This window comes from Nonomuraea sp. NPDC052634, from assembly GCF_040678535.1.
Taxonomy (GTDB): Bacteria; Actinomycetota; Actinomycetes; order Streptosporangiales; family Streptosporangiaceae; genus Nonomuraea; species Nonomuraea fastidiosa.
In genome coordinates, this window is record NZ_JBFATY010000001.1 from 1985051 (window position 1) to 2040975 (window position 55925).

The 55925-nt window shown below is 71.4% G+C and carries 53 protein-coding genes; 26 read left to right on the top strand and 27 right to left on the bottom strand.

What is annotated here, in order from left to right:
• Window positions 1-583: 583 nt before the first annotated feature.
• Together AB0K67_RS08915 and AB0K67_RS08920 are read right to left on the bottom strand one after the other, a co-directional pair.
• Complete coding sequence (locus AB0K67_RS08915) at window positions 584-2047, bottom strand: serine/threonine-protein kinase (protein WP_364055225.1); 1464 nt, start codon at window positions 2045-2047, stop codon at window positions 584-586.
• The gene (locus AB0K67_RS08920) at window positions 2037-3548 is read right to left on the bottom strand and encodes a serine/threonine-protein kinase (RefSeq protein ID WP_364055228.1); all 1512 of its coding nucleotides are present in this window, start codon (window positions 3546-3548) and stop codon (window positions 2037-2039) included. The genes AB0K67_RS08915 and AB0K67_RS08920 overlap by 11 nt, the downstream gene beginning before the upstream one ends.
• Window positions 3549-3623: 75 nt before the next feature.
• Between AB0K67_RS08920 and AB0K67_RS08925 the strand changes: the two genes are divergently transcribed.
• A complete protein-coding gene (locus AB0K67_RS08925) occupies window positions 3624-5348 on the top strand; it encodes a DEDD exonuclease domain-containing protein (protein WP_364055231.1) in 1725 nt (574 codons plus the stop codon).
• A 17-nt stretch (window positions 5349-5365) separates the two neighbouring features.
• The gene (locus AB0K67_RS08930; RefSeq protein WP_364055234.1) at window positions 5366-5653 is read left to right on the top strand and encodes an Lrp/AsnC ligand binding domain-containing protein; all 288 of its coding nucleotides are present in this window, start codon (window positions 5366-5368) and stop codon (window positions 5651-5653) included.
• Between the two features lie 940 nt (window positions 5654-6593).
• On the opposite strand, the gene AB0K67_RS08935 is transcribed toward AB0K67_RS08930, so the two are convergent.
• From AB0K67_RS08935 to AB0K67_RS08950, 4 genes are read right to left on the bottom strand one after another with little or no spacing between them, the layout of a single operon-like run.
• Window positions 6594-8282 carry a ubiquinol-cytochrome c reductase cytochrome b subunit gene (locus AB0K67_RS08935; protein WP_364055237.1) on the bottom strand — a complete coding sequence of 563 codons (1689 nt, stop codon included), beginning with the start codon at window positions 8280-8282 and terminating at the stop codon, window positions 6594-6596.
• Window positions 8279-9391 (bottom strand): Rieske 2Fe-2S domain-containing protein, encoded by a 1113-nt coding sequence (locus AB0K67_RS08940; protein WP_364055240.1) that lies wholly within the window; start codon window positions 9389-9391, stop codon window positions 8279-8281. Before AB0K67_RS08940 ends, AB0K67_RS08935 begins: the two co-directional genes overlap by 4 nt.
• Complete coding sequence (locus AB0K67_RS08945) at window positions 9388-10197, bottom strand: c-type cytochrome (protein ID WP_364055243.1); 810 nt, start codon at window positions 10195-10197, stop codon at window positions 9388-9390. The genes AB0K67_RS08940 and AB0K67_RS08945 overlap by 4 nt, the downstream gene beginning before the upstream one ends.
• Window positions 10198-10211: 14 nt before the next feature.
• The gene (locus tag AB0K67_RS08950) at window positions 10212-10865 is read right to left on the bottom strand and encodes a heme-copper oxidase subunit III (protein WP_364055246.1); all 654 of its coding nucleotides are present in this window, start codon (window positions 10863-10865) and stop codon (window positions 10212-10214) included.
• A 179-nt stretch (window positions 10866-11044) separates the two neighbouring features.
• Here AB0K67_RS08950 and AB0K67_RS08955 point away from each other — a divergent pair, with 179 nt between their 5' ends.
• Both AB0K67_RS08955 and trpD read left to right on the top strand, forming a co-directional pair.
• Entirely contained in the window at window positions 11045-11470 is a 426-nt protein-coding gene (locus AB0K67_RS08955) for a hypothetical protein (protein ID WP_364055249.1), read from the top strand.
• A 6-nt stretch (window positions 11471-11476) separates the two neighbouring features.
• Window positions 11477-12523 carry an anthranilate phosphoribosyltransferase gene (gene trpD, locus AB0K67_RS08960; protein WP_364055252.1) on the top strand — a complete coding sequence of 349 codons (1047 nt, stop codon included), beginning with the start codon at window positions 11477-11479 and terminating at the stop codon, window positions 12521-12523.
• A 216-nt stretch (window positions 12524-12739) separates the two neighbouring features.
• Here the strand turns inward: trpD and AB0K67_RS08965 are convergent, their stop codons facing one another.
• From AB0K67_RS08965 to AB0K67_RS08980, 4 genes are all read right to left on the bottom strand, one after another.
• Window positions 12740-13948, bottom strand: a complete 1209-nt coding sequence (locus AB0K67_RS08965; RefSeq protein WP_364055255.1) for an Ig-like domain-containing protein — start codon at window positions 13946-13948, stop codon at window positions 12740-12742.
• A 150-nt stretch (window positions 13949-14098) separates the two neighbouring features.
• On the bottom strand, window positions 14099-14512 hold the full coding sequence (locus AB0K67_RS08970) for a cytochrome c oxidase subunit 4 (protein WP_364055258.1): 414 nt from the start codon (window positions 14510-14512) through the stop codon (window positions 14099-14101).
• Window positions 14512-16179, bottom strand: coding sequence for a cytochrome c oxidase subunit I (ctaD, locus tag AB0K67_RS08975; protein ID WP_364055261.1), 1668 nt, complete (start codon window positions 16177-16179; stop codon window positions 14512-14514). The genes AB0K67_RS08970 and ctaD overlap by 1 nt, the downstream gene beginning before the upstream one ends.
• The gene (locus tag AB0K67_RS08980; RefSeq protein WP_364055264.1) at window positions 16176-16766 is read right to left on the bottom strand and encodes a cytochrome c oxidase subunit II; all 591 of its coding nucleotides are present in this window, start codon (window positions 16764-16766) and stop codon (window positions 16176-16178) included. Before AB0K67_RS08980 ends, ctaD begins: the two co-directional genes overlap by 4 nt.
• 383 nt (window positions 16767-17149) lie before the next feature.
• Here AB0K67_RS08980 and AB0K67_RS08985 point away from each other — a divergent pair, with 383 nt between their 5' ends.
• The 3 genes from AB0K67_RS08985 (at window position 17150) to AB0K67_RS08995 (ending at window position 19038) form a co-directional block, all read left to right on the top strand.
• Window positions 17150-18292, top strand: a complete 1143-nt coding sequence (locus AB0K67_RS08985; protein WP_364055267.1) for an aminotransferase class V-fold PLP-dependent enzyme — start codon at window positions 17150-17152, stop codon at window positions 18290-18292.
• Window positions 18289-18534, top strand: a complete 246-nt coding sequence (locus AB0K67_RS08990; protein ID WP_364055270.1) for a sulfurtransferase TusA family protein — start codon at window positions 18289-18291, stop codon at window positions 18532-18534. Before AB0K67_RS08985 ends, AB0K67_RS08990 begins: the two co-directional genes overlap by 4 nt.
• 69 nt (window positions 18535-18603) lie before the next feature.
• Entirely contained in the window at window positions 18604-19038 is a 435-nt protein-coding gene (locus tag AB0K67_RS08995; protein ID WP_364055273.1) for a CBS domain-containing protein, read from the top strand.
• 200 nt (window positions 19039-19238) lie between these two features.
• Here AB0K67_RS08995 and AB0K67_RS09000 read toward each other — a convergent pair whose 3' ends face one another.
• Window positions 19239-20225, bottom strand: coding sequence for a carbohydrate kinase family protein (locus AB0K67_RS09000; protein ID WP_364055276.1), 987 nt, complete (start codon window positions 20223-20225; stop codon window positions 19239-19241).
• A 112-nt stretch (window positions 20226-20337) separates the two neighbouring features.
• Window positions 20338-20691 carry an iron-sulfur cluster insertion protein ErpA gene (gene erpA / locus AB0K67_RS09005; protein ID WP_364055279.1) on the bottom strand — a complete coding sequence of 118 codons (354 nt, stop codon included), beginning with the start codon at window positions 20689-20691 and terminating at the stop codon, window positions 20338-20340.
• Window positions 20692-20849: 158 nt separating this feature from the next.
• On the opposite strand from erpA, the gene nadA reads away from it, so the two are divergent.
• Window positions 20850-22007, top strand: coding sequence for a quinolinate synthase NadA (gene nadA / locus AB0K67_RS09010; protein ID WP_364055282.1), 1158 nt, complete (start codon window positions 20850-20852; stop codon window positions 22005-22007).
• Window positions 22008-22070: 63 nt separating this feature from the next.
• Here nadA and AB0K67_RS09015 read toward each other — a convergent pair whose 3' ends face one another.
• The 7 genes from AB0K67_RS09015 to AB0K67_RS09045 form a co-directional block, all read right to left on the bottom strand.
• A complete protein-coding gene (locus AB0K67_RS09015; RefSeq protein ID WP_364055285.1) occupies window positions 22071-22670 on the bottom strand; it encodes an SIMPL domain-containing protein in 600 nt (199 codons plus the stop codon).
• A 50-nt stretch (window positions 22671-22720) separates the two neighbouring features.
• On the bottom strand, window positions 22721-25393 hold the full coding sequence (locus AB0K67_RS09020; RefSeq protein ID WP_364055288.1) for a protein kinase: 2673 nt from the start codon (window positions 25391-25393) through the stop codon (window positions 22721-22723).
• Window positions 25394-25660: 267 nt separating this feature from the next.
• Window positions 25661-27391, bottom strand: coding sequence for an alpha/beta fold hydrolase (locus tag AB0K67_RS09025; protein ID WP_364055291.1), 1731 nt, complete (start codon window positions 27389-27391; stop codon window positions 25661-25663).
• A gap of 95 nt (window positions 27392-27486) precedes the next feature.
• Window positions 27487-28044, bottom strand: a complete 558-nt coding sequence (locus AB0K67_RS09030) for a hypothetical protein (RefSeq protein WP_364055294.1) — start codon at window positions 28042-28044, stop codon at window positions 27487-27489.
• A gap of 4 nt (window positions 28045-28048) precedes the next feature.
• The gene (gene htpX, locus AB0K67_RS09035) at window positions 28049-28948 is read right to left on the bottom strand and encodes a zinc metalloprotease HtpX (RefSeq protein WP_364055297.1); all 900 of its coding nucleotides are present in this window, start codon (window positions 28946-28948) and stop codon (window positions 28049-28051) included.
• A 4-nt stretch (window positions 28949-28952) separates the two neighbouring features.
• Window positions 28953-29231, bottom strand: coding sequence for a hypothetical protein (locus AB0K67_RS09040; protein WP_364055300.1), 279 nt, complete (start codon window positions 29229-29231; stop codon window positions 28953-28955).
• Window positions 29228-30061, bottom strand: a complete 834-nt coding sequence (locus AB0K67_RS09045; protein ID WP_364055303.1) for a PspA/IM30 family protein — start codon at window positions 30059-30061, stop codon at window positions 29228-29230. Before AB0K67_RS09045 ends, AB0K67_RS09040 begins: the two co-directional genes overlap by 4 nt.
• A 153-nt stretch (window positions 30062-30214) precedes the next feature.
• Between AB0K67_RS09045 and AB0K67_RS09050 the strand changes: the two genes are divergently transcribed.
• Complete coding sequence (locus AB0K67_RS09050; protein WP_364055305.1) at window positions 30215-30799, top strand: DUF3043 domain-containing protein; 585 nt, start codon at window positions 30215-30217, stop codon at window positions 30797-30799.
• A gap of 13 nt (window positions 30800-30812) precedes the next feature.
• On the opposite strand, the gene AB0K67_RS09055 is transcribed toward AB0K67_RS09050, so the two are convergent.
• Entirely contained in the window at window positions 30813-31814 is a 1002-nt protein-coding gene (locus tag AB0K67_RS09055; RefSeq protein ID WP_364055308.1) for an SMI1/KNR4 family protein, read from the bottom strand.
• A gap of 57 nt (window positions 31815-31871) precedes the next feature.
• Between AB0K67_RS09055 and AB0K67_RS09060 the strand changes: the two genes are divergently transcribed.
• A complete protein-coding gene (locus tag AB0K67_RS09060; protein WP_364055311.1) occupies window positions 31872-32870 on the top strand; it encodes an aldo/keto reductase family protein in 999 nt (332 codons plus the stop codon).
• 72 nt (window positions 32871-32942) lie between these two features.
• On the opposite strand, the gene AB0K67_RS09065 is transcribed toward AB0K67_RS09060, so the two are convergent.
• Window positions 32943-33149 carry a hypothetical protein gene (locus tag AB0K67_RS09065; RefSeq protein WP_364055314.1) on the bottom strand — a complete coding sequence of 69 codons (207 nt, stop codon included), beginning with the start codon at window positions 33147-33149 and terminating at the stop codon, window positions 32943-32945.
• Between the two features lie 268 nt (window positions 33150-33417).
• Here AB0K67_RS09065 and AB0K67_RS09070 point away from each other — a divergent pair, with 268 nt between their 5' ends.
• Window positions 33418-34413: a bifunctional adenosylcobinamide kinase/adenosylcobinamide-phosphate guanylyltransferase gene (locus AB0K67_RS09070; RefSeq protein ID WP_364055317.1), complete on the top strand. Its 996-nt coding sequence runs from the start codon at window positions 33418-33420 to the stop codon at window positions 34411-34413.
• Window positions 34414-34449: 36 nt separating this feature from the next.
• Here AB0K67_RS09070 and AB0K67_RS09075 read toward each other — a convergent pair whose 3' ends face one another.
• Complete coding sequence (locus AB0K67_RS09075) at window positions 34450-35250, bottom strand: ATP-binding cassette domain-containing protein (RefSeq protein WP_364055320.1); 801 nt, start codon at window positions 35248-35250, stop codon at window positions 34450-34452.
• 34 nt (window positions 35251-35284) lie between these two features.
• On the opposite strand from AB0K67_RS09075, the gene AB0K67_RS09080 reads away from it, so the two are divergent.
• Window positions 35285-36070, top strand: a complete 786-nt coding sequence (locus tag AB0K67_RS09080; protein ID WP_364055323.1) for an adenosylcobinamide-GDP ribazoletransferase — start codon at window positions 35285-35287, stop codon at window positions 36068-36070.
• A 78-nt stretch (window positions 36071-36148) separates the two neighbouring features.
• Here the strand turns inward: AB0K67_RS09080 and AB0K67_RS09085 are convergent, their stop codons facing one another.
• Genes AB0K67_RS09085 through AB0K67_RS09095 form a run of 3 tightly spaced genes read right to left on the bottom strand, consistent with a single transcriptional unit; the run spans window position 36149 to window position 38453 of the window.
• On the bottom strand, window positions 36149-37153 hold the full coding sequence (locus AB0K67_RS09085) for a CPBP family intramembrane glutamic endopeptidase (protein ID WP_364055326.1): 1005 nt from the start codon (window positions 37151-37153) through the stop codon (window positions 36149-36151).
• Entirely contained in the window at window positions 37150-38109 is a 960-nt protein-coding gene (locus tag AB0K67_RS09090; protein WP_364055329.1) for a hypothetical protein, read from the bottom strand. Before AB0K67_RS09090 ends, AB0K67_RS09085 begins: the two co-directional genes overlap by 4 nt.
• On the bottom strand, window positions 38106-38453 hold the full coding sequence (locus AB0K67_RS09095) for a GntR family transcriptional regulator (RefSeq protein ID WP_364055332.1): 348 nt from the start codon (window positions 38451-38453) through the stop codon (window positions 38106-38108). The genes AB0K67_RS09090 and AB0K67_RS09095 overlap by 4 nt, the downstream gene beginning before the upstream one ends.
• Window positions 38454-38558: 105 nt before the next feature.
• Between AB0K67_RS09095 and AB0K67_RS09100 the strand changes: the two genes are divergently transcribed.
• The 14 genes from AB0K67_RS09100 (at window position 38559) to AB0K67_RS09165 (ending at window position 54326) form a co-directional block, all read left to right on the top strand.
• Complete coding sequence (locus AB0K67_RS09100; protein ID WP_364055335.1) at window positions 38559-40028, top strand: leucyl aminopeptidase; 1470 nt, start codon at window positions 38559-38561, stop codon at window positions 40026-40028.
• A 51-nt stretch (window positions 40029-40079) separates the two neighbouring features.
• Entirely contained in the window at window positions 40080-41444 is a 1365-nt protein-coding gene (lpdA, locus tag AB0K67_RS09105) for a dihydrolipoyl dehydrogenase (protein WP_364055338.1), read from the top strand.
• Window positions 41445-41482: 38 nt separating this feature from the next.
• Window positions 41483-42931: a 2-oxoglutarate dehydrogenase, E2 component, dihydrolipoamide succinyltransferase gene (gene sucB / locus AB0K67_RS09110; protein ID WP_364055341.1), complete on the top strand. Its 1449-nt coding sequence runs from the start codon at window positions 41483-41485 to the stop codon at window positions 42929-42931.
• 574 nt (window positions 42932-43505) lie between these two features.
• The gene (locus AB0K67_RS09115; protein ID WP_364055344.1) at window positions 43506-44399 is read left to right on the top strand and encodes a TIGR01777 family oxidoreductase; all 894 of its coding nucleotides are present in this window, start codon (window positions 43506-43508) and stop codon (window positions 44397-44399) included.
• A gap of 39 nt (window positions 44400-44438) precedes the next feature.
• A complete protein-coding gene (locus AB0K67_RS09120) occupies window positions 44439-45176 on the top strand; it encodes a peptidase E (RefSeq protein ID WP_364055346.1) in 738 nt (245 codons plus the stop codon).
• Window positions 45177-45213: 37 nt separating this feature from the next.
• Entirely contained in the window at window positions 45214-45906 is a 693-nt protein-coding gene (gene lipB / locus AB0K67_RS09125; RefSeq protein WP_364055348.1) for a lipoyl(octanoyl) transferase LipB, read from the top strand.
• Window positions 45907-45990: 84 nt separating this feature from the next.
• A complete protein-coding gene (locus AB0K67_RS09130) occupies window positions 45991-46971 on the top strand; it encodes a hypothetical protein (protein ID WP_364055351.1) in 981 nt (326 codons plus the stop codon).
• Window positions 46972-47013: 42 nt separating this feature from the next.
• On the top strand, window positions 47014-47943 hold the full coding sequence (gene lipA, locus AB0K67_RS09135) for a lipoyl synthase (RefSeq protein WP_364055354.1): 930 nt from the start codon (window positions 47014-47016) through the stop codon (window positions 47941-47943).
• Window positions 47944-48056: 113 nt separating this feature from the next.
• Window positions 48057-49013 carry a helix-turn-helix domain-containing protein gene (locus AB0K67_RS09140; protein ID WP_364055357.1) on the top strand — a complete coding sequence of 319 codons (957 nt, stop codon included), beginning with the start codon at window positions 48057-48059 and terminating at the stop codon, window positions 49011-49013.
• A gap of 98 nt (window positions 49014-49111) precedes the next feature.
• Window positions 49112-49498, top strand: a complete 387-nt coding sequence (locus AB0K67_RS09145; RefSeq protein ID WP_364055360.1) for a VOC family protein — start codon at window positions 49112-49114, stop codon at window positions 49496-49498.
• Entirely contained in the window at window positions 49495-50289 is a 795-nt protein-coding gene (locus AB0K67_RS09150; RefSeq protein ID WP_364055363.1) for an alpha/beta fold hydrolase, read from the top strand. Before AB0K67_RS09145 ends, AB0K67_RS09150 begins: the two co-directional genes overlap by 4 nt.
• A gap of 148 nt (window positions 50290-50437) precedes the next feature.
• The gene (locus AB0K67_RS09155) at window positions 50438-52813 is read left to right on the top strand and encodes a glycoside hydrolase family 3 C-terminal domain-containing protein (protein ID WP_364055366.1); all 2376 of its coding nucleotides are present in this window, start codon (window positions 50438-50440) and stop codon (window positions 52811-52813) included.
• A 68-nt stretch (window positions 52814-52881) separates the two neighbouring features.
• The gene (locus AB0K67_RS09160) at window positions 52882-53562 is read left to right on the top strand and encodes a DUF4191 domain-containing protein (RefSeq protein ID WP_364055369.1); all 681 of its coding nucleotides are present in this window, start codon (window positions 52882-52884) and stop codon (window positions 53560-53562) included.
• On the top strand, window positions 53562-54326 hold the full coding sequence (locus tag AB0K67_RS09165) for a methyltransferase domain-containing protein (RefSeq protein ID WP_364055372.1): 765 nt from the start codon (window positions 53562-53564) through the stop codon (window positions 54324-54326). The genes AB0K67_RS09160 and AB0K67_RS09165 overlap by 1 nt, the downstream gene beginning before the upstream one ends.
• Here AB0K67_RS09165 and AB0K67_RS09170 read toward each other — a convergent pair.
• Together AB0K67_RS09170 and AB0K67_RS09175 are read right to left on the bottom strand one after the other, a co-directional pair.
• Window positions 54307-55245, bottom strand: coding sequence for a hypothetical protein (locus tag AB0K67_RS09170; protein ID WP_364055375.1), 939 nt, complete (start codon window positions 55243-55245; stop codon window positions 54307-54309). The two genes, AB0K67_RS09165 and AB0K67_RS09170, sit on opposite strands and share 20 nt — an antisense overlap.
• Entirely contained in the window at window positions 55242-55862 is a 621-nt protein-coding gene (locus AB0K67_RS09175) for a helix-turn-helix domain-containing protein (protein ID WP_364055378.1), read from the bottom strand. The genes AB0K67_RS09170 and AB0K67_RS09175 overlap by 4 nt, the downstream gene beginning before the upstream one ends.
• Between the last annotated feature and the right edge of the window lie 63 nt (window positions 55863-55925).

Consider the following 55925-nt stretch of genomic DNA (forward strand, 5'->3'; position numbering starts at 1 on the left):
CAGGGCACCCTCCGGCGGCCAGCCCGCAGGAGCGCTTCCCGGCCCGTCCTGCGCACCGCTCGGCGGCCCGCCCTGGGGGCCGCTCGGATACGCGCTCGGCGACCAACCCGCAGGAGCGCTCCCATCGTGAGGTCCGCTTGGCGGACCTCCCTGGCGGCCGTTCGGGTATCCGCCCTGCGGCCAGCCCGAAGGACCGCTCCCCGGGGGCGGGTAGGCGCCCGGCGGGGCGGGGTGGGGGCCGTTCGGCGGCATGTACGGGGGCCCGCCATAGGGCCCGGGGAACCCGCCCGGGGGCGGCGGAGGCTGCTGCTGCTCGTTCGGAGGCCAGACCTGATACCCGCCAGGAGGACCGCCCGGATGCCCCGGAGGGCCGTCCTGCGGAGGGGTCGGTCCGTCGGGAGGACCGCCTGCCGCTCCGTCCTGCGGCGGGTGTGGTGGCTGGGGTTGCCCGCCCGGGACCTGATAGGGGTTCGGCGGCCCGTAATCACTACCGGGATTCACTGCGACTCCTGAGGTTGCCCTGGCTTGCGGGGAAACATGCTAGCCACACCCCTTGCGAGGCGCTTGCGACACGATCGTCGGATTATTCCGGTAGTGCCGCGACGACCAGGCGGGCGGCGTCTATCGCGGTCTTCTCGTCGTTGGCCTCCGTCTTGCCGTTGACATCCTCCCGATGCCAGATGACCTCGCCCAGCAGGTTACTTGTACGGAAGAGCAACCGGCTGTCCGATGAACCTTCTGTGCCGGAGTTGAGATACCTCTTCCAGCCGTTCTGCAGGATCGCCTGCTCCCCGATGCCCTCGACGTCGCGGACGCTCCCCCACAGCTGCCGCTGGGAGGTGCCCTCGGCCGCGGCCCGCGTCCGCCGCTCGCTGGCCAACCGGCGCTCTGCCACCTGCGGCCCGCTGACGTCCTTCGTGGGCTGCTCGGCCCGGACCCGCACGGTGAGGATGTACTGAGTGGTGTCGTCCTTCCACTGGCACTCCCCCGTCATGGAGGGCAACACGCGGACCTGGTCGGCCTTCATGAGCTTGGTGACCTGCTCGGTGGTCAGCAGCTTGCAGGGGTCGGGCGCGGTGGCGTACCGGCCGGCGGGGGCCGTGGACGTGCCGAGCGCGCTGACCGCGTACCAGCCGCCCGCGCCCAGCACCGCGACGGCGGCGAGCGCCACGGGCAGCACCCACCGGCGGCGCCGGGCGGGCCGGGGCGCGGTGGAGGTGCCCGATGGGGTCGTCATGGTGGTCACCGCGGACAGCACCTGGCGTACGTGCGCCGCCGGCGGCCGCGCCGCCGGGTCCTTGGCGAGCATGGCCATCAGCAGGTCGCCCAGGGGGCGGCCGGCCCTGGCCGGATACGGCGGCTCGTGCAGCAGCACCGCGGCGGCGATCGCGGCGGGCATCCCGCGGTCGAACGGCGCGCGCCCCTCGACCGCGGTGTAGAGGCTCGCGCCGAGCGACCACAGGTCGGACGCGGGGCCCGAGGGCTGCTCGTTGAGCCGTTCTGGAGCCATGTAGCCGGGCGAGCCCGCGTGGCCGAAGGGACCGCCCTGACCGCTCATCGGCGTGGCGATGCCGAAGTCGGTGAGCATCGCCGTGCCGTCGGCGTCGAGCAGGATGTTGGCCGGCTTGACGTCGTGGTGCAGCATGCCGTGGGCGTGCGCGACCTCCAGCGCCGACAGCACGCGCAGCCCGATCGCGGCGACGTACCCCGGGGGCAGCGGACCGCTCTCCTTGATCACCTTGTCGAGCGAGCGGCCGCTGACCAGGTCCATGATGATCCACGGCTGCGCGCCCTCGATGACGACGTCGTGGACGAGCACGATGGCCGGGTCGCGCAGCCGTCCCGCGGACCTGGCCTCGTGGATGGCGCGGTCGATGAACTCGGCGTGCTCGCGCTGGGACATGCCCTCGGGCACGCGTACCTGCTTGACGGCGACCTGCCGGTCGAGCACCTCGTCGATGGCCCGCCACACCGTGCCGGCGCCGCCCTGGCCGAGCCGCTCGATGAGCCGGTAGCGGCCCGCCAGGAGATAGAGCTCAGCCACCATCGCGCAACGTCCGTATGCTCGCCTGCGCGGCTCTCAGAGCCCGCTGCTTGATGTCTTCGTCGGTCGGCCCGTCGGCGAGCGTGGTGTACATGACGGCCACCACGAGGTTGGCAACCCGGTAGATGATGTACGAGGTGTGCATCTGGCCGGTGGGGCCCGCCAGCTCGAAGCCGAACGCCTCGTCGCCGAGCTCAGGGATGTCGCGCAACGGGGTGCGGGCGGCCTTGGTGCTCTCTTTCTGGCCGATCTCGGGCCAGGTCCAGTCGAGCGAGTCGTACCTGCTCCACCAGCGCTTCTGGCTCTGGTACAGCTTGCGCGCCGACGCCTCGGTCATCGACCAGGGATCGACCGTGTCGGAGTCCTTCTGCACCTGGATGCTCACGCCGGTCCCGGCCTGAGGAAGCGTCCAGGCGCACTCCGGGCCCGCCTCGTCGGCGTCCGGCTGGTCCTCGGGCAGGTTCCTGGTACGCAGGATGCCGCTCAGCTCCTGCTTGCTGATCATCGTGCAGACGTCCATGGGCGTGGTGAACCCGGCCGCCGCGGCGCCGTCGCGGTCGCGCAGCCACAGGAACACGGTGGTGGCCGCCGCGGCCAGCGCCACCACCACGACTGCCGCGACCAGCACGGCCATCCGGCCGTGACCTCCCGTCCCGCTCGGCTGGGTGGGCACTTCGGGGACCGGCAGCGCGGGCGCCGGGCCGCCCGCGGCGACCTGTCTGAGCGCCTGCACGACCAGCCGGGACTCGGGGCGTGCGGCGGGGTTCTGCGCCATCATCGCGGCCACGATGGGCCCGAGCGGACCCGGCGCGACCGGCACCGGCTGGGTGAGCGTGGCGCGTACGCGCTCGGCCACCGACCCGACGTAGGCGGGCGTGCCGGTCAGCGCGGCGTAGAGCGTGGCGCCGAGCGACCACATGTCGCTGGCGGGACCCCCGGGGTGGCCCTCCAGCCGCTCGGGCGCGATGAATCCGGGCGAGCCGACCATCAGGCCCTGCTGGGTGAGCGTGGCCTGGCCCTCCTGCCTGGCGATGCCGAAGTCGGTCAGCACCACCCGGCCGCTCTCGGTCAGGAACACGTTGCCCGGCTTGACGTCGCGGTGCTGCAGCCCCTGGGCGTGGGCGGCCATCAGCGCCTCGAGGACGTCGGCGCCCACCCTGGCCGCGTAGTCGGCGGGCATCGGGCCGAAGTCGCGTATGGTGTCGCCCAGCGTACGGCCGCGCAGCAGCTCCATGACCAGCCATGGACGGTCCTGCTCGACCACCACGTCGTGCAGGGCCACGATGCCGGGATGGCGCAGCCGCGCCATGGCCTGCGCCTCGCGCACCGCCCGCGTCACCGCCTCGGCGCGCTCCTTCTCCGACATGCCCTCGGGCAGCGTGAGCTCCTTGACCGCGACATCGCGCTCGAGCATCTCGTCCCTGGCCTGCCACACCTTCCCCATGCCGCCCGCGCCCAGAGGGCGCAGAAGGAGGTAGCGACCGGCAAGTCTTCCCGCGGACATAAAGGGAAGGGTAACTAAGGATCAAGGGGGGTGCTTACTCGTTCCTGTCGGTCCGTCCTTCTATGGTCTTGGAACGTGGACCCGGTTCAAGGCACCCTCGACGAGCTCGGCACGCCGCTGAGCGACGTCACGTTCGTCGTGTTCGACCTCGAGACGACCGGCGGCGCGCCCGCCGAGGACGCGATCACCGAGATCGGCGCGGTCAAAGTGCGGGCCGGCGAGGTGCTCGGCGAGTTCTCCACGCTGGTCGATCCCGGGGGGCCGATCCCGCCGTTCATCTCGGTGCTGACGGGCATCACCGACGCCATGGTCATGGCCGCACCGAAGATCGAGTCGGTGCTGCCGAGCTTCCTCGAGTTCATCAGGGGCGCCACGCTGGTGGCGCACAACGCCGGGTTCGACACCCGCTTCATCAAGGCGGCCTGCGCCGCGCTCGGCTATCCCCCGCCGGCCAATCCCGTGCTCGACACCGTCGATCTCGCCCGGCGCGTGCTGACCCGCGACGAGATCCCCAACGCCAAGCTGTCCACGCTGGCCAGGTTCTTCCGCAGCCCCGTCGAGCCGTGCCACCGCGCGCTGCAGGACGCCCGCGCCACCGTCGACGTGCTCCACGGGCTGATCGAGCGGGCCGGGTCCTTCCAGGTCCACACGCTCGAAGAGCTCAAGTCGTTCGTCCGCGCGCCCACGCCCGAGCAGCAGCGCAAGCGCCACCTCGCCGAGTCCGTGCCCCACGCGCCCGGCGTCTACATGTTCGAGGACGCGCGCGGCGAGATCCTCTACATCGGCAAGAGCACCAACCTGCGCAACCGCGTACGCTCCTACTTCACCGCGGGCGAGACCCGGCCGCGCATCCGCGAGATGATCGGCATCGCCGAGCGGGTGCGCCACATCGTCTGCGCCACCGCGCTGGAGGCCGAGGTCAGGGAGCTGCGCCTGATCGGCGGGGCCAAGCCGCGCTACAACCGCCGTTCCCGCTTCCCCGAGAAGATGCTGTGGCTGAAGCTGACCAGCGAGGTCTTCCCGCGCCTGTCGATCGTGCGCGATCTCAAAGACGACGGCGCCACCTATCTCGGGCCGTTCAGCAGCGCCCGGCTGGCCGACGACGCCCGCATCGCCCTCCACGAGGCCGTCCCGCTGCGGCAGTGCACGCAGCCGGTGACCCTGCGCACCCGGCGCTCGGCGTGCGTGCTGCACGAGATGGGCCGCTGCGGCGCGCCCTGCGAAGGACGCGAGAGCCCCGAGGAGTACGCCGTCCACGTCGAGAACGCGCGCCGCGCCATGACCCAGGACGCCACCCCCGTCTTCACCGCCGTGACCGCCCGCATGGAGCGGCTCTCGGTCGAGCAGCGCTACGAGGAGGCGTCCGTCGATCGCGACCGGCTCGCCTCCTTCGTCCGTACGGCGGCCCGCATGCAGCGGCTGAGCGCCATCACCCGCATCCCCGAGTTAGTGGCCGCGAGCCCGGCCTTCGGCGGCGGCTGGGACATCCACGTCATCCGGTACGGCCGTCTGGCCGCCGCCGGGGTCATGCCCAAGGGCACCCACCCGACTCCCTTCGTGACCGCGCTCAAGGCCGGCGCCGAGTCGGTGCAACCCGGTCCCGGGCCGGTCCACGCGGCCAGCGCCGAGGAGACCGAGTGCATCCTGCGCTGGCTGGAGTCGCCGGGGGTGCGGCTGGTGGAGGTCGACGGCGAGTGGAGCCTGCCCGCGTGGGGTGCGGCGCGACATAAGGCGCGCATTGACCTCGCGTACCGGCATCTTGATCAACGCCGTCCTCGGGAGGGGCGACCTTTGAGGTGAAACGATAGAGTTGTGGCATGGTCACGGCTATCGTCCACATCAATGCAGAGGTAGACCGGATCCCGGAGGTCGCCCAGACGATCGCCGAGATCGAAGGGGTCAGCGAGGTCTACTCCATCACCGGCGAGTACGACCTGCTGGCCATGGTGAGGGTCGCCGCCTACGAGGAGATCGCCGAGGTCGTCCCGGGGCGGATCAACAAGGTGCCCGGAGTGCTCAACACGGAGACGCACATCGCCTTCCGCGCCTACTCCCGCCACGACCTCGACGCCGCCTTCTCCATCGGCTTCCCCGAAGCCGACTGACTCGGCCACCGACCACACCTCGCAAACCGGCGCGGCCCGCACCTGTCGGGCCGCGCCCCCTTCAATCCGACCGCGCCCTGGCGTCCCCCGCCGACCCGGTCGGCCACTCAGTGCTGCCCATCGGCCGGTCCCTCTGGGCCTGTGCGAGCAGATAGTGCGCTCCACGCGTCCCACCCCGAACGCCCACCGAGCCGACCGGCCGCCACCCCCACCCGCGCACGCCCTGAGCAGGTCAGCCGCCCTTCCCTGCCCGCTTGCGCGCCCCCGTGCAGGAATGCGCGCGCCCGCGTGCACGAAGGCGCCTCTGCGTGAACCGTTCTCGCGGGTGCGCCTTCCCGGCGCCCTGGCCGGACTCGGTCGCGGCCCGCAGGCGCACGCACGCCGCCGGCCCGCTCCCGCATCGACCGGACAGCACTCGCGGAGCCGCGCTGACGTAAGCGGCGCACCCCCGGCGCCCTCACGGCCCGCTGAAAGGCCCTGGGGCGAGCAAGCGAACACACGGCGCGCCCGGTCGCCGCTGACGGGCAGGCGGGCACGGACCGCCGCGCCCCGGCCGACGTAGCGCGTGCCACCCGCGCAGACGCCCTCACGACGCAGCCGGCCCGGCACAGCTCCGTGCCGCGAACGATCGGAGGTCAGCGCCTCGCCCGTGGCGTGAGCGACACCCTGGTGGCGCGGCGACGCTCCCACGCGCCGTCCGCCCGCCGGGCGTCGAGACGTGCGTGAACGGCGTGTCGCCTTCCGCACGAACGTAAGCGGGCGTGTCACCTTCAGCAGGAACGCAGTGCGGCGCGCGAGACGTGTCCGGCGCGTTCCCCAGCCCCTCGCGAAACGGCGCGTTTTCCGGCCCCGCAGGCCCCCGCGAAATGCCTCAGGAAACGCCGACGGGCCCGGTCGAGCGAGGTGCTCGGCCGGGCCCGTGCGGTTGTGGCGTCAGGGATCAGCGGGTGATGCTGTGCTGCTCGTCGCTCGCGCCGGCACCGGCGCCGACGGCGGCGTGCTCCTCCCCGTGCTCGTCGTGCTCGTCGTGGCCGTGCCCGTGCGGGTCCTCCAGCGGGATCTTCTCCCCGCCGTAGGCACGGGACATGCGTCCACGCAGCTTGCCGAGCGGCCCGCGCATGCCCTTCGGCGGGATGCCCGAGTTGTCCTCGTCCACCGGAAGCATCGGCACGGGCTCCTTGCCGCGCATGTGCGCCTCCATGTCCTCCGACGGAGGCGTGTGGACCTCGATGAACTCACCGTGCGGCAGCCGCTTGATCACGCCGGACTCCACGCCGTGCGAGATGATCGCCTGGTCGGCGCGCTGGAGGCCGAGGCACATCCGGTACGTGATCAGGTAGGCCAGGGCCGGGGCGACGAAGATCAGCACTCGACCGGCGTAGGTGGTCCAGTTGAGGCTGATGTGGAAGTTGGCCGCGATCTCGTCGTTGGCGCCGAGCAGCCACAGCACCCCGTAGAACGTGATGGCGGAGACGCCGATCGAGGTGCGGTGGGGGTTGTTGCGCGGACGGTCGGCGATGTGGTGCTCGCGGTTGTCGCCCGTGATCCACCGTTCGAGGAACGGATAGAGCGCGAGGCCCGTCATGATGATGCCCATCGGCACCAGGGCCGGGATGATGACGCTCAGCGGCAGCGTGCCGGCGTGGGCGGTGCCGAAGAGGTTGATCTCCCACGGCGGCATGATGCGCAGCGCGCCTTCGAGGAAGCCCATGTAGAAGTCGGGCTGCGAACCGGCGGAGACGTCGGCCGGGGTGTAGGGGCCGAACAGCCAGATCGGGTTGATCTGGGTGAACGTCGCCAGACCGGTGATCACGCCGAGCGTGAACAGGAAGAACGCGCCCGCCTTCGCCATGAAGGCCGGGTAGAACGGCGCGCCGACCACGTTCTTGTTCGTCCGGCCCTTGCCCGGCATCTGGGTGTGCTTCTGCACCCACATGAGCACCATGTGGGCGGAGACCAGAGCCAGGATGATGCCCGGGATGAGCAGGATGTGCAGCGAGTAGAACCGGGAGATGACATCCTCACCCGGGTATTCGCCGCCGAACAGGAAGAACGTGATGTACGTGCCGACCAGCGGCAGCGAGATCGCCACACCCTCGGTGATCCGCAGACCGGCGCCGGAGAGCAGGTCGTCGGGGAGGGAGTAGCCGGTCAGGCCCTCGGCGAGCGCCAGCGTCAGCAGCAGCACGCCGATGAGCCAGTTGATCTCGCGCGGCTTGCGGTACGCGCCGGTGAAGAAGACACGCAGCGCGTGGACCATCATGCCGGCCACGAAGAGCAAGGCCGCCCAGTGGTGCATCTGCCGGATGAGCAGACCACCGCGGACGTCGAAGCTGATCTCCAGCGCCGACGCGTAGGCCTCGGACATCATGACGCCCTTGAGCGGCGCGTACGAGCCGTCGTAGGCGACCTCCATCATGCTGGGCTTGAACCAGAGCGTCAGGAACGTACCGGTCAGCAGCAGGACGATGAAGGAGTAGAGCGCGATCTCACCCAGGAGGAACGACCAGTGGTCCGGGAAGATCTTGCGCATGTTGCGCTTGAGGAAACTGGCACCGCCGAGACGCTCGTCGAGCCAGTTCGACGGGCCTGCGATGGCCTTGGGCGCGGACTTGAGCTCGGTGCTCATGCCTGGCCTCCCTTCGACCTGGCCTCGGCCTCCGCGTCACCGCGTTCCCAGTAGCTGGGTCCGACAGGCACCGCGAAGTCGCCCTTGGCGATGAGGTAGCCCTCGGAGTCGACGGTGATGGGCAGCTGCGGCAGCGGCCGGGCGGCCGGGCCGAAGATGACCTTCGCGCCGTCGGCGGCGTCGAACGTCGACTGGTGGCACGGGCAGAGGATGTGGTGGGTGTTCTGCTCGTACAGGGCCGCGGGGCAGCCCACGTGGGTGCAGATCTTGGAGTACGCGACGATGCCGTCGTGCGTCCAGTTCTTGTTGGTGCCGTCCTTGAGCTCTTCGGGACGGAACTTGATCAGGATCAGCGTGGCCTTGGCGAGGGCGTTGAGGTCGTGCTCGTAGCCCTCGGGCACGACCGACAGGATGCCGCCGGGCGAGTTGAAGTCGGCCGCCCTGATGGGCTGGCCGGTGCCCTCGACGACGAGCCTGAGCGGCTTGCCCTCCTTGTTGGTGGTGCCCCAGACGGTGTGCCGCAGCGTCTTGTTGAACTTGGCGCCTGGCATCTTGCTGTTGTCCAGGTCGCGCAGCATGACCAGGGGGACCAGGCCGAGCGGCGCGGCGGCCAGCAGCAGGGTGCGGCGGAGCAGCTTGCGCTTGACGAAGCCGCTCTCGTTGGCGCCCTGCACGAACGTCTCGCTCACGACCTCGCGGTCGTCCTCGTCGGAGGCCATCGTGTGGCGCTCCTGCACCAGCGAGTACTTCGGCATGATCTGGCGGACCCAGATCACGATGCCGATCGCCAGGGCGAGGATCGCGACCGTGAGCGAGGAGCCCAGCGCGAGGTTGGAGGTGCCCGTGGCCTCGGGACTGCCGACCTGGAACACCACGTAGGAGATGATGAACGCGATGGCGGCCAGGAAGGTGATCGTGAAGCAGAGCGCCACGATCTTCTCGGCCTTGCGCGCCTTGGCCTCGTCCTGCAGCGTCACGCCGGGGACGTCGCGTTCGGCCTTGTCGGCCTCCTCGGTGCCGAGCATCGAGGTGCCCGGTGCGGGGGTGCCGATGACGCGCTTGGGGACGCGTTCGTCCGGCTGCTCGATCTCGTGCTCGTTGTCTGTCATGACTTCTGTCGCTTCTTCGCGGTGATCCAGATGGCGGCGAGTGCGAGGGCGCTCAGGCCCACCACCCACGCTACGAGACCTTCGGTGACCGGGCCGATGCGGCCGAGACCGAAGCCGCCCGGGTCCCTCTGCTCGCGAACCTGGGTGATGTAGGCGATCATGCTCCGCTTCTCCTCGGGCGTGATCGTCGTGTCGTTGAAGACCGGCATCGCCTGCGGGCCGGTGATCATCGCCTCGTAGATCTGCGTGGGCGTCGCCTCGTTGAGGTTGGGCGCGTACTTGCCCTGCGTCAGCGCGCCGCCCGCGCCCACCCAGTTGTGACACTGGATGCAGTTCGCGCGGAACAGCTCACCACCCTTGCCGGCGTCACCGAGCTTCGGGTCGACCTGCTCGTGGCCGGGCACCTGCGGCCCGCCGCCGAGCGACTGGACGTAGGCGGCGATCTGGCGGGTCGTGGTCTCGTTGACCCAGTTCGCCGGCGGCTTGCGCGGCGCCTGCGGGCCGGGCGCGCCCGCCGGCATGCGGCCGGTGCTCATCTGGAAGTCGACGGCCGCGGCGCCGACACCGATGAGCGTGGGCGCCGAGCTGGTGCCCTCCGCGTTCATGCCGTGGCAGCTGGAGCAGTGCTGTACGAACAGGCTCCTGCCCTCGGCCACGTCGTCGACCTTGCCGGCCGCCAGCGCCGCGTCGGCAGGCTTACCCGCCTGGACAAAGGCGGCGTATACCATCCCGACCAGCGCCAACGCCAAAATCAGGACGGCGTATCTCGCGAGGGGATGCCGCCGCCAAGCGGTGATCCTAGTCACAGAGATCCCGTTCCTTAACGAATGATGTAGATGGTCGCGAAAAGACCGATCCAGACGACGTCTACGAAGTGCCAGTAATAGGACACGACGATCGCGCTGGTGGCCTGCTCATGCGTGAAGCGCTTCGCGGCGTACGTGCGTCCCAGCATGAAGAGGAACGCGATCAGGCCACCGGTCACGTGCAGGCCGTGGAAGCCCGTCGTCAGGTAGAACACCGAGGTGTAAGCGTTAGCGGACAAGGTCGCGCCCTCTGACGCCAGCTCGCCGTACTCGTACAGCTGCCCGGCGATGAAGATCGCGCCCATGAGGAAGCTGACGACGTACCAGAAGCGGAGCTTTCCGACCTGCCCCTTCTCTGCGGCCCACACGCCCAGCTGGCACGTCACACTCGACAGGACCAGGATGATCGTGTTGACCGTCGCGAACGGGATGTTCAGATGAGCGACGTCGCCTGCCTCTGCGCCCGCAGGGAGCAGCGCCGGACCCCACTCGAGGCCCTTCCCGACGCTCACCGACCGGATGGTGAAGTACATCGCGAACAGCGCCGCGAAGAACATGAGCTCAGAGGACAGCCACACGATCGTGCCCACGCTGACCAGGTTGGGTCTGCGGTACGACTGTGCTGTCGTCGTCGAAGTTATTGCGGATGCTGTCGCCACGGGCAGCATTATTGCGGCTCCGGTGGTCGGTCCGGCGCACGACCCCCCGTTAGCAGGTACGAACCACCGACCAACCTGGGATAATCGCCATAAAACACCCGCCAGGCATGGTGGCCTGGGTACGCATGCCCACGCACCGGTACGATCCCAGGTGACCATACCTCTTCGACTGATAGTGAGCGCGACCGATGTCCAGTGGGAGCACCGACGAGAAGATGAAAGTCCTCGTCTACAGCGACGACGCCGCCACCAGGGCCGAGGTGATCCAGGCCATCGGCAGGCGTCCCGCGGCCGACGTACCCCTCGTGGAGATCGTGGAGTGCGCCACCGAGCCCAAGGTGCACCAGTGGCTGGGCTCCGGTGAGATCGACGTCGCCGTGCTCGACGGCGAGACCCAGCCCGCCGGCGGCATGGGCGTCTCGCGGCAGGCCAAGGACGAGGTCTACGACTGCCCGCCCATCTGCCTGATCATCGCCAGGCGCGACGACCGCTGGCTGGCCGAGTGGTCCAAGGCCGACGCCGTCGTCTCGCAGCCGCTCGAGCCGCTGGTGCTCGCCGACACCGTGGCCGACCTCATGCGCCGCCGCTCCGCCACCCGTCTCAACGCTAAGTAGGTGACCATGGACTCCCGGACGACCTGGCCAACCCTGCTCAACGCTCTCCTGTCGGGAGAGAACCTCACCTCCGACGAGTCGGCCTGGGCGATGCGGGAGATCATGTCCGGCGCCGCGACGCCGTCCCAGATCGCCGCCTTCGTGGTCGCGTTGCGGGCCAAGGGCGAGACCGTGGCCGAGGTGGTGGGCCTGGCCCGCACCATGCTGGAGCTGGCCACGCCGCTGAAGGTCGAGGGCCCGGTGGTCGACATCGTCGGCACCGGCGGCGACCGCGCCCACACGGTCAACGTCTCGACGATGGCCGCCATCGTGGCCGCCGCCGCGGGCGCCAGGGTGGTCAAGCACGGCAACCGCGCGGCGTCGTCCTCGTGCGGCGCTGCCGACGTCCTGGAGCACCTCGGCATCCGGCTCGATCTCACGCCCGAGCAGACGGCGCAGGTGGCGCGCGAGGCGGGCATCGCCTTCTGCTTCGCGCCGGTCTACCACCCGGCGCTGCGCTTCGCCGGTCCGACGCGCAAGGAGATCGGCGTTCCGACGATCTTCAACTTCCTCGGCCCGCTGACCAACCCGGCCCGCCCGTCGGCGCAGGCCATCGGCGTCTACGACGCCCGCATGCTGCCGGTGCTGGCCGGCGTCTTCGCCGAGCGCGGCGTCTCCGCCCTGGTCTTCCGCGGCGACGACGGCCTCGACGAGCTGACCATCGCCGCCACCTCCACCGTCTGGGTGGTCAAGGACGGCACGGCGACGCAGACCACGTTCGACCCGGCGGTGCTCGGCATCCCGCGGGCCGACGTGGGCGCGCTGCGCGGCGGCGACGTCGCGTTCAACGCCCAGGCCGTGCACGACCTGCTGGAGGGCAAGACGGGGCCGGTGCGCGACGCGGTGCTGCTCAACGCGGCCGCGGCGCTCGTGGCGCTCGACGGGCCCGGCGACGACCTCGACTCCGCGATGATCGACGGTTACGCCCGCGCGGCGCAGGCCGTCGACTCCGGCGCCGCCAAGGCCACGCTGGAGCGCTGGATCGAGGTCAGCAGCGCCTTCCCGCGCTCCTGACCCCTGGCCTTCTCGCGTCCCGGCTCCCCCCACGGGAGCGCCACCGCCGAGACGGCTCTGAGAGGACTCTGACCTGGCGCGACGGCGCCGCCCCTCACCAGGAGTGGCGGCGCCGTTTTCATGCCGTGAGCGTCCTTCTCAGCGCCTCGGAACGGGATCCCGCCCGTCAGCGCCTCAGGAGCGCGCGTCGCGCCGGAGGCGACGAGGTACGCGCGGTCAGGACAGTGCGATGGTGGGACCGGCCTTGAGCGAGCTCCACTTGAGCCACTGCTTCCAGTCCTCCTGCCAGTGCCCCCAGCCGTTGGTGGGCTCCAGCTTGCGCGGCGAGCCGGTGATGATGATGGGGTCGCCGATCAGCGTGTTCTTGAGGAACCAGATCGCGTTGGCCGGGCTGATGTTCACGCAGCCGTGGCTGACGTTGGCGCGGCCCTGCGAGCCGACCGACCAGGGCGCGCTGTGCACGTACTCACCGCTGTTGGAGATGCGGACGGTGTTGTAGACGGTCATCTGGTAGTAGCCGGGCTGGCCGGGCCCGATGCCGGGCGAGGTCATGATCGTGACGGGCTCGCGGGACATCGCCAGGTGGATGCCCGAGGTCGTGTGGTACTTCCACTGGCCGCCCTGGCCTGCGCTCATCGGCATCGTACGGATCTTCTTGCCGTCCCGCCTGACCACGAGCACGTGCTCGTTGACGCTGCCCTTGGTGATCTGCTGGCGGCCGATCTTGAAGTCGAGTCGTACGTCGCGCTTGCCGTACATGCCGGGCCCGCCGCGCACGCCCGCCAGCTTGGCCTCCACCCGCACCTTGGTCCTGGCCGGCCAGTACTTCTTCGGCCGGAAGTCCACGTGCTGGTCGTCGAACCAGTGCCAGGCCCCCTCCACCGGCTTGGAGCTGCGGATGATGAGGTTGCGCTCGACGGCCACCCGGTCCTGGATGGGCTGGTCGAAGGCGATCATCACCGGCATGCCGACCCCGACGGTCAGGCCGGTGACCTCCTTGTTCGGGGTGATGCTCTCGATGTCGAACGTCTTGGTGGCCTTGACCGTGCTGAACTTGCTGGTGGTCTCGTGCTCCTTGCCCGTGGCGTCCACGGAGACCGCGGTCACCGTGTACGAGGCGCCGGGCCTGGCGGTGCCGAGGCTGCGCCAGCGCGTACGGTCGGCGCTCAGCACGCCCTTCAGCGGCCCCGACTTGCCGCCGTCCACCCGGACGCTCTTGAGCGTGCCGCCCTGGGCGGAGACGACCACGGGCCGGTCGGTGGGGACGTTCGACGACTTGTCCGCCGGAGTGACGCCCACGGGGGCGCTGTAGGCCTTGCCCGCCATGGCGACGCCCTTCTTGGGGTCGTCGGCCGGCTCGCCCGCCGAGCACGCCGCCAGCAGCGCCATGGCCAGCAGGCCGCATCCATACGTACCGCGCCCCACGAGTACTCCCTCGTCCCTTATCGAACCGCTTCCGCCTCCTTATTACCCTGAGTGATCGAATCACCACATCCGTACACCGTTAAAGAACACCAAAAAGCGGGCGTCCTCCCCCAAGGGAGGCCGCCCGCTTCAGGTGTGCGGCTCAGTGGCTCAGTGCGAGAAGTGGCCCCGGTAGTACTGGAACACGAACCCGATCATGGCCATGATCACGAGGAAGACCCCGATCAGGAACATCCAGAAGCCGATCACGAACCCGGCGAAGGCGAACGCCGCCGCCAGGCACAGGAACAGCGGCCACCAGCTGCTCGGGCTGAAGAACCCGAGCTCGCCCGCACCCTCGCTGATCTCGGCCTGCTTGTTGTCCTCCGGCTGGGCGCCGATGCGCTTCGCGGTGAACATCAGGTAGTAGCCCACCATGAAGGCGAACCCGACCGAGATGGCCATCGCGGTGGTGCCGACCGGCTCACCCTGACCGGTGGCGGCCTTGGTCCAGAACCAGTACGCGATGTCGACGCCGGCGAAGAAGACCCCGCACAGCAGGAACAGCCAACCTTGGACCTTCATCAGGCCTCAACCTCCTCGGTGGACTTGCTCGAGGTGCGCGGGTAGTGCAGGTCGAACGCGGGGCGCTCGGACCGGATGCGCGGCAGCGAGGTGAAGTTGTGCCGCGGCGGCGGGCAGGAGGTCGCCCACTCGAGCGAACCGCCGTAACCCCACGGGTCGTCGACGGTGACCTTGGGCGCGCTGCGCCAGGTCTTCCAGACGTTGTAGAAGAACGGCAGCGTGGAGGCGCCGAGGATGAACGCGCCCACCGACGACAGCAGGTTGAGGTCGGTGAAGCCGTCGGCCGCGCTGTAGTCGGCGTAGCGGCGCGGGAAGCCGAGCATGCCGAGCCAGTGCTGGACGAGGAACGTCGTGTGGAAGCCGATGAACAGCAGCCAGAAGTGCAGCTTGCCGAGCTTGTCGTTGAGCATCTTGCCGGTGAACTTCGGCCACCAGAAGTAGAACCCGGCGAACATCGCGAACACGACGGTGCCGAAGACCACGTAGTGGAAGTGGGCCACGACGAAGTAGGTGTCGCTGATGTGGAAGTCGAGCGGCGGCGAGGCCAGGATGACACCGGTCAGACCGCCGAGCAGGAACGTGACGAGGAAGCCGATCGAGAACAGCATCGGCGACTCGAACGTCAGGTGCCCGCGCCACATCGTGCCGATCCAGTTGAAGAACTTCACGCCGGTCGGCACCGCGATGAGGAACGTCATGAACGAGAAGAACGGCAGCAGCACCTGCCCGGTCGGGAACATGTGGTGCGCCCAGACCGTGATGGACAGACCGGCGATCGAGATCGTCGCGCCGATGAGGCTGATGTAACCGAAGATCGGCTTGCGGCTGAAGACCGGCAGGATCTCCGTCACGATGCCGAAGAACGGCAGCGCGATGATGTACACCTCGGGGTGGCCGAAGAACCAGAACAGGTGCTGCCACAGCAGCGCGCCGCCGAACTCGGAGTCGAAGATGTGGGTGCCGAGCTTGCGGTCGGCCTCGAGCGCCAGCAGCGCGGCGGCCAGCACCGGGAAGGCCATCAGCACGAGCATGCTGGTCAGCAGGACGTTCCAGGTGAAGATCGGCATCCGGAACATCGTCATGCCGGGCGCGCGCATGCAGATGATCGTGGTGATGAAGTTCACCGCACCGAGGATGGTGCCGAGACCCGACAGCGCCAGACCCATGATCCACAGGTCACCGCCGATGCCCGGCGAGTTGATCGCGTTGGACAGCGGCGTGTAGGCGAACCAGCCGAACGAGGCGGCACCGCCCGGGGTGAAGAAGCCGGAGACGGCGATGATGCTGCCGAACAGGTAGAGCCAGTAGCTGACCATGTTCAGGCGCGGGAACGCCACGTCGGGGGCGCCGATCTGCAGCGGCATCAGCTCGTTCGCGAAGCCGGCGAACAGCGGCGTCGCGAACATCAGCAGCATGATCGTGCCGTGCATGGTGAACAGCTGGTTGAACTGCTCGTTGGTGGTGAACTGCAGCCCCGGCTGCGCCAGCTCGGCCCGCATGACCAGCGCCATCACGCCGCCGATGAGGAAGAAGGCGAACGACGTGATCAAGTACATGTGCCCGATGATCTTGTGATCGGTCGAGCTCATCCACTTCGCGATGATCTGGCCCTTGGTGCTGGGCCGGACCCGCGGCGTCGTCGTCAGTGGTTCTTGGATGGCGGTCACTGGGCACTCCCAGCCTGGTGGGTCGCGATGTACTGTTCGAACTCGGTCTGGTCCACGAGCTTGACCGAGAAGAGCATCCGGCTGTGGTCGACACCGCAGAGCTCGGCGCAGCGGCCGGCGAAGGTGCCGGTCTTGTCGAGCGTGGTGATCTCGAACTTACGGCCGGGGTTGTCCTCGGGGATGCCGGGGATGACGTCACGCTTGAAGAGGAACTCCGGCACCCAGAACGAGTGGATGACATCGTCGGTCGACAGGTCGAACTCGACCTTCGTCTTCTTCGGCAGGACCAGCTGAGGGCCCTGGTTGTAGTCGCTGACCGGCACGCCCGCGACCGGTTCGATCGTCTTGCCCTTGTAGGTCGTGGTGAAGCGCCAGCTCCACTGGAACGCCTCGACCTTGACCTTGACCGGCGCGTCGCCGCTCACCTTGGTGAGCGTCTCGCTGTCGCGCGCGGTGAAGAAGAAGAACACCGAGACCATCACCAGCGGAATGACCGTGTAGAGGATCTCGATGGGCAGGTTGTAACGCACCTGCGGCGGAAGGTCGGCCTTGGCCCTGCGCTTGCGGTGGAAGATCGACGCCCACAAGATCAGAACGATGACGACGGCGCCCGTGGCGAGAGCGGCGATCCAAGCCCCGTTCCACAGGCTCTGGACGACCCCGCCCTGCTCGGTGACGTGATCGGGAAGAAGGCCGCGAGACCATTTGGCCTCGGGGACGTCATTAGCACACGCCGTAGCAGTGGCCAGCAGCAACGCCAAAGCGGCGGCGCGTGGCACCCTGCGCCGGGCCAACGAACGCCGCGTCGTACGGCGAGTCGGACTCACGGATCGCCTACCCCACAGATGAAGCCCAAGAGTCTTTCCCCTGGGCGCTCGTATTTCCTGATGCACAGCTTGATTGCAGACACATTAGCGTGCAGGTGCCTCGCCCCACCGCGCGACCCCTCCATGGCGCCGGAAGTGGGACGATGAGTCTCGTGGCGTACTTCGATGCGGCATCAACCGAACCGCTGCACCCCCAGGCGCGTGAGGCGCTGCTGGCGGCGCTGGACGCCGGCTGGGCCGACCCCGCGAGACTATACGGCGCTGCCCGCCGTGCGCACCTGCTGCTGGAGCAGGCCCGCACGGAGGTGGCCGAGGTGCTCGGCGCGCGACCCGACGAGGTGTCGTTCACCTCGTCCGGCACACAGGCCGTGCATCTCGGTGTGCTCGGAACCCTACACGGCAGGCGCAGGGCCGGGCGCCACCTGGTCACCAGTGCCGTGGAGCATTCGAGCGTCCTGCACGCCGGTGAAGTGCACGAACGCGACGGCGGGACGGTCGAGACGGTCGGCGTGGACATCACCGGCAAAGCCGACGCCGCCGCCTTCGCCGAGGCGGTCGCGCGGCCGGGCACGGCGCTCGCGTGCCTGCAGACGGCCAACCACGAGGTCGGCACGCTCCAGCCGGTCGCCGAGGTGGCCGCCGCCTGCCGGGAGCACGGCGTGCCGCTGCTGGTGGACGCGGCGCAGACGGCCGGGCGGCTGCCGATCCCGCCGGGCTGGTCGGTGCTGACGGCCAGCGCGCACAAGTGGGGCGGCCCTGCCGGGGTCGGCGTGCTCGCCGTGCGCAAGGGCACGCGCTTCCGCTCTCCCCTGCCGCTGGACGAGCGCGAGCGCCGGCGAGTGCCGGGCTTCGAGAACGTGCCCGCCGTGGTCGCGGCGGCGGCCGCGCTGCGTGCGATGGCCGCCGAGGCGGAGGCGGAGCAGGCCCGGCTGTCGGCGCTGGTCGACCGGATCAGGGAGCGGGTCCCGCAGCTCGTGCCGGACGTGGAGGTCATCGGCGACCCGGTCGAGCGGGCGCCGCACATCGTGACCTTCTCGTGCCTGTACGTCGACGGCGAGGCGCTGCTCACCGAACTGGACAAGGCGGGCTTCGCGGTATCCTCCGGAAGTTCGTGCACCGCTAGTACGCTTCGTCCATCGCACGTTCTTGAAGCGATGGGCGTGCTGACGCATGGCAATGTCCGGGTGTCGCTGCCCAGGGGCACGTCAGCGGCCGAGGTCGACGCGTTCCTCGCCGTGCTGCCCGAGCTGGTGCACCGCATCCGCCAGGACGCAGGAGTCGCATGACCGAGGTTACCCAGCCGGCGTTGACGATCGACGCGCTCGGGAAGAAGTGCCCGATCCCGATCATCATGCTCGCCGAGCAGATCAACCACGTCCCGCTGAACGCGGTGGTGGCCGTGCTGGCCGACGATCCCGCGGCGTACAACGACGTGCCGGCGTGGTGCAGGCTGAAGTCGCATCGCCATGTCGGCTCGTACGAGCTGCCCGAGGGCGGCTGGGCCATCCACGTCCGCCGCAATTACTAGGGGTCCGATTTGTCCCTGTATGGGGGGTAGGGGACTTCCGAAGGAAGTCGCCGACACCAGGGGAAAGCCATGATCAGCTCACAGTCGCACAACTGCGCACGCGACGTCATGAGCACGGGCGCCGAGTGCATCAGCACGCACGAAACCCTCGACAGGGCCGCGCAGCTCATGCGCGAGCACGAAGTGGGGGCACTGCCCGTGTGCGGGCCCGACGACCGGGTGACGGGCATCATCACCGACCGCGACATCGTGATCAAGTGCATCGCCGCGGGGCACGACCCGGCCAAGACGACGGCGGGCGAGCTGGCCACCGGACTGGTCTGGGTAGCGCCGGACGCCACGGTGGAGGAGGCGCTCTCACGCATGGAGGAGCACCAGATCAAGCGGCTGCCGGTGATGGACGGCGGCCGGCTGGTCGGCATGATCAGCGAGGCGGACCTGGCCGCGCACCTGAGCGACGACCAGCTCGCCGAGTTCGTGCACCGCGTCTACGCGCGGCACTGAGCGCCCGCGCGCCGCTCAGAGCACGCCGCTTTGCGCGCCCGCGCGCCACGCGGGACGCCCGGCCGAGCGCCCGTCGCACCACGCTGAGCGCCTGGGCGGGGCCGTACCGGGCGCATGTCAGAAAGGGCCGGACCGCCGGTGAGCGGCCCGGCCTGGCGCGTGAAAGGGGCCTTTCGCGTGCGGAAAAGGCCCTGGATCGGTCAGGGGTGGTAGCAGCGGACGTGCTGGGCGATCTCCGCGGCCGCGTCGGCGCCGTACGCGGCTCCGAAGCGCTCCAGGAACTCCTTCTGCCCCAGCTCGTACTCCTGACCGCCCACGCGCTCGAGCACGTGCGTGGCGGTGAGGTTGCCGATCTGCCCGCACCGCTCCAGCGACAGGCCCCAGGCCAGGCCGGCGAGGAAGCCCGCCCTGAAGGCGTCGCCCACGCCGGTCGGGTCGGCCTTGCCGCGCTCGGGGGCGGGGGCGACCTGGATGGACGGCTCGCCCTTGCGGTCGATGACCGCGCCCTTGGGGCCGAGCGTGGTGATCCGGACGCCGACGCGGTCGAGGATCTCCGCGTCGGACCAGCCGGTCTTCTGCTCGATGAGGCCCTTTTCGTAGTCGTTGGAGAACAGGTAGGCGGCGCCGTCGACGAGCTGGCGGATCTGCTCGTCCTCCATGCGCGCGAGCTGCTGGGAGATGTCGGCGGCGAACGGGATGCCGCGCTGGCGGCACTCGTCGGTGTGGCGCAGCATCGCGTCGGGGTCGTTGGGGCTGATCAGGACCAGGTCGAGCCCGCCCACACGGTCGGCGACCGGCTTGAGCTCGATGAGCCGCGCCTCGGCCATGGCCCCGGTGTAGAAGGAGGCGATCTGGTTGTGGTGCTCGTCGGTGGTGCACAGGAAGCGCGCGGTGTGCTGGGTCTCGGAGACGTGCACGGAGTCGCAGTCGACGCCGTGGCGCTCCAGCCAGGAGCGGTAGTCGGCGAAGTCGTTGCCGACGGCGCCCACGAGGATCGGCCGCAGGCCGAGACAGGCCATTCCGAAGGCGATGTTCGCCGCGCATCCCCCGCGACGGATCTGCAGATCGTCGACCAGGAAGGAGAGCGACACCCGGTCGAGCTGCTCGGCGATCAGCTGGTCGCCGAAGCTGCCGGGGAACGTCATCAGGTGGTCTGTCGCGATGGAGCCGGTTACGGCGATGCGCACGGGATTCTTCTTCCTCGTTGTCAGCAGGCCAAATGAGCCCCACGAGAATACGCGAAGGTCCCGCCCGCTCAAAGGCGGACGGGACCTTGCGGTGGTTGCGGACGACCCGCTCTTAGTTGAACGAGTCACCACAGGCGCACGAGCCCGTGGCGTTGGGGTTGTCGATCGTGAAGCCCTGCTTCTCGATGGTGTCGACGAAGTCGATGGTCGCGCCCATGAGGTAGGGAGCGCTCATCCGGTCGGTGACCACGTTCACACCACCGAACTCGGACACGACGTCACCGTCCATCGAACGGTCGTCGAAGAAGAGCTGGTAGCGCAGGCCGGAGCACCCGCCCGGCTGCACGGCGACCCGCAGCTGCAGACCCTCTTCACCCTGCTGCTCCAGCAGGCTCTTGACCTTGGCGGCGGCCGCGTCAGTCAGGATCAGGCCCTGTGCCGTGGTCTCGCTGCTCTCAACCGTCATCTGCTGACTCCCTAACCCGGCTGTCTGTTTTCGACGTCCTACAGATGACGCTACCAACACCTGCGAGTGTCCACACATTCCCGAGTACCGGACATCCCGGAATAAACCGTTTCGGCGGTATGTCATCATGAGTATCGTCAAACCGACGATAAGGGGGTATGGCGATGGCCACCCAGACCGGACTGCCGCTTTTCGTCCTCGGCAGGGGAGCCGATCCGCTCAGTGAGAAGGGGGTCGACTGCCCCGGCGAGCTGCCTCCCGCCTCCGACCCCGCGCTGGTGGAACGCGCCCGGAAGGCCAAGGAGGCGCTCGGCGACCGCCTGTTCGTGCTCGGCCACCACTACCAGCGCGACGAGGTCATCCAGTTCGCCGATGTGACGGGCGACTCGTTCAAGCTCGCCCAGCAGGCGGCGGCGCGCCCCGAGGCGGAGTACATCGTCTTCTGTGGCGTGCACTTCATGGCCGAGTCCGCCGACATCCTGACCGGCGACGGCCAGAAGGTGATCCTGCCCGACATGGCGGCGGGCTGCTCCATGGCCGACATGGCGACCTACGACCAGGTCGAGGAGTGCTGGGAGGAGCTGGAGGACGCGGAGCTCGCCGACGTGGTGGTACCGGTCACGTACATGAACTCCAGCGCTGACATCAAGGCGTTCTGCGGGCGCAACGGCGGCGCGGTGTGCACCTCGTCCAACGCCCGCCGCGCCCTGGACTGGGCGTTCGAGCAGGGCGAGAAGGTGCTGTTCCTGCCCGACCAGCACCTGGGCCGCAACACGGCCGTGCTGGAGATGGGCATGTCGCTCGACGACTGCGTGGTGTGGAACCCGCACCGCCCGAACGGCGGCCTGACCCGCGAGGAGCTGGAGCGGGCGAAGATGATCCTGTGGCGCGGCCACTGCTCGGTGCACGGCCGCTTCACCGCCGAGTCCGTGGACGACGTGCGCGCCCGCATCCCCGGCGTCAACGTGCTCGTGCACCCCGAGTGCCGCCACGAGGTCGTGACCAAGGCCGACTACATCGGCTCGACCGAGTACATCATCAAGACGCTGCAAGCCGCGCCGGCCGGTTCGAGCTGGGCCGTCGGCACCGAGCTGAACCTGGTCAAGCGGCTCGCCCAGACCTTCCCCGACAAGAACATCTCGTTCCTCGACAGGACGGTCTGCTACTGCTCCACGATGAACCGCATCGACCTGCCGCACCTGGTGTGGGCGCTGGAGTCGCTGGTGCTCGGCGAGGTCGTCAACCAGATCACAGTGGACGACGACACCGCCCACTGGGCCAAGGTCGCGCTCGACCGCATGCTGGCGCTGCCGTAACCCGGTGCCGGGTCGCGCGAAGTGACCCGGTGAGGGTCACGCGAAGTCGTACCCGCGCAAGGGTCAGGCGAAGTCGTATCCGACCTCCACGTAGACCGTGACCTGCCGCGTGCCGGGGCTGATCGAGGCCCCGGCCTCGGCCGCCAGCGCCGCCGCCCGCATCGGCTGCGGCGGGGCCTGGCGCAGCTCGCTCACCGACACCACGCGGCCGAGCGGCCGGCCCGCCAGCGCGGCGTACTGGACGGCCTTGGCGGCGGCGTCCCTGAACGCCCGCTCCCTGGCCTCGGCCAGCGCCCTCGCGGGGTCGGACAGCTCGAACGCCACGCCGTTGAGCCTGACCTCCTCGCCCACGCCCGCCACCGTGTCGATGACGTGGTCGGCCCTGCTCACGTCGCGGACGACGGCCTCCACGCCCTGCGCCGCCCGGTAGGCCGACACCTTGGGGTACGCCGCGTACTCGGGGCCCAGGGACAGCTCGACCGTCGTCACGTCGCGGGCGGTCACTCCCGCCCGGTCCAGCGCCTCGGCGAGCCGCGTCGCGGCGGCGCGGGCGGCGGAGAACGCTTCGGCCGCGGAGGCCCTGCGGACCTCCACGCCCGCGTGCAGCCGCAGGATGTCGGGCGCGGCCAGGACCGAGCCCTCGCCGATCACGGTGATGTCCACGGGCAACCCCCTCAGGTGGGTCCAGGCCCCGATCCTAGATCGGGTACGCGCTACGCGGTGGGCCTGGCGAAGCGGAAACCCATCGCTTCGAACTGCGCCTTGTCGGGAGCCTTCGCCAGCACCCTGCCGACCTGGCCCTTGAGGTCCACCACGACCGCCTCGTAGCCGTTACCCGCCCGCCGCCACACCGCCAGGTGGTCGTCGTCCCACCAGCCGATGAGCCGTTCGGCGGCGATCGGCACGGTGACCGGGTCACCGCCCGCCGTCGGGCGCACGCACAGCGCGGTGCCCGCAGGCGTACAGTGCGCCAGGAACCGGCCGCCGGACGGCGAGACGTCGTCGCCCTCCACCCACACCGGCGAGCCGACGTCCTTGAGCGTGCGCAGCACCTTGCCGTCCAGGCCGTAGAACGTCATCGCGCCGCCCGCCCACGTGCCCACCGCGCGGCCGCCCGCGTCCCAGAAGAAGCGCCACTCCCCCGCGCCCTTCTCCCGCACCTCGAACACCTCGCCCCGGCCCGCGGCGACGTCGATGACGCCGAAGCCGTACGTCTGCACGGCGTCGCCCTCGCCCTTGTAGAGGGTGACCAGGCCCCGCTCACCGTCCGGCGACCAGCGGGGCGTGGTCGGGAAGACCGGCTTCGGGCTGAGCTTGACCACGCGCTTGGTGCCGGTGCGGTGATCGACGATCGAGACGGTGGAGAACAGATCCGTGCTGTAGTCCACGTCGGTGGCCAGGGCGAGGTTCGTCCTGGGGTCGAGGGCGTACTCGAAGTAGCGCTCCTCTGGGGCGAACTCGTTCGCGTCGTGCTTGCGCACGTAGAGGCGCTTGCCGCCGTCCAGCGTGTAGGAGACCAGCTTGACGGGGTCGGCGTCGCTCTCCCGGACCTCCACGGAGGTGCCCGGCAGCGTGAACGTCCGGAGCTCGGGCGTGGCGGTGGTCCCCGCCGTCGTGATGGCCGCCGCCGACGGGGTCGGGCTGACGGTGGGCGACGCAGGCGTGTTCAGCCGTACGGCGACCAGCGTGACCGCGGCGGCCAGCCCCAGCACCCCGGCCGTGGCTCCGGCCACCACCAACCTGGCCCTTCGCCGCCGAGCCGCCCTCTCAGGCCCGTCACCTGGGGCGGCCGGCGCGACCTGACCGCGCGGCCCGGCCGGCGTGGCCGCACCGCCCGCCCCAGGCGACGGCACCGGCTCGGCAGGCCCGCGCAATGGGGCCTGGCCACCTGACGTGGGCGACGGGGTCTGAGCGGGTGATGCCGTCTGACCATGCGGCGCGACCGCACCTGGCGGTGTGACGTGACTGGGCGGTGTGACGTGACTGGGCGGCGTGACCTGGCCGCCTGGCTTGGACGATGCGGCCGGGCCGCTCGGTCCGGGCGGCGTCCGGGCACCCGGACCGGGCTGTGCGGCGGCCTGGGCCGGCGGCGCGACCCGGCCACCTGACGTTGGCGGCGTGGCCATGGGGGGAAGTGCCGTCTCACCGGGCGGCGCTGCCGGGCCGTCCCGCCTGGGCGGCGCGGCCGGGGCGGGCGATGCGGCCTGGCCACCATGCTCGGGCGGTGTGGCCGGGCCCCCCGGGCTGGGCGGTGCCGTCTGGGCACCCGGCCGGGGTGGCGCGGGTGGCGCGGCCTGCCCGCTGGGCTCTAAGGGCGTGTTCCGCGAGGCGGCGCTGCCCTCTAAGAGCAGGCCCTGCTGCGGCCCTGCCTGAGACGGCAGCCCCTGAAGCGCCAGGCCCCGAGACGACGAGCCCTGAGGCGACGAGCTTTCGAGCGACGCGTCCCGAGAGGACGGGCTCTGGGGCGAGGAGCTCTGAGACAACGAGCCATGAGGCGGCGGGTTCTGGGGCGGTGAGGCTTGCGAGGCGGGCTGGCCCGCGGTCTGGGGCGGCAGGGGGTGCCGTGGCGCGGCAGGGACGTGGCCGAGCAGGCGCATGAGGGCCTCGTCGGCCGCCGGTCTGCTGTCCGGGTCCTTGGCCAGGCAGTCGGAGACCAGCGCGCGCAGGGCGGGGTCGCCGATGCAGGAGACGTCGGCCTCGGCGTGCAGGATGCGGTTCACCACGGCGGCCACGCTGTCCTGCCCGAACGGCGGCCGTCCCGACGCGGCGAAGACCATCGTGCCCGCCCAGGCGAACATGTCCGACTTCGGCCCAGGACCCTCGTCGCCGAGTTGCTCGGGCGCCATGTACGACGGCGTGCCGACCACGGCGCTGGTGAGCGTCGATGCCAGGTCGAGCGCCTTGGCGATGCCGAAGTCGATGACGCGCGGCCCGTCGGAGGCCAGCACCACGTTCGACGGTTTGAAGTCCCGGTGCACGATGCCGGCCTGGTGGATGGCGACCAGCGCGGTGACCGTGCCGATGGCCAGCCGGTGCAGGGCGGTGCCGGTGCGCGGGCCCTGCTCGCGTACGACGTCGGTCAGGGTGCGGCCGTCGATGTACTCGCTCACGATGTACGGCCGCCCGTCGCTCAGCCCGGTCTCGATGACCTGGGCGGTGCAGAAGGGCGCCACCCGCCTGGCCATCGCCACCTCGCGGACGAACCGCTCCGACGCCTGGGCGTCGCCCACCAGGTCGGCGCGCAGCAGCTTGACCGCGACACGCGTCCCGTCGGCGCCCGTGGCGAGGTACACGATGCCCTGCCCGCCCTCGCCGAGCCGCCCGGTCAGGCGATAGCCGCCCACCGCCGCGGGGTCGCCAGGACGCAGGGGCGCGTGGTCCGGCATTGGCACATCCCCCACGAAATGGCGACTTTACCGCCATTCTGGCGGTTCGCCGGGCTTCCCGTCACGTGATCACCGGACCGCCCGTCACAGGTTCACCGGGCCGCACATGGCGCGTACGCCGGGCCGCACATCACGTCCTCATCCGGCCGCACGTCACGCGATCACCACCCGCACGTCACGCCCTCATCCGGCCGTGCGTCACGGGATCGCCGGAACGGGCTGCACGCCTTGATCCGGCCGTGCGCCGGGCGTTGCCCGGGGCACACGTCAGGCATCCACGTGCCCGGCCGTCACGGCGCCGGCGATGGCCTGCGGGGCGCGGAGCGGGATGCGGCGGCCGATCCCCGGCAGCCGTACATGCCTCCCGCCGAGCGTGGCGGCGAGCCGGGCCTGGCACTCGTCGGCGTCCTCACCACTGATCACGGTGACCGGGACGGCGGGGAAGGGCTTGTCGGCGCGCAGCAGGAGCAGATCGGCGGCCATGTCACCCCGGGCGAGCCACTCCCCCACGACGGCGGCGGGCACCTTGCCCAGGACGTACACGCCGGACGGGTCGGGCAGGCCGGTGAGCAGCCGGTGCGCGACGGGACCCGTCATGCGGGCCAGCACGGCCGCGCCCCACGTGCCGCCGAGCGCGGGCAGCCACCGCCCTGCGTTCCTGGCGGCGGCGTACGGGCGGCGTCCGGCCACGCAGGCCGGGTCCACCAGGACGAGCCCGGCCAGACACAGCGGGTGCAGCCGGGCGAACGCCTCCGCATGCCAGCAGGCGACACCGTGCGCGACGAGCGTCACCTGCTCAGGGTGGGCGGGTGCGAGCGCGGCCAGGCGGGCGACCTCGGCGTACAGGGTCGGCGGGGTCACGGGACGCGGGCTGCGTCCGAGCCCCGGGCGATCGAAGCGGATGACACGGCGGCTCCCCGCCAACAGCTCGGCCACGGCGTCCCAATGGAACCAGGCGCCGCCGGGACCTGCGGTGATGAGCACGGCGGGCCCCTCACCCTGCTCGACGACATGCGGCCCGGCGCCCTGCGACGCGCCTGCGGGCGGCGGAGGCAGGACGCAACCGCCGGCGGGGGGCGGAGGCACTACGCGGCTACCTCCCGCACGGGGTGGAGGCGGTACGCGGCTGTCAGCGGGCGGCGGAGGCGCCATACCGCCCTCAGCGGGCGGTGGAAACGCCACACGGCCCTCAGCGGGCGGTGGTGGCAGGACGCGGGCGCCGCCCACGCCGCCCATGCGGCCGGGCGCGACCCGCAGGCAGCCCTCGCCGTACGGGTCATCGGTGGCGGCCCCGGGACCGTCCGCACGGCCGGCGACGCCGTCAGCAGGCGGGTCCGCGGCCGCGTCACCGGCCATCCGGCCCTCGGCGGCATCGCCGTCAACGCGCTCCGGAGAGACGTCGTCGGTGACCAAGAGGTGCAGTGCCACGTACACGAGCCAGAACGCGATCACCGTGAGCTGGGCGCGGTGCGCGAGGCCGGCGCCGTGCCCCGCCAGCAGCGCTATCACCAGGAGCAGCGTGGTGACCAGGCTGAGCCAGGTCAGCAGCCACGCCACCCACGACCGCCAGCACGCGGCGAGGAACGCCATGGCGGCCAGGACGGCGAGCGTGGCGAGCGTGCCGGCCGTCTCGTGCAGCCGGTGGGCGAGCGAGACGCCGGCGGCGCCGCAGGAGGGGTCGCTGAGCGCGGCGCAGTCGAGCGGGAACAGCCCGCCGGCGAAGGTGAGCAGCCCGAACGCGGCCAGCGCCAGCCAGCCCGGCCATTCGCGGGCCACCCGGGGCACCAGCAGCACGCCGAGCACGCACGCGAGCCCCGCCAGCCCGTCGCTGACCCGGAACAGCCGGGTCCACGGCTGGTCGCGGGCGGCCAGTTCGCTGACGAAGCCGTGCGTCCTGTCGACCGCGGGCGTGGTGAACTGGCCGGTGATCCAGGCGCTGCCCAGCACCGCCGCCACGATGAACGCGCACGCGGCGAACACGTACAACCTTCGCTCCACGTGACAATTAGATCACTCGGTGCGATAGTCGCAGATGAGCGCCCCTGCGGATAAGCCTCCCCCGAGGCGCCGGCGTCTCGAAGCGCCCCGAAGCCTCAGAGTCCGGGAGCGCCCCACACCGGGAACCAGCGGCCGAGATCCTTCTCCAGCGGCAGCTCGCCCTCCAGCGCACCCCTGGCCTGCAGTTCGAGCGCGTTGTCGCGCTTCTCCCCCGGCAGCGGCGCGAACGGGTAGAAGGTGCCGCGCTTGTACAGGTAGACGACGGCGAGCCGGCCGCCGTCCCGCCGGGCGAACGACACCAGCGAGCACAGCAGCGACGGGCCGAACCCGGCGCCCTCCAGCGAGGAATTGACCGCGTGCAGCTCGGTGACCAGGTCGCTGAGCGCCTCCGGCGGGCGGCGTACGAGCAGCCAGGTGTAGCCGTAGCCGTCGGATGACTTCTCGACGCGATCGCCCAGCAGCGCCTGGACGTCGCGTTCGAGACTGGCGAAGGCGCCGCCCTCGGCGGCGCGGAAGGCGACGGAGCCCAGCCCGGTGGGCGTGAGACCGGTCGCCGCCTGCAGCGTCACCGCCGCGGACGGCAGCGCGAACAGCGCGTCGAGATTCGGCTTGACCGGCTTCGACCGGCCGAGCAGCACGTCGAGCCAGCCCATGGCCTCAGCCCCTTCCGAGCTGGCGGGAGATGCCGGCCAGCTGCTCCAGGCGGCGCTCCAGCGGCGGATGCGTCGAGAACAGCGCGGCCAGCGTCGCCCCCTTGGCCAGCGCGGGCGCGAAGTAGAAGGCGTTGAACGGCTCCGCCTCCCGCAGGTCGCGCGTCGGGATTCTGGCCATGTCGCCGGACACCTTGGTCAGTGCGCTGGCCAGCGCGGACGGGCGCTGCGTGAGCAGGGCACCGGCCCGGTCGGCGGCCAGCTCGCGATAGCGCGACAGGGCGCGGGTGAGCAGGAAGCTGACGGCGTACACGACGACGGACACCAGCAGGATGATGACGCCGATGGGCAGCCCGCCCTGGCCGCCGTTGCGGCGGCCGCCGAGCCCCGTGTAGAGCGCGAACCTGGTCATCAGCCCCGCCACGATGCCGAGGAACGAGGCGATGGTCATGACCGCCACGTCGCGGTGTGCGACGTGGGACAGCTCATGAGCGATCACGCCCTCCAGCTCCTGCGGCTCAAGGCGGCGCAGGATGCCGGTGGTCACGCAGACGACGGCGTGCTTCTGGTCACGCCCGGTGGCGAACGCGTTGGGGACGTCGGACTGCGCGATCGCCACCCGCGGCTTGGGCATGTCGGCCAGCGCGCAGAGCCGGTCGATCATGCCGTGCAGCTCGGGCGCCTCCTGCGGCGAGACCTCCCGCCCGTGCATCGCGAACAGTGCGATGCGGTCGGACAGGAAGTACTGCACCAGCAGGAAGGCGCCCGCCAGCACCAGCACGGTCAGCGCCTGAGCGCCGAGGGCGATCAGTACGCCGACGAACACGACATAGAGCAACCCGAGCAGGAACAGCGTCACGACCATCCGGCGGCTGAGGCCGGGGTCGGACGCGAACCGCGTGCTCACGGGGTCAGCCCGGGATGAGGCCCTGGTCGCCCAGCATCTCCCGGACCTCCTCGATCGAGGCGTCCGCGGGGGGAAGGATCAGCTCTGACGGCTCAAGGCTGTCGTCGGGTAGCGCCTTGCCCACCTGGCGCACCTTGTCGAGCAGCGCGTGCAGCTTGACGCGGAAGGCCTTCTCGTCGCCCGCGTCGATGGCCGCTTCCAGCTCGGAGTCGAGCTCGTTGAGTACGGCGATGTCGTCGGCGGAGATGTCCACCTGACCCTCGCCCATGATTCTGACGATCATGCGCCCTCCCCAGGCTGGCGGTACTGCTGGGTGGGACCGGCCTGCTGCTGCGGCTGGGCCTGCTGCTGCGGCTGAGGCTGCGCCTGCTGCTGCGGCTGGCCCTGCTCGATGGCCTGCTGCGGCGCCGGGCCCTGGCCGAGCTCGGCCTTCATCCTGGCCAGCTCCAGCTCGACGTCCATGCCGCCGCCCATGCGGTCGAGCTCGGCCTGGATGTCGTCGCCGCGGGTGCCGCTGAAGTCGTCGAGCGCGCCGCTGGCGAGCAGCTCGTCGATGGCGCCGGCGCGGGCCTGCATCTGCGCCGTCTTGTCCTCGGCGCGCTGGATCGCCAGGCCGACGTCGCCCATCTCCTCGGAGATGCCGGAGAACGCCTCGTTGATGCGCGTCTGCGCCTCGGCGGCGGTGTAGGTGGCCTTGATGGTCTCCTTCTTCGTACGGAAGGAGTCGACCTTGGCCTGCAGCCGCTGCGAGGCCGTCGTCAGCTTCTCCTCCTCGGCCTGGAGGTTGTCGTGCTGAACCTTCAGATCGGCGATCTGGGCCTGCAGGTTGGAGCGCCGCTGCAGCGCCTCACGGGCCAGGTCCTCGCGGCCGACGGACAGCGCCTTGCGACCCTGCTCCTCCAGCTTCCTCGCCTGGTTCTCCAAGCCGGTTATCTGCAGCTCCACCCTCTTGCGCGAGGTGGCGACGTCGGCCACCCCCCTGCGCACCTTCTGCAGCAGCTCGAGCTGCCGCTGGTAGGAGTAGTCAAGGGTCTCGCGCGGATCCTCCATCTTGTCCAAGGCCTTGTTGGCCTTGGACTTGAAGATCATCGAAAGTCTCTTCATCACGCTCATGCGCGTCGGCCGTCCCCTTCTAGGTCGTGCTGGTGTACATCCCGATGCAGCGCAGCCGCCTTGGGATTACCCTACGCATAACGCACGAGGGCGTCACTAAGTTGCACTCCAGGTAGGGTTGACGTCGTGTTGCGACGCCGTTCCCAAACCTCTGTGGACGACACCCCCGTCCCCGTTGACGATCCTAAGCCCCAGGGTAAAGGTCGTCCCACACCCAAGCGCCGGGATGCCGAAGGCAGGCGGCGCCAGTACGTTTCCGCGCCGAAAGACCGCAAAGAGGCGTACCGGCAGATGCGTGCCAAGCAGGCGGCCGAGCGGGAAAAGGTCCGTCAGGGCATACTCGCCGGTGACGAGCGATATCTGCCTGCCCGCGACAAGGGCCCCGCGCGTAAATTCGCGCGCGACTGGGTCGACTCCCGGCGGCTGCCGAGTCAGTATTTCCTGCCGTTCTCGCTCGTGATCCTGCTGGCCACCTGGATTCCGTGGCCGATGTCGATCCGCGCCCAGGTGCTGGGCTACGTCGTGACGATCGGCTGGCCGATCATGATGCTCGGCGTGCTGTTCACCTCGGTCTACGTGGCCTTCAAGGTGAAGAAGCTGGTGGCCGAGAAGATGCCGAACGAGAGCGTCAAGGGCGTGGGCTTCTACGCGGCCATGCGGGCGCTGCAGATCCGCAAGCTGCGGTTCCCGCCGCCGAGGGTGCAGGTCGGCGGGGAGCCGGTGCCGACCAAGAAGTGACGGCACGGGTCGCCTAGTCCGCGTACTCCCAGCGCAGCACGCCTCGCTCCACCGCGGGCCGCCGGCCGTCGAACTCCGTCCCGTTCTCCAGGGCGTCGGCGACGGCCCGCATGAGCGCGTAGTACGACGGCAGCCGCCGCCCCATGCCGGCGCTCCCGTCGTCCCAGCCGACCGTGCCGTCGGCGGAGTCGATCAAGGCGTACGTCGCGGAGCCGTCCGCCCTGCCGGTGAAGGCGAGGAACGGGATCATCCTGCCGCTCCACAGCTCTCTCCAGGGGTCGTCACCGCTGTCGGTGGGGTCGTGCCCGCACTCCCGGCGCCAGGTGTCCCTGATCTCGCGGATGGGCAGGTTCGACACTCCATCGGGGTCCGCGCCGAATCCGAAGCCCGCGGCGCCGTTGTGGCGCAGCAGCGAGGCGCGCAGGTCGTCGGGGAAGCGCACGCCCATCTGCGCCTCGGCGATCGCGATCGTGCGCGCCCTGCCGGGTCTGCCGAGTTCGCGGTACGTACGCGGCGCGTTCGCCTTCAGCCACCGCTCGATGCGCCGCCACTGACGGTTCACCGCCCGCCTGACCTCGGGGTCGATCGGGCGGATCGTCACCGCACGGCCGCTCGTCGTGCGGCCGGTCTCCGGGCGGGCCGTCCCCGTGCTCAGCGCGGGCGCGCAGTACGGGTCGGGCGTCGGGACCGGCTCCGGGGTGGACGGTGTCATGGGCTCGGCAGTGCGCTCGGCCGCCGCGATCAGCGCGCTCTGGCGTTCCCGCCGGGCCCGCTCGTGCGCGCCGGAGGCGTCGTACGGGGGCATCAGCGCGACCGCGAGCACCACGGCCGCGATCGCCGCGACCGCCGCCCAGACCGGCCACACCCTCGTGCGGCGCGCCGAGCCGCCCGGCCAGGGCACTGTGGCGGTCCGTCCTGCGTCCGGCCTGGCGGGCATGCGGGCGCGACGGCGCAGCCGGACCACGATGGCGGTGAGGATCGCGGCGGTGAGCGCCAGCCGTACGAGCTTCAGCACGTCGCGCACCCTATCCCGAATCAGATCATCCGATGTATGGCCATTAGAGTCGGATGCATGGAATTCCGACACCTTGGCCGCAGCGGTCTCATGGTCAGCGAGATCAGCTACGGCAACTGGCTCACCCACGGCTCTCAGGTCGAGGAGGACGCCGCCAAGCAGTGCGTCCAGGCGGCCCTCGACGAGGGCATCACCACGTTCGACACCGCCGACGTCTACGCGGGGACGAAGGCCGAGGAGGTGCTGGGGCGGGCCCTCAAGGGTGTGCGCAGGGAGTCGCTGGAGATCTTCACCAAGGTCTACTGGCCGACCGGCCCCGGTAAGAACGACCGCGGCCTGTCTCGCAAGCACATCTTCGAGTCGATCCACGGCTCGCTCCGCCGCCTGCAGACCGACTACGTCGACCTCTACCAGGCGCACCGCTTCGACTACGAGACCCCGCTCGAGGAGACGCTCAAGGCGTTCGACGACCTCGTACGCCAGGGCAAGGTCCTCTACGTCGGTGTCAGCGAGTGGACCGCCGACCAGATCGCCCGCGCTCTGAAGATCGCCGATGAGATGGGCTTCGACCGGATCGTGTCCAACCAGCCGCAGTACTCCATGCTGTGGCGGGTCATCGAGTCCGAGGTCGTGCCGCTGAGTGAGAAGGAGGGCGTCGGCCAGATCGTCTGGTCGCCGATCGCTCAGGGCGTGCTGACCGGCAAGTACCTGCCCGGCCAGCAGCCGCCGGAGGGCTCCCGGGCCACCGACAAGAGCGGCTCCGCCATGATCGCCCGCTTCATGCGGGACGACGTGCTGACCCGCGTGCAGGAGCTCAAGCCCATCGCCGCCGACCTGGGCCTGTCCATGGCTCAGCTGGCGGTCGCCTGGGTGCTGCAGAACCCGAACGTCTCCAGCGCCATCGTCGGTGCCACCCGCCCCGAGCAGGTGCGCGACAACGTCAAGGCGGCGGGCGTCAAGCTCGACGCCGACGTACTGAAGAAGATCGACGACGTGCTCGGCGACGTGGTCGAGCGCGACCCGTCCAAGACGGTGAGCCCGGCCACCCGGCCGTAGCCCCCGTACGACGAAACCCCTTGAGCCGTACTCCGCTCAAGGGGTTCTTCGTTTCCTCCGGCTCTTTCTGCCTTACTCCTGGCGCAACGACAATCCCGTGTACTCCACGCGGTCCTCCTCAAGCAACGCGACCTGCTCGACACCCGCCTCGAGCAGCTCACGCCAGTTCTCGCCGAGCCAGGACTCGGCGTCGGCCTGGCTCGGGAAGACCTCTCGCGGCAAAGGGCGATCCGCCACCTCTGCGCCACGCGCGTTCTCATAACGCCATCGCCATGTCATGCCACACGCTCCTTATCCGCCGGCGCACCCTTCGCAGGCACTGCGAACCCTACCGTCGAGCCTTCCCCGCCGGCCTGTCCCGCGCGCCTTTCGCGGAGCGAGTGTGACGGCTTCGCCGGCGCACCCTCCGCCCCTGGCCTCCGACCTTCCCGCCGGCCTGCCCCGCGCGCCTTCCTCTGTCTCCCCCGGTTCCGCGTCCCCCTCACTCCTGTCTGACGCGCGGGACCCGGCGGGGGCGCGCGGCCGTTCCCTTTGTACGCTCGGCGCGGTGAAGGTCCTTCTCACCGGTACGGCCGGGGGCGCGGGCTGGCCGGAGCCCGGCTGCCTGTGCGCCTCGTGCGCCGCGCTGCCCGCCGGTCATCGCCGCCCGTTCGGGCTCGTGGTCGACGGCCGCGTCACGTACCCCTTCCGCGACCTGCCCGCCGGCTACCGCACGTCCGCAGGCGGCCTCGGGCTGGTCTGCCCCGACGGCGCCCGGCTGCTGCACCTCCCCCGGGGCGTCCCCGTGCCCGCGCCGGAGCCCGCCCCGTACGACGTCGTGCTCATCGACCTCCTCGGCCGTCCGGAACGTCTCGGAGAGCTGCGCAGGGCCGGGCTGGCGGGCGCGGCGACCACGGTGGTGGCCGTCGGGCTCGACCACCGGATCCGTTCGGAGGATGAGCTGGCCCGGCGGCTGCGGCTGTGGGGCGCGATCGCCGTATCCGACGGCACGGAGGTGACACCGGGACAGGGCGTGCGGGCGCGGATGCCACGGCGGGCGCTGCTGCTCGGCGGATCCAGGTCGGGCAAGTCGGCGGAGGCGGAGGCCAGGCTGGCGGCGGAGCCGCACGTCACGTACGTGGCCACGGGTCCTTCCTGCGCGGGCGACGGCGAGTGGGCGGCGCGCGTACGGGCGCACCGGGAGCGCAGGCCCGCGCACTGGGACACCCTGGAGACCACCGATCTCGCGACGGCGATCCGCTCCGCCACCACGCCGCTGCTGATCGACGGCCTGGGCACGTGGCTGGCGGCGGTCTTCGACGAGCACGGGGCCTGGGAGGGCGACCGGGCTCCGGTGTCCGCCCGCTGCGACGAGCTGGTGGCCGCCTGGCGGCAGGCGCCGCAGCCGCTGGTGGCCGTCTCGGACGAGGTCGGCATGGGCGTGGTGCCCGCGACGGCCAGCGGACGCGCGTTCAGAGACGCCCTGGGACGCCTCAACGAGCGCCTGGCCGCCGAATCGGAGTACGTGGCCCTGGTGGTCGCGGGCCGCGTACTCGAACTGTGAGCGAAGCCGTCAGCCCCGCACCCGGCCCGGCGGTGGTCAGGAGCGGGCGGCGCGGGCGTACCAGCGGCCGTCGATCCTGTCCACCTGGAGCGGCCGCCCGAAGCACTCGCTGAGCAGCTCGGAGGTGAGCACGTCCTCGGCCGGGCCCGCGGCGAGCACCCTGGCCTCGCGCATGAGCATGGCGTGCGTGGTCGTGGCGGGCACCTCCTCCAGGTGGTGGGTGACGGTCACGGTGGTGAGCACGGGACGGACGGCGGCGAGGTGCTCGACGGCGCTGACGAGGTCTTCGCGGGCGGGCAGATCGAGGCCCGCGAACGGCTCGTCGAGCAGCAGCACCGCGGGCTCCGACATGAGGGCCCTGGCCACCCGTACGCGGGCCCGCTCGCCCTGGGAGCACACGCGGAACGGCCGCTCGGCGAGTTCCTTGCAGCCGAGGTCGGCGAGGAGCCAGTGCGCGCGGTCGTGCTCGGCGTCGCCGTACCGGTCCCACAGCGGAACGCTCGTGCTGGTGTGCCCGGTGAGCACCACCGTGTGAGCGGTCGCCCCTTCCTCCTCCATCAGCTCCTCGTCGACGAGCCGCTGGCTGGAGGCGACGAGCCCGATGTGGCGGCGCAGTTCGCGCACGTCGACGCGGCCGAGCCGGTGCCCGAGCACCTTGACCGTGCCCTCGCTGGGGTGGCGCACCGCCGCCGCGAGCGACATCAGCGTCGTCTTCCCCGCGCCGTTGGGCCCCAGGACGGCCCAGTGATCGCCGTAGTCCACCTGCCAGTCGACGCCGTGGAGCAGCGTCTTGCCTGCGATCCTGACGCCGACGCCTTGCAGTTCGAGCACGTGCATCCCGCCACCCTAGTGGGCCCTAGGATCGCCCGTTATGCGATCGATGGACGGGCTGCGGTTCGCCGTGGGCACGCTGAGCCTCTTTCCCGTACGCGTGGAGCGGGTGGATCGGCGCGTGGCGGGGCAGGCGATGGCGCTCGCCCCGGCCGTCGGTCTCGCGTTGGGGCTGGTCGCGGGGCTGCCGCCGGCGCTGCTCGGCGGCCGGCCGCTGCTCGGGGCGGCGCTGGCGATCGCGCTGCTGGCGCTGTTCACCCGGGCGCTGCATCTGGACGGGCTCGCCGATCTCGCGGACGGGCTGGGCAGCGCGAAACCGGCCGCCCAGGCGCTCGACATCATGAAAAAGTCGGACATCGGGCCGTTCGGCGTGGTGACGCTGGTGCTCACGCTGCTCGTCCAGGTCGCGGCCCTCGCCTCCATCGGCGGCGGCCATCTCGTACGCCATGCCGCCCTGGTGACCGCCTGCCTGGCCGGGCGGCTGGCGTTGACGTGGGCCTGCCGGGAGGGCGTGCCGGCCGCCCGCCCCGAGGGGCTGGGCGCGATGGTCGCGGGCACCGTACGCCGCCCCGCCGCCGTGCTCGTCACCGTGGCCGCGCTTGTCGTCGCCGCCGTGATCGGCCTGGTCGCGGCGGGCGGGCTCGAAGAGCTCCCGCCCGCCGGAGCGCTCGCGGCGCCGGCCGCGCTGCTCGCGGGGCTCGCCGCCGCCCTGCTGCTGCTCAGGCGCGCCAGGCGGCGGCTCGGCGGCATCACAGGGGACGTGCTCGGCGCGCTCGTGGAGACGGCCACGACGGCGGCGCTGGTGGCGTACGCGCTGCTCGCCTGACGCGGCCGGACAGCAGCACGCCGGCGGGTCGCATGCGAGGAACCTCAGCCCGCGTCACAAGACCGCGTGGCACGAGCCTCAGTCCGCGTCGGCGGGACGGGTGGATCCCGACCCGGCCGATTCGGGCTCCGGCTCGTCGGAGTCGGCGGCACCGGCATCAGGCCCGTCCTCATCGGACTGCCCCGCCGCCTCGGGTGCGGCGGGGCGCGGGACGCCCACCGGGAGGAAGCGGAGCAGGGCCGCGCCCACCAGGGCGAGCAGCACCCACCCGACCACGCCGGTGATGCCGGCCAGGATCTCGTTCGGCGGTTCTGCGGCGTCGCCGAGCAGCAGGACGGGCCCGGCGACGGCGTTCAGTGACGCGTGCGCCACCACCGCGGGCCACACGCTGCCCGACCGCAGCCGCAGCCACCCGATGGCCACGCCGGCCACCGCGCAGAAGCCGATGAACGCCAGCGCCGCCCAGGAGCCGAGCCGCGGGTAGTTGTAGCCGAGCAGGGTGAGCGGGGCGTGCCACAGTCCCCAGATGAGCCCGGAGTAGATGAGGCCCGCGACGACGCCGTTGGCGGCGATGAGGCGGGGCAGCAGCCAGCCGCGCCAGCCCCACTCCTCGCCCAGCGCCGGGATCAGGATCTGCACGGGCACCAGCAGCGACGCCAGCACGAGCTGGGTGACGGCCACCGCGGTCATGTCGGCGGGCGGCTCGGCGCCGCGGGCCCGCAGCACCTCCGCGAGGAGGCTGAACGTGTCGAGGTCGAGCGAGACCAGGCCGACGGCGGCGCTGATCCCCATGGCGAGCAGCGTCAGCAGCGGCACGCCGAACCAGGCGGCGAGCACGAGGCGGCCGGTGCGGCCCTTGCGCTCGCCGAGGGTGAGCCCGGTCTCCCTGGCCCACTGGCGGAACGGGACGCGCGTGGTGGCCCACACGCCGAGCACGCCGATGGTGGGGGTGAACATCATCAGCGCGCCCAGCGCCTGCACCTTGAGCGGCGTGCCGAGCCCGTCGCCGAACCACAGCGGCAGCGTCGCGGCCCAGGAAAGCCCGAATGCGAGGACGATGTAGACGAGCAGCGGTCTTCTCATGTCTGTGCACGCTCCGCGATGAGGGCGTTGATGAGGGCGGCGCCGCGTTCCGCGTCGTCGATGCTGATCGCGAGCTGCCCACCGGAACGGTAGCGGAGCACGAGGCACTCGCCGCCGCGCAACATGATGGTGGCCGCTCCCGGCAGCCCGCGAAAGCCCCAGCCGCCGGTCTCTGCGGGCGAGCGCTCCTCGGCCCAGGCCGACTCGACGGCCGACAGCTTGATGTGCCGGGCGGGCCAGCCGAACGGGCCGAACCCGATCCTGATCACGCCGTCGCCGACGCGTACGGACACGGCCATGGTGGCGAGCCCGACCAGCAGGAGGATGATCGCGCCCGGGAGGATGGCGCTCACCAGGGACTGTCCCTGCCCGCGCAGGCCGGACACGGCCATCAGCACGGTGACGGCGAAGGCCGCGACGACGGCCCAGGTGATCTTGCGGTTGACCACTCGGCCGACCCAGACCGCGCGCTGGCCGGAGCGGAGCTTGAGCACGGGCGGCTCCAGGTTTCCCGGGGACGGCTCGTCGGGCTCTCCCTTGGCGAGCACGGCGGCCAGCCCCATGACGGCGAGCATGCCCGCGAGCACGGCGGGGATGTGCCAGCCCGGCAGCGTGGCGGCCGTCCACTCGGGGACGTCGAGGTTGGCGGCCAGCGTCGAGACCTGGGCGCCGATCAGCAGCGTGCCCATCCCGAACAGCATCGACCACCACGTCATCCGGGGCACGCGGCGGGCCTGCGCCCGCGCGGCCGACGCGACCAGGCCCACGCCGAGCACCGCCCAGATGGCCGTGCTGGTGATGAGGTGTCCCGTGAGCGAGTTCGAGCCGTCGGGCAGGGACCCCGACCAGTGGGTGGCCATGGGATCGGGAAGCCGGTCGCGCACGGCGAAGGTCGACAGGACCAGCACGGTGGTCACGGCCAGCCACCAAACGGCGGCGACGGCTCGGGGAATCACGTCAATCCCTCCAGGATGGTGATGAGGTCGTCACGGCTGTAGCCGTATCTCTTGCCCTCCTCCAGCAGCTCGCGGGCCCGCTGGACGAGCAGCGCGCGCCCGTCGGCGCGCCCTGCGACGCTGACGCCGCGGCCCCTCCTGAACTCCAGCAGCCCCTCGTCGCGCAGCTCGCGCAGGGCGCGCAGCACGGTGTTGGAGTTGATGCCCAGGGCGCCGGCCAGGTCGCGGGCCGGCGGCAGGCGGTCGCCCGGCCGGTAGGAGCCCTCGCCTATGGCACGGCGGATCGCGCCGGCCACCTGCTCGTGGAGCGGCCGGGCGTCGTTGAGATCGAGCGTCAGCAACATGGTGCCAATGACACTAGCACTATTATTCGATCACCGCGCGGCCGTGATTCGTGGGATGAACCCCTGTTTGTGAGTACGCAGAAACCGTGGATAGCATCGGTTTACGTGACCACAGTGCGGCTGAACTCAGCAGATCCCGTCTCCATCGACACCGACGCCCTGATCGTCGGCTTCCGGTCCGGCCAGGACGGCCCCGTCCCCGCGGTGGGCGCCGAGGCCCTGGATTCCGCGTTCGGCGGCAAGCTGGCCGCGTCGCTCGACGCCGTCGGCTTCACCGGCAAGGCGGGTGAGCTGGCGAAGCTGCCCACGTTCGGTTCGGTCACCGCTCCCCTCCTCGTCGCCGTCGGCCTGGGCGACTCCCCCGACCTCGAGGCGCTGCGCCGCGCCGCCGGTGCCGCCGTGCGCTCCGTCGCCGGCCAGTCCAGGGCCGCGCTCGCGCTGCCCGCCGGCACCGCGGAAGAGGCCGAGGCCGTCGCGCTCGGCGGCCTGCTCGGCGCGTACGCGTTCTCCCGCTACCGCACCGGCGGCGACCAGAAGGCTCCCGTCGCCGAGCTGACCGTGCTGTCCGGCCAGGGCGACGGCGTGGCCGAGCGCGCGAGCGTGCTCGCCGAGTCCGTCACACTGGTCCGCGACCTGGTCAACACCCCGCCGTCCGACCTGTGGCCGGCCAGGTTCGCCGAGCTCGCCGAGCAGGCGGGCGGCAAGGCCGGCCTGACCGTCGAGGTGCTCGACGAGCGGCAGCTCAAGGAGGGCGGCTACGGCGGCCTCATCGGCGTCGGCCAGGGTTCGTCCAACCCGCCGCGCCTGGTCCGCCTCTCCTACAGCCACCCCGAGGCGAGCAAGACGCTCGCGTTCGTGGGCAAGGGCATCACGTTCGACTCCGGCGGCCTGTCGCTCAAGCCGTCGGCCTCCATGGACTGGATGAAGTCCGACATGGGCGGCGCGGGCGCCGTGCTCGGCGCGCTCATCGGCATCGCCAGGCTCGGCCTGCCGGTCAACGCCATCGGCTACCTCTGCCTGGCGGAAAACCTTCCGAGCGGCACCGCCCAGCGCCCCTCCGACGTCATCCACAGCTACAGCGGCAAGACCGTCGAGGTGCTCGACACCGACGCCGAGGGCCGCCTGGTGCTCATGGACGGCATTGCCCGCGCCGCCGAGGACCGGCCCGACCTGATCGTCGACGTCGCCACGCTCACCGGCGCCCAGATCGTCTCGCTCGGCTGGCGCACCGCCGGCGTCATGGCCAACGACGACGCCGTCAGGGAGCTGGTGGTCGAGGCCGCCGGCGCCGCCGGCGAGGGCGCGTGGGGCATGCCGCTGCCCGAGGAGCTGCGCAAGGGCCTCGACTCGGCCGTCGCCGACATCGCCAACCTCCAGCCCGAGCGCTGGGGCAGCATGCTGGCGGCCGGGATCTTCCTGAAGGAGTTCGTGCCCGACGGCGTGCGCTGGGCCCACATCGACATGGCCGGTCCCGCGTACAACAAGGGCGAGCCGTACGGCTACATCCCCAAGGGCGGCACGGGCGCCTTCACCCGCACCCTGATCGGAGTCGCGGAGCGGCACGCGAGCATCTGAAACAAATGAAAAGATGACGGCATCACGAACACCCCGACAAGGAGCCTTCCTGTGGCCTATGACATCGTCGTCCTAGGAGGCGGCAGCGGCGGTTACGCCTGTGCCCTGCGGGCGGCTGAGCTGGGCAAGTCGGTCGCCCTGATCGAAAAGGACAAGATCGGCGGCACCTGCCTCCACAGGGGATGCATCCCCACGAAGGCCCTGCTGCACTCCGCCGAGATCGCCGACGAGACCCGTGAGAGCGAGTCCTACGGCGTCAAGGCGAGCTTCGAGGGCATCGACGTCCAGGGCGTCCACGCCTTCAAGGACAAGATCGTCAATCGGGCCTGGAAGGGCGTGCAGGGCCTGCTGAAGGCCGCGGGCGTGACGATCGTCGAAGGCGAGGGCCGCCTCGTCGGCCCCAACCGGATCCAGGTGGGCTCCGACGTCTACGAGGGCCGCAACATCGTCCTGGCCACCGGTTCCGCGCCCAAGACGCTGCCCGGCCTCGAGATCGACGGCGAGCGCGTCATCACCAGCGAGCACACGCTCAAGATGGAGCGCGTCCCCGCCTCCGTGGTCGTGCTCGGCGGCGGCGTGATCGGCGTCGAGCTGGCCAGCGTCTACCGCTCCTTCGGGGCGGAGGTCACGATCGTCGAGGCGCTGCCCCACCTGCTGCCCACCGAGGAGGAGTCCAGCTCCAAGCTGCTCGAGCGGGCCTTCCGCCGCCGCGGCATCAAGTACGAGCTCGGCGTCTTCTTCGACAGCGCCAAGACCACCGAGTCCGGCGTCATCGTCACCCTCGCGGGCGGCAAGACGCTCGAGGCCGAGGTGCTGCTCGTCGCCGTCGGCCGCGGCGCGGTCTCCTCCGGCATGGGCTTCGAGGAGCAGGGCATCGCCATCGAGCGCGGCACCGTCGTGGTGGACGAGTACTGCCGCACCTCCGTGCCCGGCGTCTACGCCATCGGCGACCTCATCCCGACCCCGCAGCTCGCGCACGCGGGGTTCGCGGAGGGCATCCTGGTCGCCGAGCACATCGCCGGGCTCAACCCGCCGCCCATCGACTACGCGGGCGTGCCGCGCATCACCTACTCCGACCCCGAGGTGGCCTCGGTCGGCCTCACCTCGAAGCAGGCGGCAGAGCGCGGCATCGAGATCGTCGAGCAGGTCTACGACCTCGCGGGCAACCCCAAGAGCCAGATCCTCGGCACGTCGGGCGCCGTGAAGGTCATCGCGCAGAAGGACGGGCCCGTCGTCGGCGTCCACATGGTGGGCCGGCGCATCGGCGAGCTCGTCACCGAAGGCCAGCTCATCTACAACTGGGAGGCCCTGCCCGCAGAGGTCGCCCAGCTCATTCACGCACACCCGACCCAGTCCGAGGCCATGGGTGAGGCGATGCTGGCTCTCGCCGGCAAGCCGCTGCACGTACACAACTAGTCCAGCCCTCGAGATCCAGAACGCGAGAGAAGATAACGATGCCGGTCTCCGTACAGATGCCCCAGCTCGGCGAGAGCGTGACCGAGGGCACGGTAACCCGTTGGCTGAAGAAGGAGGGCGAGCGCGTCGAGGCCGACGAGCCGCTCCTCGAGGTGTCGACCGACAAGGTCGACACCGAGATCCCGTCGCCGTCCGCGGGTGTCCTGACCAAGATCGTCGTGGCTGAGGACGAGACGGTCGAGGTCGGGGCCGAGCTCGCCATCATCGACGAGAACGGCCAGCCGGGCGCCGCAGCCCCCGCTCCCGAGGCCGCCGCTCCGCCGGCGCCGCAGCCCGAGCCGGAGCCCGAGCCCGCCCCGGCGCAGCCGGCCTCCTCGATCCCGCAGCCCGCCCCGGCGCAGCCCGCCCCGGCCCCCGCGCCGGCTCCGGCTCCCGCGCCGCAGGCGGCTCCCCAGCCTGCTCCGCAGGCCGCGCCGGCGCCCACGCCCGCTCCCGCAGTGCCGTCGGGTGAGAGCCCCTACGTGACGCCGCTGGTGCGCAAGCTCGCCGCCGAGCACGGAGTCGACCTCGACTCCATCACCGGCACCGGCGTGGGCGGCCGCATCCGCAAGCAGGACGTGCTCGAGGCCGCCAGGGCGCAGCGCGAGAAGGCCCAGGCTCAGGCCGCCTCGCAGGCCGCTCCGGCCCAGGCTCCCGCTCAGGCCGCGCCGGCCGCCCAGGCCCCGGTCGCCGCCGGGCCCGAGCCGGTCGAGGTCGACACCACGCTGCGCGGCCGCACCGAGAAGATGTCGCGCCTGCGCCAGACGATGTCCAAGCGCCTGGTCGAGTCGCTGCACACCGCCGCCCAGCTCACCACCGTGGTCGAGGTCGACGTCACCAAGATCGCCCGGCTGCGCGAGCGGGCCAAGGAGGACTTCCTGCGGCGCGAGGGCGTCAAGCTGACGTTCATGCCGTTCTTCGAGCTGGCCGCCATCGAGGCGCTCAAGCAGCACCCGAAGCTCAACGCGACGATCAACAACGAGACCATGGAGGTCACGTACTTCGACGTCGAGCACCTGGGCATCGCGGTCGACACCGAGCGCGGCCTCATCGCGGCGGTCATCAAGAACGCCGGTGACCTCAACCTCGCCGGCCTGGCCCGCAAGACGGCCGACCTCGCCGAGCGCACCCGCGCCAACAAGGTGACGCCCGACGAGATCACCGGCGGCACGTTCACGCTGACCAACACCGGCAGCCGTGGCGCGCTGTTCGACACGCCGATCCTCAACCAGCCGCAGGTCGGCATGCTCGGCACCGGTGCCGTCGTCAAGCGGCCCGTGGTGATCGACTCGCCCGAGGGCGAGGTCATCGCGGTGCGCTCGATGGTCTACCTGGCGCTGACCTACGACCACCGGCTCGTCGACGGCGCCGACGCCGCCCGCTTCCTCACGACGATCAAGCGTCGTCTGGAGGAGGGCCGCTTCGAGGCGCAGCTCGGCCTCGCGTAGTCACGCGGCGCTCGCCCGCTGACCGGCCGGGCGGCCCCGTCGAGGGGCCGCCCGGCCGTCGCGTTTCCACGGCGTCCCGCTGCCCGGGTCTTCGCGGGATGCCCGGCCCGCCCCTGCACATCGGCAGCGCACAGGGGTGGCGCGCCTCTGCGGCGGGGCAGTGCGCGGGGGCGCACAGGAGCAGCGCACGCCGTCCGGCGCGCGCGGCCGCCGGCCCGCCCTCGGCGCGTCATCAGCACAAAGGCCGCGCGCAGACCCACCCGCCACGGCAGAGCGCCCAGGTGCGCGCGAACCCGCCACCCCACCGCTCGGCACCCGCCCGCGTGTAGCGCCCAGGTGCGCGCGAACCCGCCACCCCACCGCTCGGCACCCGTCCGCGTGTGCGGAGGCCGGCCAGGGGCGGATGCGCAGGGCGCGAAGCCGCACCGCGACACGTGACAGCACCTCGCCGCCACCGGTCTGCCCGGCGCGCGCCGCCATGGGGTTGCCGTCATGTGCGCCTCCCCGACCGCCGCCTGTGCGGTGGGGCGCGTTGAGCGGGCGGTTTCGCGGGGGTGGGACGTAAGGTGCGGGTATGGCGATCATCGTGACGGGGGCGTCGGGGTTGCTCGGGTCGGCGCTGGTGAAGGCGTTGGAGGCGCAGGGGCGTACGGTGGTCCGGCTCGTGCGCCGGCCGCCGCGCGGGGCCGGTGAGGCGTTCTGGCAGCCGGCCGAGCAGACAGTGGACCTGGCGCCGCTGGAGGGTGCCGAGGCGGTCGTGCATCTCGCGGGGGCGCCGATCGCCGACCGGCGCTGGACACCGGCGTACAAGCGGGAGCTGCTCGCCAGCCGGGTGCAGGGTACGCAGGTGCTGGTGGACGCCCTGCGCGGCCTGGACAGGCCGCCTGAGGTGCTGCTGTCGGCCTCGGGCGTCGACTTCTACGGCGACACCGGCGACCGGGTGGTGGACGAGGCGCAGGGCAAGGGCCGCGGCTTCCTGGCCGACCTGTGCGAGCGGTGGGAGGGCGCGGCGGCGCGGGCGGAGGAGGCGGGCATCAGGACCGCGTTCCTGCGTACGGGGCTGGTCCTGAGCGGGCGGGGCGGCGCGCTGGCCCGGATGTTGCCGCTGTTCCGGCTGGGCCTGGGCGCGCCGCTGGGCACGGGCAGGCAGTACTGGTCGTGGATCAGCCTGGACGACTGGGTGGGCGCGGTGCTGCACCTGCTGGCCGAGCGGGAGATCGCCGGGCCGGTCAATCTCGTCTCGCCCTCCCCCGTCACCAACGCGGAGTTCACCCGCGCGCTCGGCAAGGCGATGCGCAAGAGCACGATGCCGATCCCGGTGCCGGCGTTCGCGCTGGCCGCGGGGCTCGGCGAGTTCGCCCGCGAGGGGCTGCTGTCGAGCCACCGCCTCCGGCCGGCCAAGCTGCTCGACGGCGGGTACCGCTTCGCCCATACCAGCATCGACGAGGCGCTGCGCGCCGTACTCTAGTGGCCGTTCATCGTTTTCACAGCGTGGGGGATCCCTGACATGAACCGGTCCGGACAGTCGCACATCCTGGCGATCGGGGGCGGGTCGTTCCGCCCGAGCAAGCGGCACGGCCAGATCGAGGCGAGCGGGCTGCTGCGTTACGGCCTCGACCTCACCGGCCAGGACCGGCCGAAGCTGGGCCTGGTGGCCACCGCGGTGGGCGACTCCGCCGACTGGATCTTGAAGATGTACGGCGCGTTCGCCGGCTGGGACGTCGAGGTGAGCCACCTGACGGTCTTCCCGATGCCGAACGTGGAGGACCCGCGCGCCTGGATGCTCGACCAGGACATGATCTACGTCAGCGGTGGCAGCGTGGCGAACCTGATGGCGCTGTGGCGGCTGCACGGGCTTGACGAGGCGTTCGAAGAGGCGTGGCGGTCCGGCGTGGTGCTGTCGGGGCAGAGCGCGGGCGCGCTGTGCTGGCACGTCGGCGGCAACACCGACTCCTTCGGGCCCGAGCTGCGGGTGTGGGCCGAGGGCATGGGGCTGCTGCCCTACGCGTGCGGGGTCCACTACGACTCCGAGCCGCAGCGGCGGCCGCTGCTGCAGGCGTCGGTGGCCTCGGGCGAGCTGCCGGAGGCGTACGCGGCCGACGAGGGCGTGGCGCTGCACTACGTGGGCACGGAGTTCATCCAGGCGGTGAGCGTGGCGCCGGGCGGATATGCGTACAAGGTGGAGCGTGACGGCACGGATGGGGTAAAGGAGTTGAGGATCGAGCCGCGGTCGCTGACCCCCTGATTACCCTTCAAGGGTGAGGGAACGGCACAATAGGCTCATGCGCCCCATCCCCGGGGACGATCCCCACGCACTCGCCATCGTCCGTCTCGGAGTCGACGTCCCCTACGAGCAGGCCTGGTCGCTGCAGCGCTGGGTGCACGGCAAGCGGGTCGCCGGCGAGCTTCCCGACACCGTTCTGATCCTCGAGCACGCGCCCGTCTACACGGCGGGCAAGCGTACGGCCCCGCATGAGCGGCCCTCCGACGGCACCCCGGTCGTCGACGTCGATCGGGGCGGGCGGCTGACGTGGCACGGCCCCGGGCAGCTCGTCGCGTACCCGATCGTGGCCATCACCGACGTGGTCGACTACGCGTGCCGGCTCGAGGACGCGATGATCCAGGTGTGCGCCGACTTCGGCGTGACCGCCCGGCGGGTGAAGGGGCGCGCGGGCGTGTGGGCGTCCGGCGATCCCGCGCTCGGGCTGCCCGACCGTCAGCTCGGCGCGGTGGGGCTGCGGCTGTCGCGCGGCGTCACCATGCACGGGTTCGCGCTCAACTGCGCCAACGACCCGAGCTGGTTCAACCGCATCACGCCGTGCGGCATCCCCGACGTGGGCGTCTCCTCGCTGTCGGCCGAGACGGGCCGGCGCATCGTGGTCGAGGAGGTCATGCCGATCGCGGAGAAGCGGCTGGCGGAGGCGCTCGGCAAGCAGCCGTTCGATCTCCACGAAGAAGATCTGCTACGGCGGTAGTCCAGGCCGGTAAGCGACCCCGGTGACCGAATCGGCACGAAAAAGCAGCGGAAGGTTCGCGGCGGTTCTGCTTACCATCCGCTTGTGAAGCGCCTCACCGCTCTCGCGCTCGCGCTCGTGGTCCATCTGCTGACGCTGGCGTTCGTCGTGCTGGGCGGCTGGATCATCGTGCGGGACCCAGGGTCGGTCCTGTGGTGGCTCCTGGGGCTGCTCTGCCTGGCCGTCGGGTGGGCGCTGCGTCCCCGGCTGGGCCGGATGCCGGCCGGCGCCGAGCCGGTGAGCCGGGCGAGCGCGCCCGAGCTGTACGCGGTCGCCGCCCGGGTGGCCGCCAGGATGGGGGTGCGGCCGCCGCGCGCGATCGCGCTCGTCGACCTCAGCCCGGTGACCTCCTACGACCGGATCGGCGTGGCCCGCACCCCGGTCCTGCTCGTCGGGCTGCCGCTGTGGCTGGCGCTGCCGCCCCGCCAGCGGGTGGCGCTGCTCGCGGCCGCGTACGCGCGGCTGCCGACCGGGGACGAGCGGGTGGTGAGCCAGGCGCTGGCCACGCTGGACGCCTGGCGCGACGCCCTGATGGGTTCCGCGCCGCTGACGGCAAGGGAGGCGGCCGGCGAACGCATCGCGTACGCGCTGGGCGGCACGCAGACCCCCGACACCCCGTACGACGTGGCGAGCTTCCTCGGCCGGGTGCTCGGCCGCGTGCTGGGCGTCCCGGTGCTGCTGCTGTGGTACGCGCTGTCGTGGCTGGCCCGCTCGGGCGAGCCACGGGTCCGGGCCAGGCAGCGGGCGCTGGCCAGGCGGGCGGCGCCCGAGGAGGACCTGGCCGAGTTGGACGAGCAGGCGGCGGGCGGCCGCTATCTCGCGCCGATGCAGGCGGCGGCGCTGCGCGGCGAGAGCGTCGCGGCGATCAGGCGTACGGCGCTGACGAAGTTCCAGCTCACCGATGACGGCGTGCTCCCGGCGCCGCCGCCGTCGGAGCTGCTCGGCGTGGAGGAGTCGGAACGGATCGACGAGGAGCTGACCGGTCACTACGCGCGGGCGGTTCGCGGGTTCGGCCTCATCTCCTGACCCTCGACCCGGGCGTTTTGCCAGGAGACGTAAGCTGAAGAGGTGACCGTTGCTCCTGAAGGCCGAAAGCTCCTCCGCCTGGAGGTGCGTAACGCCGAAACCCCTATCGAGCGCAAGCCCCCGTGGATCAAGACCAAGCTGAAGACGGGCCCCGAATACACCGAGCTGAAATCGCTCGTGCGCCGGGAGGGCCTGCACACGGTCTGTGAAGAGGCGGGCTGTCCCAATATCTACGAGTGCTGGGAAGACCGCGAGGCGACCTTCCTGATCGGCGGCGACCAGTGCACCCGCCGCTGCGACTTCTGCCAGATCGACACGGGCAAGCCCAAGGAGTACGACCGCGACGAGCCGCGCCGCGTGGCCGAGTCGGTCCAGCAGATGGGCCTGAAGTACGCCACCGTGACCGGCGTCGCCCGCGACGACCTGCCCGACGGCGGCGCCTGGCTGTACGCCGAGACCGCCCGGCAGATCCACGCGCTGCTCCCCGACTGCGGCGTCGAGCTGCTGGTGCCCGACTTCAACGGCAAGCGCGAGCAGCTGGAGGAGGTCTTCTCCAGCAAGCCGGAGGTGTTCGCCCACAACATCGAGACCGTGCCGCGCATCTTCAAGCGCATCAGGCCGGCCTTCCGCTACGAGCGCTCGCTCAACGTGCTCACCATGGCCCGCGAGGCCGGGCTGGTGACCAAGTCCAATCTGATCCTGGGCATGGGCGAGACGCGCGAGGAGGTCCTCCAGGCCATGCGCGACCTCCACGAGGCCGGCACCGACCTGCTGACGATCACCCAATACCTGCGGCCGACGCCGCGCCACCACCCGGTGGAGCGGTGGGTCAAGCCGGAGGAGTTCGTGGAGCTGCAGGCCGAGGCCGAGGCGATCGGCTTCGCCGGCGTGATGTCGGGTCCGCTGGTGCGCTCGTCGTACCGCGCGGGCCGGCTCTACAAGCAGGCCATCGAGGCCAGGCAGACCGCCTGACCGAACAGCTGAGGCCCCGGGCGCGTCCCGGGGCCTGATCATGCCCGTGTGCGGGGCAGGTGCGGCGTCGTTACGATGTCGGCGCAGCCGACCGTGTTCGCGAGGGATACCGCATGGCCATGCTGTTCCGTACGAGCGACCTGCCCGCCAAAGAGCGCCACCAGACGTGGCGGAGCATCGTGTGCGACGTGCTCGGACCGCTCGACACCCGCATCGCGCCCGGCGCGCCGCTGCGCGGCGAGATCGAGCTGGGCCGGCTGGGGCCGATGAGCGTGGGCCGGGTGCGCGCCTCCACGCCCCACAGCATGCACCGCACACCCGGGCTGATCCGCCGCGACGACCCCGACCTTTACCGGGTGGTGCTGGTGGTCTCGGGCGGCGTCCGCCTGGAGCAGGACGGCAGGCAGGCGCGGCTCGGCGCGGGCGAGTTCGCGATCTACGACTTCGGGCGGCCGTACGAGCTGGCCTACGACGCCTCGGTGCGGCTCGCCGTGTTCAGTTTCCCGCGGGACCTGCTCGCGCTGCCCGAAGGGCGGGTGGCGCCGTTCACCGCGATGCCCATCGACAGCGGCTCGGGCACGGGGGCGCTGGCCGCGCCGCTGCTGCGCAGGGTGGCCGACGACCACGCGACCTACCGGCCCGACAGCGCCGCCAGGCTGGCCACGGTGGCGATGGACCTCATCGGCACCGCCGTGGCCGAGCGCGCGGGGCGTACGGACGAGCTGCCCGACGACGCGCGGCGGCGGGCGCTGCTGACGCAGGTGCACGCCTTCATCGAGCAGCGGCTCGGCGACCCGGAACTCGACCCGGCCACCATCGCCGCGGCCTGCCACATCTCCGTGCGCTACCTGCACCGGCTGTTCGAGTCCGAGGGCACGACGGTGGCCGCGTGGATCCGGCGGCGGCGGCTCGAACGCTGCCGCGCCGACCTGCTCGCGGGCGGCGCGGAGCCGGTCAGCGCCGTCGGCGCGCGCTGGGGCTTACCCGACTCGGCGCACTTCAGCAGGTTGTTCCGGCGTACGTACGGCGTGCCGCCCGCCGAGTTCCGCCGTGCCAACGCCGTGCGCTGAACGTCAATCTCCTGGCACTCACGTGCAAGACCGCGGGTCCCGCGCCCGGCATGATCGACACAGCTGAGAAGGCGCGATGAGAAGAAGGGACCTCAGCGATGCAGCTTTTCGTGAATCTGCCCGTGAAGGATCTCGCCAAGTCCACGGAGTTCTTCACCAGCCTGGGCTTCGAGTTGTTCGGCATGGCCGAGGGCATGGCGTCGTTGATCATCAGTGAGAAGACGCAGGTCATGCTGCTTGAGGAGCCGGTGTTCTCCCGGTACACCACCAAGGACATCGCCGACGCCGGCACGAGCACCGAGGCGATCCTGGTGCTCGGCATGGAGAACCCGGCGCAGGTGGACGAGCTGGTGGACAAGGCGCTGGCGGCCGGGGCCACCCCGGCGGGCGTGCGGCAGGAAGACGGCGTGCGCTACCAGCGCGGCTTCGCCGACCTCGACGGCCACCACTGGGAGGCGCTGTGCCTGGTTCAGCCCGCGCAGTGAGCACGGTCGTACGCTCGGCCGACGGCACGCCCATCGCCTGCGACCGCCACGGCTCCGGCCCCGCCGTGGTCCTGGTCCAGGGCGCGTTCGCGGACCGGAGCGACCCGACGATGACGGCCATCGCGAACGGGCTGTCCCGCTGGTTCACGGTGTACTCCTACGACCGGCGGGGGCGGGGCGGCAGCGGCGACACCGCGCCGTACGCGGTCGAGCGGGAGATCGAGGACCTGGCCGCGGTGATCGCCGAGGCGGGCGGGACCGCCAGGGTGTTCGGCGGCTCGTCGGGCGCGGCGCTGGCGCTGGAGGCCGCCATGGTGCTCCCCGGCGTCACGCATCTGGCGGTGTGGGAGCCGCCGTACCACGTGGACGACAGCGCTCCCCCTCTGCCCTCCGACTTCGCCGAGCAGCTCGCCGCGCTCGTCGCGGCCGGGCGGCGGGGCGAGGTGGTCGAGCGGTTCATGGTGGAGGCGGCCGAGGTGCCCGAGCCCGTCCTGGCCGGGATGCGGGAGCACCCGTCCTGGGCGGACATGGAGGCGCTTGCGCACACGCTGGTGTACGAGGCGGCGGTGCTGGGTCCTGGCAACGCCTTGCCCGCCGCGCGCCTGGCCGGGCTCACGCAGCCGACGCTCGTGCTCAACGGGGGCGCGAGCCCCGGCTGGATGGTGAACGCGGGCGCGGCGGTGGCGGCCACGGTGCCCGGCGCGGTGCGGCGGGTGCTGCCTGGTCAGGCGCACAACGTCGCGCCCGAGGCGCTGGTGCCCGAGCTGCTGGAGTTCTTCGTGGCGGCGTGACGCCGGACGGGTTTGGCGACGGCGGGACCGGGCCGATCGCGCGACGTGCCGCCGGTGGCGGAACCCGGCGGCCTGGGGCGCCGAGACGGGGGCCGGGGCCGGCGGAAAACAGACTGCGGGCGGGCGGTGCGCGAGGGACACTGGGGTCGTGGACCTCGACGCGCTGCTCGCCCGCCTCGACCTCTCCGCCAAGATCCGCCTGCTGACCGGTGCCGACCTGTGGTCGCTGCCGCCGCTGCCCGAGATCGGGCTCGACGCGATCGTGATGGGCGACGGGCCCATCGGCGTACGCGGCAGGCAGTGGCGCTCGGGCGACCCTTCGATCGCCCTGCCAAGCCCCACCGCGCTGGCCGCCACGTGGGACGTGGACCTGGTCAGGCGGGCGGGCCGGCTGCTCGCTCAGGAGGCGCGCCGCAAGGGCGTGCACGTGCTCCTCGCCCCCGTGCTCAACCTGCACCGCTCACCGCTCGCCGGCCGGCACTTCGAGTACTTCTCCGAGGACCCGTACCTGACCGGTGAGATCGGCGCCGCGCTGGTCGAGGGCGTGCAGGAGGGCGGGGTCGCCGCCGCGGCCAAGCACTTCGTGGCCAACGACTCCGAGACCGACCGCCTCACCCTGGACGTCCGGGTGAGCGAGCGGGCGCTGCGCGAGCTGTACCTGCGGCCGTTCGAGCGCGTGGTGGCGGCGGGCGTGTGGGGGATCATGAGCGCGTACAACTCGGTGAACGGCACCACGATGACCGAGAACGCCGAGCTGGTGCACGGCGTGCTGAAGAGCGAGTGGGGGTTCGACGGGTTCGTGGTGTCGGACTGGACGGCCGTCCGCTCCACCGAGGCCGCCGCGCTGGGCGGCACGGACGTCGCCATGCCGGGCCCGGACAGTCCGTGGGGCTCCCGGCTTGAGCGGGCCGTCCGCGAGGGGCGGGTGCCGGAGTCGGCGATCGACGACCGGGTCCGCCGCATCCTCCGCCTGGCCGCCCGCGTCGGCGCGCTTCGCACGCCTGCGGGCGACCCGGTGCCCCTGAGCACTCAAGCTCCCCCTGGCACTGCCACTCCCCCGGCCGGCGCGGCTTCCGTCCGTACGGATGAGGCGATCGACGGGGCCGCGCTGGCGCGGGAGGCGGCCGTACGCGGGAGCACGCTGCTGGTCAACGACGGCGTGCTGCCGCTGGCGCCGGGCACGACGATCGCGCTCATCGGGGCCGCCGCCCGGCACGCGCGGGCGATGGGCGGCGGCAGCGCCCAGGTCTACCCCGAGCGGGTCGTCTCGCCGCTGGCGGCGCTGTCGGAGCGTACGGAGGTCAGGTACGCGACGGGCACCGACCCCCGCATCCGCCTGGCCCCGCTGCCCGGCCCGCTGACCGCGCAGTTCCTGGACGGGGCGGGTGCGGTGCTGGCCGAGCAGCAGGTGGCCGACGGCGAGTGCCGCTGGCTGGGCGGGCTGCCGCCGGGCGTGGACGCCGACCGGCTGGCCGCGGTGCGGCTGCGGGCGGCGTACCGGGCGGAGACTTCCGGGGCGCACGAGCTGTCGGCGGCGGGCGTGGGCGCGTTCACGCTCACCGTGGACGGCGCGGTGGTCATGGACGAGCGGCTCGAACCGGAGCACGGCGACCCGGCGGGGTTCCTGACGCCGCCGGAGCGCCGGGTGCGGGTGCCGATGGAGGCGGGCAGGACGTACGAGCTGGCGCTGACGCACCCCGCGGGCACGCTCGCGGGCCTGCCGTTCGTGTCGCTCACCCTCGGCCACGCGGACCCCGCGCCGAGCGACGACGAGCTGATGGCCGAGGCGGTCCGGGTGGCCGCGGAGTCGGACGTCGCGGTGGTCGTGGTGGCGACCACGCCGGAGGTGGAGAGCGAGGGGTTCGACCGGCGGGACCTGCGGCTGCCCGGCAGGCAGGACGAGCTGGTCGGCGCGGTGGCGGCGGCGAACCCGCGCACGGTCGTGGTGGTCAACGCGGGAGCGCCGGTCGAGATGCCGTGGCTGGAGGAGGTGGCGGCGGTGCTGCTGACCTGGTTCCCCGGCCAGGAGGCGGGCGCGGCGCTGGCCGAGGTGCTGTTCGGCGACGGCGAGCCGGGCGGCCGGCTGCCGACGACGTGGCCGCGCCGGCTGTCCGACGCGCCGGTGCCGGACGTGAGGCCGGTGGACGGGCGGCTGGTCTACGGGGAGGAGATCGGCTACCGGGCGTGGGAGGGGTCGCCGGCGTTCTGGTTCGGGCACGGGCTCGGCTACACGACCTGGTCGTACGACGCGATCGCGGCCGAGGGCACGAGCGTCACCGTCTCGGTCACCAACACGGGCGACCGCGCGGGCCGGGAGGTCGTGCAGGTGTACGCGCGGGGGCGGCTGGCCGCGTTCGACGTGGTCGAGGCGGAGCCGGGGCAGACGGTCGTGACCACGATGTTCCTGCCCGAGCGGGCCTTTCAGGTGTGGGACGGCGGCTGGCGGACCGTCGAGGGCGAGCACGTCGTACGCGCCGGGCGTAACGCGGCGGACCTCCCCCTGGCGGCAACGGTGAAAATCTAGGTCACAAGGGAAAAACGGCAGGGGCCGCGTTTTCTCTCCTGCACCTGTTGGTTTGTATCCTTCTGAGCATGGCAAAGTCCGAGGACCCAGAGAAGCCGGGGCGCATCAAGCAGCTCCGCATGATCGCGCAGATCATCAAGCAGGCCAACCCCAAGGGGATGCCGATCGTCTTCCTCTCGGCGGTGGGCACGCTGGCGGTGGTCGTCGTGATCGGTCTGGTCACGGACTACTTGTGGTATTCGATCTTCATCGGCCTGCTGGCCGCGTTCACGGTCGGGCTCGTGGTCTTCGGGCAGTTCGCCCAGAAGGCGCAATACTCCCTCCTCGACGGCCAGAAGGGCGCGGCGGCGGCCGTGCTGCAGGGCATGCGCGGAAACTGGCAGGTCACGCCCGCCATCGCGGCCAACCGTGACCAGGACGTCGTGCACCTCGTGGTCGGCTATCCCGGCGTGGTGCTGGTGTCGGAGGGTCCCGGCAACCGGGTGGCGAAGCTGCTCAAGGCCGAGAAGCAGCGCATCTCGCGCGTGGTGCTCGGCGTCGAGATCTACGACGTGCAGTGCGGCGACGGCCCGGGCCAGGTGCCGCTGGCCAAGCTGCAGCGCCACCTGATGAAGCTGCCGCGCAACCTCAAGAAGCCGTCGGTCAACGAGGTGAAGGACCGCCTGCGCTCGCTGCCGCGCAACATGCCGCTGCCGAAGGGCCCGATGCCGAAGGGCGCCCGCATCCCGCGCGGCCCCAAGATGCGCTAGTGCTGTCGCCTTCGTCGCGGGCCAACCGCGGCTGGTGGGACGGCAACGCCGACGACTACCAGGTCGAGCACGGCGACTTCCTGCGCGACACCGGCTTCGTGTGGGGGCCTGAAGGACTCGACGAGGCCGATGCGGGCCTGCTCGGCGACGTACGCGGGCGGCGGGTGCTGGAGATCGGCTGCGGCGCCGCCCAGTGCGCGCGCTGGCTGGTGACGCAGGGTGCGCGGGTGGCGGCGTTCGACATCTCGCACCGCCAGCTCCGCCACTCCCAGCGCATCGACCTCGACACCGGGGTGTCCGTGCCGGTGGTGCAGGCCGACGCCGAGGTGCTGCCGTTCGCCGGCGCGGCGTTCGACGTGGCCTGCTCGGCCTACGGTGCGCTGCCGTTCGTGGCCGACCCGCTGGCGGTCTTCCGCGAGGTGCGCAGGGTGCTGCGGCCCGGCGGCCGGTTCGTGTTCTCGGTGAGCCACCCGATCCGGTGGGCGTTCCCCGACGATCCGGGGCCGCGCGGGCTGACCTCCGACCGCTCCTACTTCGACCGGTCGCCGTACGAGGAGCGCGACGAGCACGGCAGGCTCACCTACGTCGAGCACCACAGGACGATGGCCGACTGGGTCAACCTGCTGGTGGCGTCCGGCCTGACGATCACCGGGCTGATCGAGCCCGAGTGGCCGGAGGGCCATGAGCGGGTGTGGGGCGGCTGGAGCCCGCTGCGCGGCCGCCACATTCCGGGCACGGCCATCTTCAGCTGCGCGAATATCTAGCGGCCATGGCGTGGAAGAGCTCCCTGGGCCGCCAGCGGGTCTCGTCGAGCATGGTGACGACGCCGTAGGAGCCGAGGTCGTCGTCGCCGAAGCGGTTGTAGGCGGCGAAGGTGAACCACAGGGCGGTGTCCACGCCTTCGGCCTCGAAGACGTCCATCAGCTCGGTGAAGTAACGCACCTGCTCGCCCTCGTCGCGCACCGCGCCCTCGGGCACCGCCCAGGCCATGCCGCCCAGCTCGCCCGCTCCCCGGTAGGGGCAGGTGCCGAACTCGGTGACGGCGACCGGCTTGCCGTACTCGAAACGGGCGCGCAGCTCATCGGTGAAGTCGTGGGCGTTGTAGGAGGCGCGGTAGGCGTCCACGCCCACGATGTCGTACGGCGCCCAGTCCACCAGCTCCCACGGCCCCGCCGCGTACGTCACCCGCCCGCCGAAGCGCTCCCGCACCACCTCGGCCACCCGCGCAAGGTAGGCGTTGAAGCGCGGCATGACCCGCAAGAGCTCCGTCCACCAGGCGACGTCGCCCGCCCCCATCGCCTTGAGACGGTCGCGGTAGGTCTCGCCCTCGATGTAGCCGGGGCCGAAGGCGGTGATTTCGCAGCCGGTGACGAACACGACCTCGGCGCCGTCGCGGCGCAGCGACTCGGCCTGCCCGGCCGCCTCGGCGAACAGGTCGATCATCTCGTCCGCGGTGAGGTCGACGGGGAACGGCGCATACCAGACCTCGAGGCCGGCCTGCGCGGCCCGCTCGGCGGCGACGGCCAGCCGGTGCGGGTCGCGGCCTGAGACGCGGACGACCTGGCAGTGCAGGTCATCGGCGATGACGCGCATCTCCCGCGCGACGGCGGCGGGGTCGAAGCTCTTGCGCGACAGGTCGTCGCCCGGCAGGAAGCCGGTGTCATAGTTGATGCCCTTCTTCATGAGTCAGTCCCCTCCTGCCAGGAAAGTCCGCGTTCGAGGAGGTCGAAGGCCAGCTCGACCTCGTCCTCCAGCAGCCGCACCGCCTTCTCCAGCGACTCACCCTTGACCAGCCGCTGGAAGAACGTCTCTTGGAGCGTGGTGATGACGGCGGTGATCTGCGCCGCCATGAGCCGGGGCACGACGCCCGCGTCCGGCATGGCGGCTTCGAGCGCGGCGGCCAGCTCTTCGCGCTCGCTCATGTTCGTCTGGGAGACCCCCGACAGCAGGGCGGGGCTGGACGCGATCACCTGGACCCTGGTCAGCAGCGTCTCGACCGGCGCCTCGACGCCGCGCCTGGCGATGCCCCTGAAGTGCTCGCGCAGCGCGCCGAGCGGCGGCATCCCCTCGGGCCGGTTCCGCACGACCGCGGCGTAGTCGTCCTTGATCTGGTCGAGGACCAGGCTCTCCTTGCTGGGGAAGTACGCGAACAGCGTCACCTTGGCGACCCCGGCCGCCTCGGCGATCTCGTTGACGGTCACCGCGTCGTAGCCGTGCTCGGCGAACAACCGCAGCGCGGTCTCCGCGATGCGCTGCCGGGTCTGCTCCTTCTTGCGCTCTCTGAGCCCCGCCATCATCATGCGGACAGCATAAACCCTACCGGGTACAAAATCATACCCAGTACGGTTTTTGCGGCTCGGGCG

What these genes read in the sequence shown, in the direction of transcription:
- AB0K67_RS08915 (WP_364055225.1), bottom strand. Translation starts at nt 2,047, where the DNA reads ATGGTGGCTGAGCTCTATCTCCTGGCGGGCCGCTACCGGCTCATCGAG.
- AB0K67_RS08920 (WP_364055228.1), bottom strand. Translation starts at nt 3,548, where the DNA reads ATGTCCGCGGGAAGACTTGCCGGTCGCTACCTCCTTCTGCGCCCTCTG.
- AB0K67_RS08930 (WP_364055234.1), top strand. Translation starts at nt 5,366, where the DNA reads ATGGTCACGGCTATCGTCCACATCAATGCAGAGGTAGACCGGATCCCG.
- AB0K67_RS08935 (WP_364055237.1), bottom strand. Translation starts at nt 8,282, where the DNA reads ATGAGCACCGAGCTCAAGTCCGCGCCCAAGGCCATCGCAGGCCCGTCG.
- AB0K67_RS08940 (WP_364055240.1), bottom strand. Translation starts at nt 9,391, where the DNA reads ATGACAGACAACGAGCACGAGATCGAGCAGCCGGACGAACGCGTCCCC.
- AB0K67_RS08950 (WP_364055246.1), bottom strand. Translation starts at nt 10,865, where the DNA reads ATGCTGCCCGTGGCGACAGCATCCGCAATAACTTCGACGACGACAGCA.
- AB0K67_RS08955 (WP_364055249.1), top strand. Translation starts at nt 11,045, where the DNA reads ATGTCCAGTGGGAGCACCGACGAGAAGATGAAAGTCCTCGTCTACAGC.
- trpD (WP_364055252.1), top strand. Translation starts at nt 11,477, where the DNA reads ATGGACTCCCGGACGACCTGGCCAACCCTGCTCAACGCTCTCCTGTCG.
- AB0K67_RS08970 (WP_364055258.1), bottom strand. Translation starts at nt 14,512, where the DNA reads ATGAAGGTCCAAGGTTGGCTGTTCCTGCTGTGCGGGGTCTTCTTCGCC.
- AB0K67_RS08985 (WP_364055267.1), top strand. Translation starts at nt 17,150, where the DNA reads ATGAGTCTCGTGGCGTACTTCGATGCGGCATCAACCGAACCGCTGCAC.
- AB0K67_RS08990 (WP_364055270.1), top strand. Translation starts at nt 18,289, where the DNA reads ATGACCGAGGTTACCCAGCCGGCGTTGACGATCGACGCGCTCGGGAAG.
- AB0K67_RS08995 (WP_364055273.1), top strand. Translation starts at nt 18,604, where the DNA reads ATGATCAGCTCACAGTCGCACAACTGCGCACGCGACGTCATGAGCACG.
- erpA (WP_364055279.1), bottom strand. Translation starts at nt 20,691, where the DNA reads ATGACGGTTGAGAGCAGCGAGACCACGGCACAGGGCCTGATCCTGACT.
- nadA (WP_364055282.1), top strand. Translation starts at nt 20,850, where the DNA reads ATGGCGATGGCCACCCAGACCGGACTGCCGCTTTTCGTCCTCGGCAGG.
- AB0K67_RS09020 (WP_364055288.1), bottom strand. Translation starts at nt 25,393, where the DNA reads ATGCCGGACCACGCGCCCCTGCGTCCTGGCGACCCCGCGGCGGTGGGC.
- AB0K67_RS09030 (WP_364055294.1), bottom strand. Translation starts at nt 28,044, where the DNA reads ATGGGCTGGCTCGACGTGCTGCTCGGCCGGTCGAAGCCGGTCAAGCCG.
- AB0K67_RS09040 (WP_364055300.1), bottom strand. Translation starts at nt 29,231, where the DNA reads ATGATCGTCAGAATCATGGGCGAGGGTCAGGTGGACATCTCCGCCGAC.
- AB0K67_RS09045 (WP_364055303.1), bottom strand. Translation starts at nt 30,061, where the DNA reads ATGAGCGTGATGAAGAGACTTTCGATGATCTTCAAGTCCAAGGCCAAC.
- AB0K67_RS09060 (WP_364055311.1), top strand. Translation starts at nt 31,872, where the DNA reads ATGGAATTCCGACACCTTGGCCGCAGCGGTCTCATGGTCAGCGAGATC.
- AB0K67_RS09065 (WP_364055314.1), bottom strand. Translation starts at nt 33,149, where the DNA reads ATGACATGGCGATGGCGTTATGAGAACGCGCGTGGCGCAGAGGTGGCG.
- AB0K67_RS09075 (WP_364055320.1), bottom strand. Translation starts at nt 35,250, where the DNA reads ATGCACGTGCTCGAACTGCAAGGCGTCGGCGTCAGGATCGCAGGCAAG.
- AB0K67_RS09080 (WP_364055323.1), top strand. Translation starts at nt 35,285, where the DNA reads ATGCGATCGATGGACGGGCTGCGGTTCGCCGTGGGCACGCTGAGCCTC.
- AB0K67_RS09085 (WP_364055326.1), bottom strand. Translation starts at nt 37,153, where the DNA reads ATGAGAAGACCGCTGCTCGTCTACATCGTCCTCGCATTCGGGCTTTCC.
- AB0K67_RS09095 (WP_364055332.1), bottom strand. Translation starts at nt 38,453, where the DNA reads ATGTTGCTGACGCTCGATCTCAACGACGCCCGGCCGCTCCACGAGCAG.
- sucB (WP_364055341.1), top strand. Translation starts at nt 41,483, where the DNA reads ATGCCGGTCTCCGTACAGATGCCCCAGCTCGGCGAGAGCGTGACCGAG.
- AB0K67_RS09115 (WP_364055344.1), top strand. Translation starts at nt 43,506, where the DNA reads ATGGCGATCATCGTGACGGGGGCGTCGGGGTTGCTCGGGTCGGCGCTG.
- AB0K67_RS09120 (WP_364055346.1), top strand. Translation starts at nt 44,439, where the DNA reads ATGAACCGGTCCGGACAGTCGCACATCCTGGCGATCGGGGGCGGGTCG.
- lipB (WP_364055348.1), top strand. Translation starts at nt 45,214, where the DNA reads ATGCGCCCCATCCCCGGGGACGATCCCCACGCACTCGCCATCGTCCGT.
- AB0K67_RS09140 (WP_364055357.1), top strand. Translation starts at nt 48,057, where the DNA reads ATGGCCATGCTGTTCCGTACGAGCGACCTGCCCGCCAAAGAGCGCCAC.
- AB0K67_RS09145 (WP_364055360.1), top strand. Translation starts at nt 49,112, where the DNA reads ATGCAGCTTTTCGTGAATCTGCCCGTGAAGGATCTCGCCAAGTCCACG.
- AB0K67_RS09160 (WP_364055369.1), top strand. Translation starts at nt 52,882, where the DNA reads ATGGCAAAGTCCGAGGACCCAGAGAAGCCGGGGCGCATCAAGCAGCTC.
- AB0K67_RS09170 (WP_364055375.1), bottom strand. Translation starts at nt 55,245, where the DNA reads ATGAAGAAGGGCATCAACTATGACACCGGCTTCCTGCCGGGCGACGAC.
- AB0K67_RS09175 (WP_364055378.1), bottom strand. Translation starts at nt 55,862, where the DNA reads ATGATGATGGCGGGGCTCAGAGAGCGCAAGAAGGAGCAGACCCGGCAG.